We start from the raw sequence: 57,671 nt of genomic DNA on the forward strand, positions 1-57,671 counted from the left end.
GTGGCAACATATTGCCCTTCCGCGACGACGGTGGCCGGCGTCAGCTGCTCCGGCACCCCGGGAAGGCGTTCGACGTCGGCCTGTCGCCTGAGCCTGTTACGCCACCCCAGCCAGATCATCGCCAGTACGACGACAATCAATGGCACCGTGATGATCACGGTCAGTGTCTGGTTGTCCATTAATTGCTGCTGACTGCCGGGTACCGGTACGGCGTGTTGAGCTTGCCGTCAAGGACAGTGGGGTGGCCCTTGAAGAAGGTAGCCACAACGGATCCGGGCAGCTCCTTGCCCTTGAATGGTGAATTGCGGCCCATGGTTGCCATTTTATGGGGGTCAACGGTCCAACGCGCAGCCGGGTCCACAAGAATGACGTTGGCCGGCTCGCCAACCTCGAGCGGACGGCCCTGATCAGCGACGCGGCCAATGATCGCCGGAGTGAAGGACGTAACCCTCGCGAAGTCCGCCCATGTCATGAGGCCGGTCTCGATCATGGTCTCCTGGACCACCGAAAGCGCGGTTTCCAGGCCGGTCATGCCCATCGCCGCCTGCGCCCACTCGCATTCCTTGTGCTCGCTGGGGTGCGGGGCGTGGTCCGTTCCGACGACGTCGATGGTGCCGTCGGCGAGGCCCTCGCGCAGCGCTTGTACGTCAGCATCGGTACGCAGCGGCGGGTTGACCTTGTACACGGGGTCGTAACTGCGGACCAGCTCGTCAGTCAGGAGCAGGTGGTGGGGGGTGACCTCGGCTGTGACGTTGATTCCCCGTGCCTTGGCCCAGCGCACAATTTCCACGGATCCGGCAGTGGAGACGTGGCAGACATGCAGGCGTGAACCCACATGCTGGGCAAGCAGGACGTCGCGGGCAATGATGCTTTCCTCGGCAACAGCAGGCCATCCAGTCAATCCCAGCACTGCCGAGACGGTGCCTTCGTTCATCTGTGCCCCGGCGGTAAGGCGCGGTTCCTGCGCGTGCTGGGCCACCACGCCGTCGAACGCTTTCACGTACTCCAGCGCACGGCGCATGATCACGGGGTCGTGGACGCAGATCCCGTCGTCGGAGAACATGCGGACCCGGGCCCGGGAGTCGGCCATGGCGCCGAGCTCGGCGAGCTGCTCACCGGCCAGGCCCACGGTGACTGCACCCACGGGGCGGACGTCCACCCAGCCGGACGCGCGGCCCAGGCTGTGGACCTGTTCCACAACGCCCGCAGTGTCGGCCACCGGGTTGCTGTTGGCCATCGCATGGACGGCGGTGAAACCACCCAAGGCGGCAGCACGGGTACCGGTTTCCACCGTCTCGGCGTCTTCGCGGCCGGGTTCGCGCAGGTGGGTGTGCACGTCCACCATGCCGGGCAGGGCGACGAGGCCCGCGGCATCGATGACGGTGGCACCCTCAGCCGCAAGGTCCTTGCCGCGGGCTTCGATCATGCCGTCGCGGATCAGCAGGTCCTCGGCTTCGCCGCCGAGGATGGCGGCCCCACGAATCAGGTAGCTGTTCTCGGCCATCAGTTGGTCTCCTTGCTGGACTGGCTTACGTTCGAGGCTGCTCCGCGGGAATCCCCGGAGAGCAGCAGGTACAGGGCGGCCATGCGGACCGATACGCCGTTGCGCACTTGGGCAAGCACAGTGGATCGCGGCGAATCCGCGGCGGCCGAAGAAATTTCCAGGCCCCGGTTCATGGGACCCGGGTGCATGATGATGGTGTCCTTCATTCCCAGGTCATCCAACGCACGGAGCCTCGCGTCATCGAAGCCCCAGCGGCGGGAGTACTCGCGGGTGGAGGGGAAGAACGAAGCGTTCATCCGCTCACCCTGGACGCGCAACATCATCATGGCGTCAATGCCGGCCTCAAGAGTTTGGTCCAGGTCGTAGCTGACCTTGCAGGGCCAGTGCTCGACGCCGATCGGCAGCAGCGTGGGAGGCGCCACCAGCGTGACCTCGGCGCCAAGTGTCTTCAACAACCAAACGTTGGACCGGGCGACGCGGGAGTGCAGGACATCCCCGGCAATCGCTACCCGCATGCCCTTGAGGTCCGCACCGGTGGACTCTGTGCCGTTGACCTGCGACCAGTGCCGGCGCATGGTGAAGGCATCCAGGAGCGCTTGCGTTGGGTGTTCGTGGGTGCCGTCACCGGCATTGATGACTGCTGCGTCAATCCAGTCCGTGGCAGCGAGCCGGTGTGGCGCACCAGAAGCCCAGTGGCGGATGACGACGGCGTCGGCGCCCATCGCGGCGAGCGTCTGGGCGGTGTCTTTGAGGGACTCCCCCTTGGACACAGAGGATCCCTTCGCGGCGAAGTTGATGACGTCTGCGGACAGGCGCTTGGCTGCTGCCTCGAAAGAGATCCTGGTACGGGTGGAGTCCTCGAAGAAAAGGTTAACCACTGTCCGGCCGCGCAGGGCCGGCAGTTTCTTCACTTCACGCTCGCCGACAGCGGACATTTCCTCCGCTGTATCCAGGACACGGATGGCATCATAAGCGCTGAGGTTTTCGGTGGAAAGGAGGTGTTTCACTTGCCTGCCTCAATAACTACCTCGTTGACGGGCACACCGTCCACGGAGTCGATTTCCTCAAGATGGACGCGGACCTTTTCCGCGGAGGACGTAGGCAGGTTCTTTCCCACATGGTCGGCGCGAATGGGGAGCTCTCGGTGGCCCCTGTCCACCAGGACCGCCAATCGGACAATCCTCGGGCGCCCGAGGTCCACCAAGGCGTCCAGGGCCGCGCGGATGGTGCGTCCCGAATACAGGACGTCGTCGATCAGGACAACAACCTTGTCATCGATGCCGGACAACGGAAGCCGGGTGTGCCGCGGGGGCCGGGTTGGCTGGTGGGAAAGATCGTCACGGAACATGGTGACGTCCAGTTGGCCAACAATCGTTTCAGCGTTGACTGTGGGATCGGCCGCTGCGATCTTGTTGGCAAGCCGCACGGCCAATGGATAGCCGCGGCTGGGAATGCCCAAAAGAACCAGGTCCTGGGAGCCTTTGTTGGCTTCAAGGATCTCGTGGGCGATACGAGTGAGCGCACGATCAATGTCCGCCTGATTGAGAACAACCCGCGACGGCACGTGCGCTGAAGTGACTTCAGTCATCGCTCGTCTCCCCTTTCCCCGCCTCACGGGACGGAATTAAAAAAGGAATATTTGCTTTTCAAAGCTACCACAACGGCCCTTTCCGGCCTCACCCTCAGCGGACGCCGGGCATGAGTTTAAGCTCACATTCCATGCCGTGGAATAGGCTCGTGTCCATGACCATGAACCCGAACGGGCAGCCTGGCGGACAACCCTATCCGCGGCCCTATCTGGAACCTGCGGCCAACCCCACATGGATTGGCCGCGTCCAACCAGGGAACTTCCAGCCTGCGCCGGGAAATCCGGCATCGCTCCCCCAGCAAACCTGGGCCATGCCACCAGCGCCACGCGGCCGTTCGTTGGGCACACTGCCCTTGGTCATCACGGGCGCAGTACTGGCCCTTGCCAGTCTCCTGCTGGTGGTGCCGTTCCTTCTTGGCAACACTGGCGTCACCGGCTTTGTGGTTGGTTTTATTGCTTCCTTGATTCCCTTGTCGGTGGTTCTGCTGACAGTCCGCCTCATTGACCGGTGGGAGCCTGAACCGAAAAGGCTCCTGTGGTTCGCTTTCACGTGGGGTGCCGCTGTTTCCATCGCCGGGACGTTGCTCATCCAACCGCTCTTCGCCCTGGCCGCGCCAACCAGCAGCGAAGAAGCGTTCACCTACTTCATGGCAACCGTCCAAGCGCCCATCGTGGAGGAATTCACCAAGTCTCTGGGGTTGCTGGTCTTGATCCTGGCCGCACGGAAGTACTTCGACGGTCCGGTTGACGGTGTGGTGTTCGCGTTCACGATTGCCGCCGGTTTCGCCTTCACAGAGAACATCCTCTACTTCGGACGCGAAATTGCCTCGTCAACGGATCCCGGCACTGACTTGGTACGTATCTTCATCCTCCGCGGCGTCATGTCACCCTTTGCTCATGCGGTCTTCACGGGAACAACCGGATTGATCATGGGCTTCGCAGCCCGGAAATGGCACCCGGGTTATGCCGTTCTGGCGTTCTTCATCGGCTTGCTGCCCGCAATGTTCCTGCACAACCGCTGGAACAGCATGGGCCAGGACTTCCTGGTGGAGTACTTCGTAGTCCAGGTTCCGATTTTCCTGGTTGCCGCTGTGGGCATCATCCTTCTCCGTGTCGCCGAAGGAAAACTCACACGGCAACGGCTCATGGAGTATGCCCGGGCAGGGTGGTTCACCCCGGCCGAAGTGGAAATGCTGGCCACCGCGAAGGGTCGCAAACATGCCGTTCGCTGGGCATCCTCCCGCGGACGTGGGCCTCAGATGAAAGCCTTCATCAAAGGAGCCACCGCGTTGGCGTTCACCCGCCAACGGATACTTAGCGGCCGTGACGTCCATCTTCACCAGCACGATGAGCTTGAACATCTGCGCAGCATCCCTGGCCTCAGGGCCGCAGTTCTCCAGTAACGCAAAAAAGGACCCGCTTCCACAGTTTCCTGTGAAGCGGGTCCTTGTGCGTTCAAACCAGGCGATGTACCTACGCGAGAAGTGACGGCTTGAGCTTCTGCAGTCGGCCAAGGAGGCCATTGATGAAGGCCGGGGACTCGTCCGTGGACATCGTCTTGGCGAGGGCAACGGCTTCGCTGACCGCCACGCCATCCGGAACCTCATCGTTGTAGAGGAGCTCCCAAGCTCCGATCCGAAGAATGATGCGGTCCACTGACGGCATGCGCTCCAACGTCCATCCCTGGGCGTACGTCTGCAGGAACTCATCGATGGTTGCCTGCATGGAAACAACGCCCTCAACGATTTCCACCGTGTAGGGGTTGATGACCAAGTCGGTTTTCTCCCGGCGCGCGGTCATGGCGTCGAAAGCCGAAACGGAGCGCTGCTCCGCCTCGAAGAGTACTTCAAGAGCCCTGCTACGGGCTTTACCGCGTGCGCTCACTAGTCGTTGACCCGACCCAGGTAGCTGCCATCGCGGGTGTCGACCTTGACCTTGGTGCCCTGCTCAACGAACAGCGGAACCTGGATCTCGTAGCCGGTTTCAACAGTGGCCGGCTTGGTGCCTGCCGAGGAGCGGTCGCCCTGAAGGCCCGGCTCCGTGTAGGTAATTTCGAGGACGACGCTCGGGGGCAGTTCGATGTACAGCGGATTGCCCTCGTGGATGGCAATGTTGACCATCTGGTTTTCGAGCATGAAGTTGGTGGCGTCGCCGACAGTTGCACCGGTGACGGTGATCTGGTCGAAGTCCTGGGTGTCCATGAAGACGAAGTCTTCGCCATCCTGGTACAGGTACTGGTAGTCACGGCGGTCAACCGTTGCGGTTTCGATCTTCAGGCCGGCGTTGAAGGTCTTGTCGACCACCTTGCCGGACATGACGTTGCGCATCTTGGTACGGACGAACGCGCCGCCCTTGCCCGGCTTGACGTGCTGGAACTCGATGATGTTCCAGAGCTGGCCCTCGAGCTTCAGTACGGTCCCGTTCTTGATGTCGTTTGTGGTTGCCACTCGTATCCTCAGGTTTCTCTCACTGGTTCAAGCTGCCAGTTCGTCTATGCCAGGCAGGCATGCCAAACGGCCCGCCAGCGCGTATTTATCAAAAATCCAAGAACCATTCTACCGGCAAATGGGCCGTAGGCCTGCGAACGGGGATTTGACCAGCTTTCAGCAGGCAACTTCGAGTACGTTGCGGGCCCGCTGCAGGGCCACGGCTGATGAATAGATCAGCGCCGCATCGGCAGCCATGGATACCCTTAGGTCCAGCGCCCTGGAGAACTCCTCGGACGCTGCAAGGGCGTTGCCACTCACGAAATAAGCACGGCCCAGATACTGATGGACGATCGCTTCCTTGGAACTGCCCTGGACTTCGTGAAGCAACTGACGGAACAACTGCACAGCCCGGTCAAGGCGGTTGGTGGCCCGGTGGACCTCGGCCTCGAAGATCCTTAGGCGGAATGACTCAGGATCCTTGTAGCGGGCCTCAGCCAGCAACTCGGCGGCTTCCTTCGGCTGGTTTTCAAGCAGCAAGGCCATGATGCGGTCAGCGGGGTCTTCTGAAGCCGCAAGCGCAGACTCCATGACTTCCTCGTTGACGATCACGGGCAGCAGCGTATCCGGGTTCATTCGGACGCCCGGGAAGCCGGCGGTCGGCCAATCGCTGACGCCCTCACGGACTGCAGCGCTCATGATGCGATCTCCTGGTAGGCCGCAAACAGGAGTGAGGTGTCGGGAACCTCCAGGATGCCCGGCTTGGCCACGCCGTCGAGGACAACGAAGCGGAGAAGGTCGCCACGGGATTTCTTGTCCCGGCGCATGCCGTCCAGCAGGCCCTGCCAACGGTCCCGACGGTAGGTAGTAGGCAGCCCCAGGCTTTCCAGGATGGTGCGGTGACGATCTGCGTCGGTATCGGACAACCGGCCCACGCTGCGCGACAATTCCGCAGCGAACATCATGCCCACCGATACAGCGGCACCATGGCGCCATGAGTAGCGTTCCACCAACTCAATGGCGTGTCCCAAGGTGTGACCATAGTTCAGGATTTCCCGGAGGCCGGATTCCTTGAGGTCCTGGGAGACCACCTCCGCCTTCACCGAGATGGCACGTTCAATAAGTTCGCGGACGACATCCGAGCCGGCGTCCAGCACGGCGTCGGTGTTCTTTTCGACCAAGTCAAGGATCGCGGGATCGGCGATGAAGCCACACTTGATGACTTCCGCCATGCCCGAAATGAGCTCGTTCTTAGGCAATGTCTGGAGGGTGTCCAGATCCGCCAGGACGGCTGCGGGAGGGTGGAAGGAGCCGACCAGGTTCTTGCCCTCTGCAGTGTTGATGCCGGTCTTTCCGCCAACCGAAGCATCCACCATACCGAGCAGGCTGGTGGGCATGTGGATGACCTTGACGCCGCGAAGCCACGTAGCGGCCACGAAGCCGGCGAGGTCGGTGACAGCGCCACCACCGACAGCCACGATGGCATCGGAGCGCGTGAAATCATTCTGGCCGAGTACTTGCCAGCAGAAGGCAGCAACCTGAATGTGCTTGCCTTCCTCCGCATCCGGGATTTCGGCCGTGAGCGCGGTAAACCCGGCTGCTTCGAGCTCGTCGCGAACAGTATCCCCCGTCAGGCGAAGGGCGCGTGGGTGGATGACAAGAACCCGCCGGACCCGCTCACCAAGTTTCCCCGGCAGGGTCGCCAGGAGGCCGCGTCCCACCACGACATCGTAGTTTTCATTGACGGACTGGCCAGTCACCTTGATGACAGTTGCTTCGTTGCTCACTTTTCAACTTCCTCTTTCAAGGCTGCATGCTGGCGCAGCCGCTCCTCCACATGGAGGCCGATTTCCGCCACGGATCCGGAACGGACGTCCATGACGATGTCCGCGAGACGCTCGTAGACAGGACGCCTCGTGGCAAACAAGGCCTCCCACCGTGTCATCGCATCACCCTGCAGCAAAGGCCTGCCCGTGTTCCGCGCGATCCGGTCAGCAACTGTTTCCGCATCACACTCCAGGTAGACCACTGTGCACTCCCCCAGTAATTGCTGGGTGCCGGAGTCAAGGACTGCACCCCCGCCCAGGGAAATGATGGCTGGTTGAACTTTGGCATTCTCAATGGACTTCGCCACCGCTCGCGCTTCTATCTCGCGGAAGGCGTGTTCACCGCGTCCAGCGAAAATATCGGCGATGCTGCCGTGGGCGGCAACCACCACCGCGTCAGTGTCCACAAACGGGAGGCCGAGCTGCTGGGCCAGCTGCTGGCCGATGGCCGACTTGCCGACAGCCATGGGCCCTATCAGGACAACGGGACGGCCGGGACAGCCATCCAGAACAGGGCGGACCACTACCGGCCGACCGAGTCCAGGGTGGCCGGGATGCTGTCGAGGTAGCTCTGCAGGTTTCGCTGTGTCTCGGCAACGGAGTCGCCACCGAATTTCTCGGCGACAGCCTCAGCCAGGACCAAGGCCACCATAGCCTCTGCGACGACTCCGGCCGCGGGCACCGCACAAACGTCCGAACGCTGGTGGTGGGCCTTGGCCGGCTCTCCCGTGCTGACATCAATGGTGCGCAGAGCGCGCGGAACGGTTGCGATCGGCTTCATGGCAGCGCGAACCCTCAGGACCTCACCGATGCTCATGCCGCCTTCAATACCGCCAGCCCGGTTTGTCTGGCGGACGATCCTGCCGTTCTCGTCCTTAAGGATTTCATCGTGTGCGGCGGAACCACGGCGGGCAGCGGTAAGGAAACCGTCGCCGACCTCCACGCCCTTGATGGCCTGTATGCCCATCAGTGCTGCGGCAAGGCGCGAATCAAGGCGGCGGTCCCAGTGCACGTAGCTGCCCAGTCCCGGCGGCAGGCCGTAGGCGAGAACCTCAACCACTCCACCGAGGGTTTCGCCCTCTTTGTGGGCAGCATCCACCTCGGCTACCATCGCGTCCGAGGTTTCGCGGTCGAAGCAGCGCAGGGGATCTGCGTCAAGCGCCAGAACGTCCTGCGGCAACGGCAACGGACGGCCTTCGGGCACGGCTACGCTGGCAATCGAAACAGTGTGGCTGACCAGCCCGATGCCCAGCTGCTTCAGGAATTGGGCGGCAACGGTACCCAGAGCCACGCGGGTGGCCGTTTCGCGGGCGCTGGCGCGCTCAAGGACCGGACGGGCTTCGTCGAAGCCGTACTTCTGCATCCCCGTGAAGTCGGCGTGGCCCGGGCGCGGCCGGGTCAGTGGTGCATTGCGGGCTTGGTCGGCAAGGATTTCGGGGTCCACGGGATCCGCAGACATGATCTGCTCCCACTTGGGCCATTCGGTGTTGCCAACCTGGATGGCTACAGGACCACCCTGGGTCAGGCCATGACGGACGCCGCCCATGATGGTGACCTCGTCCTGCTCAAACTTCATGCGGGCACCACGTCCATACCCCAGGCGGCGACGCGCCAGGGCGTCACGAATCTGCGCGCTGGTGAGTTCAACACCGGCGGGCACGCCTTCAACAATTCCGATCAGAGCCGGACCATGGGATTCACCGGCAGTCAACCAACGCAACATATAACCAATCCTGCCATGTAAGGCCTCTAGAACACTCGCCGGGGAAGCCCGACTGAGTCGCACATCACATCTATGACGGCGGCATCCACGTCACAGCCGCTGAAGCGACTGATCTGTTCTGCCGCCTGATACATCAGCATCTCCAAACCCGGAACCACGGCTCCCCCATGGCCGTGCCATACCTGCGCAAGCTTGCTGGGCCAGGGATCGTAAGCGACGTCCAGCAGAACACCGGCGCCCGTTCCCGGCAACGCTGCGAGCTCCTGCGCCAAAGAGTCTGCGGCTCGCGGTGGGAAGGTCGAAATCACCAGATCCGCGCCCGCAACGGCAGTGGCCGCTTCAGTCAAAGGCCGGATACTGACGGAGATTCCGACGGCGGCGGCCGCGGCTTCCGCGTCGCCGGCACGTCCTGGGTCGCGGACAAAAACGTCGACGTGGCTGCCACCCAGTTCCTTGACGGCGGCAACTGCGGCAGCCGAAGTGCCACCACCACCAAGGATTGCGGCTTGGGGAGTCGAAGAAACCCCCGCATACCGGACCGCTTCAACGATTCCGGCAACATCGGTGTTGTAGCCCACTCGACGTACCAACCCGCCGTCGTATTCGAAAACCACCGTGTTGATGACGCCCAAGTGGGCGCCGGCACCGCGGACCTCGTCCACCTCTCCGACCATTGCTGACTTCAACGGCATGGTGACCGACAGGCCGCACCATGAGTCGTCACCACGGAGCGAGTCCATGAAGGACGGGAGGGCATCGACGGTGACGTCAATCGCCGAGTAGCCGATGTCCGCGCCGAGCTTGGCGTAGGCAGCCGTATGCAATGCCGGGGATTTCGAATGCGAGATCGGATGCCCCAGGACGGCGGCCCGACGACTCACACACACCGTCCAGCGTTGGCCTGGCACCAGGCGTTGTACTGCTCAACGTAGGTGTTGTGCTCAGCCAAGGTCTTGGAGAACTTGGTCTCCTTGGTGTCCAGGTTGATGGTCACCCAGTAGAGGTAGTCATTCTGCGTGGGCTTGGCCGCAGCATCGATGGCGGTCTTGCCCGGCGAGCCGATCGGTCCAGCCGGAAGGCCGACGTTGGCGTACGTGTTGTACGTATTGGACTTATCGGCCTTCTCTTCCTCAGTGAGGTGGAAGGACTTCTTGCCCAGGCCGTAGGTCACCGTGGCATCGGACTGGATCAGGCCGCTGGTTTCCACGTTGTTTGGCTTCAGCCGGTTATAGATGGCGCCGGCCACATTTCCGTAGTCGGCCTGCCCGCCCTCAGCCTGCACGATGCTGGCGATGGTCACGGCGTCATACTGCTTCGCTGGATCCGTGATTCCTTGGGACTTAAGTTCATCCAACGTAGTGGTGACCAGCTTCTGGATGATGTCCTTGGCCGGTGTGCCTAGCTCAAAGCGATACTCACCAGGGGCGAGGAAGCCTTCCAGGTTCTTGGCCTTGGAGGGGACACCGAACTGTGCCGGCGCCTGGTTGAACCCGCTGAGTTCCTGCATTGAAATACCCGAGCCCTTGGAAATGGCTTCGAGGGACTCATTGATGCGGAGGCCGGCACTCAAGGCAAAATACATCACCTTCGAAGCGTCCTTGTTGACCAGGACGTCCACTGCATCTGAATTCTTCATCTCAGTACGGAAAGTGAACTCGCCCGGGGACAGCTCACCGCCGTCGTTAAGGAATTCCTTGACGAAAGCATCGGCGTCTGCCACCACTTTGTTCTCGACAAGTTCAACGCCCACTGCTTTCGGTCCGGAGCCCTCCGGAACCGTAATGGTGACCGATCCCGTTCCCGGACCCGGGTAGTCAGTGACCTTGTCCATGCCCAGCAAAGGCTTGAGGAACTGGGCGCCAATGGCAATTGCGGCTACGAAGACACCGAGCGTGATCAGGAGTGCGACGACTCGACGACGACGCCGGGCCTTCTTCGCGGCTGCTTTGGATGATGCAGTTTGCTCGACGGGCGCAATGAGGTCATGGTGATGCTCGTCGTGAAGGTGATCATCGGCATGGTGGTCGCCATGGTAATCGTCATGGGCTTCGAAGCCGTGGTGGGCATCGTGCTCAGCGAAGCCATGCAGGTGACCAGCGTCAACGGGGACCGGCTCGAGGTGTTCTGGATCTACGTGTTCTGGATCTACATGTTCAGTTTCTACATGTTCAGGGTCATGATGCCCGGCGATATCCTGTGAAGCTTCGCTTTCCTGGTGGACAACGTCCTGCGCCGGTTCAACATCCTGCACCGGTTCAACGTCATGTTCCGGTTCAGTGGGGTTCGACTCGACAGGCGCTGGAGCAGCAGGCTTGGCCACGGGTACTGGTGGAGCCACGGGCACCGGTGGAGCAACCGGTGCGGGAGGCACTGCGGGAACAGGACGGGGCAGCTCAGGCTCAACGTCCGATGGCGCGGAGGTCTCCCCCGGCGTCGCTTCGGGAACGGGTACGACGTTGTGGTTCTGCGTGGCGAGGAATCGTTCCCGCGCCCGCAGCTCTTTGCGGGTCAGCGGCATACCGCCGCCGGCGGTACCGCTGGAGGGGTCGTTGTTGACCGGGCTCACAGTTGCAGTCCCCTCGTAGAAGAATCGGGTTCATTGCCGGAGGCAGCCCGCAGCGTTGGGGCACTGCTGGGTTTTTCGGATTGCGCCGGTGCCTGCACTCGGCGGCCAACATCCGATCCTCTGGCTTTTTGCATGTCGATTGCGTGCTGAAGTATTCCAGCAGCGGCAACCTGATCAACCACTTTACGGTGGTTCTTGCTGCTCATGCCAGCTTGGTGGAGGTTGCGGTGTGCCGTCACAGTTGAAAGCCGCTCGTCCACGAGGTTCACGGGGATGTCCAAACCGGCCCGCACAAGCTCGTTTGCGAGGAGTTCGGCGTAGCCGCTGGCCATCTCAGCCGACGCTCGTTCCTCACCCTTCATGGTGCGTGGAAGGCCCACAAAGATCTGCACGGCGGGCAATTCCGCGGCAAGCCTGGCCACGACACGGACGTCGGAGTTCTTCTTGGCGTCCCGCGCGAGGGTTTTGAATGGTGTGGCTAATATTCCGTCGGGATCGCACTGGGACAGGCCCACCCGGACGGTACCGACGTCTACCCCCAGCTTGATGCCTTGGGGGTAGACGTCCTCGTGAGTACTTGCAGCCACCGTCAGCGCTTGGCTATCGCATCCACCACCGCTGTGAGGGCCTCAGAGACCTTCCCAGCGTCGGCGCCGCCGCCCTGGGCGACGTCATCCTTGCCGCCACCGCCGCCGCCAAGGATGCCTGCGGCCAGTCGGACCAGCGCTCCGGCCTTCACGCCGGCTTCGCGGGCCGCCTCATTGGTGGCGATGAGGATCACGGGACGGTCATTGCTGATGCCGGCCACGGCCACGGTGGCAGCTTCGGAGCCCAACCGGCTGCGAAGGTCCAAAGCGAGGTTCCGGAGATCGTCCGCTCCGCCAACCTGACCGGCGTCGTGGGCTACGACCCGTACGCCTGCGGCATCCTTGGCGGTGCCCACCAAAGTGGCCGCCGCAGCGGTCAACTGCTCCTTGCGAAGTCGGTCGAGTTCCTTCTCCGTGGCCTTCAACTTGCTCAGGGTGCTGGAGATGCGGTCCGCAAGCTGACCGGAAGGGACTTTCAAGAGCTCCGTGAGCTCTGTGACCAGTGCCCGCTCAGCGGCGAGGTGACGGAAGGCATCCAGGCCAACGAAGGCCTCAACGCGCCGGTTTCCCGAGCCAACAGACTGCTCGCCCAGCAGCGAGAGGCTACCGATCAGGGAGGTGTTGGACACGTGCGTGCCACCACACAACTCACGGGACCAGGCGCCGTCGATCTCCACGACACGAACTTCGCTGCCGTAGTTTTCACCGAACAGCGCCATGGCACCCAGTGCCTTGGCTTCCGCGAGCCCCATCACCTTGGTGTCCACCCGGAAGTTATTCCGAATGGCAATGTTGGAGACCTCTTCGATTTCGGAGCGCGTGGCAGTGCTGAGGCCCTCCCCCCAGGCGAAGTCGAAGCGAAGGTATCCGGCCTTGTTGTAGGAACCGCGCTGGGTGGCTTCCGGGCCGAGGATCTGGTGCAGGGCGGCGTGCACGATGTGCGTTCCTGTGTGAGCCTGCTCGGCCGCATGCCGGCGTTCACGGTCCACGGCGGCGCGCACCAGCGCGTCAGAGGCAATCTCACCTTCGCGGACAATCGCCTTATGGACGCTGAGGCCCTTGATGGGACGCTGGACGTCCAAAACTTCCACCACGAAACCGTCGCCGGTGATGAGGCCGGTGTCAGCGGACTGGCCACCGGCTTCGGCGTAGAACGGGGTTTCGTTGAGGACCAGCTCAATCTCGTCGCCCGTGGAGGCATGCGCTACCGGCCGGCCACCGCTGACGATTCCACGGACCTTGGACTCGCCCTCAAGTTCTTCATAGCCCGTAAAGACGGTCTCGCCCTTGCCGAGGAGCTCCTGGTAGGCGCTGAGGTCGGCATGGCCACCCTTCTTGCCCTTGGCGTCGGCCTGCGCACGCTGGCGCTGCTCGAGCATGAGCGCGCGGAAGCCTGCCTCATCGACCTTGAGCCCGGCTTCTTCCGCCATTTCGAGGGTCAGGTCAATGGGGAAACCATAAGTGTCGTGAAGCGCGAAGGCGTCGGCACCGGACAACGGAACCCCGGCGGCCTTCGATTCGGCAACGGCATCCTCCAGGCGGGCCGTACCGGAAGCAATGGTGCGCAGGAACGCCTTTTCTTCGGCATAGGCGATGCGGCTGATGCGGGCGAAATCGGTCTCCACCACCGGGTACACGCCCTTCATTGCGTCACGTGAGGCGGGGAGAAGGTCCGGCAGGCAGGCTTTTTCGACGCCGAGCAGGCGCATGGCACGTACGGCACGGCGGATCAGGCGGCGCAACACATAGCCGCGGCCTTCGTTGGACGGTGAAACTCCATCAGCGATCAGCATCAGGGCAGATCGGATATGGTCACCCACGACGCGCATGCGGACATCGTCCGTGTGGTGCGGGTCTTCCGGGGACTCAGCCGAGGTGTACTCGCGGCCGGACAGTTCAGCGGCCTTGTCGATGACCGGACGAACCTGGTCGGTCTCATACATGTTCTCGACGCCCTGGAGGATCATCGCGAGGCGTTCCATGCCCAGGCCGGTGTCGATATTCTTCTGGGGCAGTTCCCCGACGATGTCGAAGTCAACCTTGGAGCGGACGTTCTCGATCTGGTACTGCATGAACACGAGGTTCCAGATCTCGATGTACCGGGTTTCGTCGGCCAAAGGGCCGCCTTCGATTCCGTAGGCTGGGCCACGGTCGTAGTAGATCTCGGAGCAGGGGCCCGCCGGGCCAGGCTGGCCGGTGGACCAGTAATTGTCTGCTTTGCCCATGCGCTGGATTCGCTCAGCAGGGATCCCGGTGTTCTTGAGCCACAGTTCTTTGGCTTCGTCGTCTTCTTCGTAGACGGTCACCCAAAGGCGCTCGGCGGGCAGGCCATAGCCGCCGTCGTCAACGCTCGTGGTGAGCAGCTCGAAGGCGAACTTGATGGCGTCTTCCTTGAAGTAGTCGCCAAAGGAGAAGTTTCCGCACATCTGGAAGAATGTGCCGTGGCGGGCCGTCTTTCCCACTTCCTCGATGTCGCCGGTGCGGATGCACTTCTGGACGCTCGTGGCACGGCTGTAGGGGGGCTCTTCGCGCGCAGTCAGGTACGGAATGAACGGCACCATTCCGGCCACAGTGAAGAGAAGGGACGGGTCGCTGGAAACGAGCGACGCGGAGGGAACGGCGGTGTGACCCTTGCTGACAAAAAAGTCCACCCAGCGTTTGGTGATCTCCTGCGACTTCATTAGCTGATTTCTTACCCTTCTCAATTCACTGCACATGATGTGCGCGGTACCGGCTGGTGCCGTTCCGCAGTTTTCCATTCTGCCCTGTTGAGGGCGCGGGAGCGAACCGCTCCCGCTAGCGGCGGCCTGTTCCGGCGTCGTCAATACCCAACGCCGCACGCAGGTCCTCTTCGCGCTGGTGCATGCCCGCCCGCACGGCGTCGGCAAAATCGAACAAACCATCAGCCATCCGGCCCACGGCACGATTCAGGCCCTCGGGACCGATGTTGGCCTGGGCTTCGGTGATCTTCCGGAAGGCTATGACGCCAATGACGACGCCTATGCCCATCCACGCAATTCTTTTCATGGGTTTCTGCTCTCCCGTATAGTTCAGCGGCTACTGAGTTCAGCGGCTGCGGCGGCCGGAGGTAGGTGATCGGCGCCCAGCAAATGCCGAGCGTACGCCGTAGCTGAACGCGGCCACCTTGATTAAGGGAGAACCAACCGTGGCAGCCACGAGCGAGGACAACGCGGAGATATTGGCCGAGGCGTCCGAGACGTTGGAGGCGATGCCGTCAACCTTCTTCAGCTGCTGGTTGGTGGTGGAGACCGTAGCGGTCACTTCATCCATCAGGGGCGTCGCGCCATCGCTGATGGACCGGATCGAAGTGCGGACCTCGTCAAAAACGCCGCCCAGCTTCAAGATTGGCACAGCCAACAACAACACAAGGAGCGCGAAGACTCCTGCTGCGATGAGGCCGGCGATGTCGCCACCAGACATAGAACTCTTCTCCTAGGGTCGTTGCGCTGCCCTGCACCAGCCGTATATCGGCTTTGGACAAGGCCTCCCCAGTACCTTACCTACTTTGGACCGGTACCTTACATACAAAGAAGCCCGCGGCATGTGCCACGGGCTTCTTTGTATGCGCTGCTGGAATTTAGCGAGCGTAGAATTCGACGACGAGCTGCTCTTCGCAGATCACGGGGACCTCGGAGCGCTTCGGGCGACGAACCAGGCGTGCCTGCAGGGCGTCGATCTTGACGTCCAGGTATGCCGGCACGTTGTTCAGAACGTGTGCGCCTGCAGCTGCCACCTGGAACGGGGGCATGACCTCGGAGCGGCTGTGAACGTGGATGAGCTGGCCTTCGCCAACGCGGAAGGACGGGCGGTCCACGCGGATGCCGTCAACCATGATGTGGCGGTGCACAACCAGCTGGCGGGCCTGTGCGATGGTGCGGGCGAAGCCTGCACGGAGCACGAGGGCGTCCAGACGCATTTCGAGCAGTTCAACCAGGTTTTCACCGGTCAGGCCCTTGGTGCGGCGTGCTTCTTCGAAGGCACGGGTCATCTGGGCTTCGCGGATGCCGTACTGGGCGCGCAGACGCTGCTTTTCGCGCAGACGTACGGCGTAGTCGGAGTCCTGCTTCTTGCGGGCACGGCCATGCTCACCGGGGCCGTACGGGCGGCGCTCCATGTACTTGGCGGCCTTGGGGGTCAGAGCAATACCGAGGGCACGCGAAAGGCGTGCGGTACGGCGAGCACGAGTGTTGTTAGCCACTTGTGTCCTTCCAATTACTGCGGTGTGTCAGTGTTACTGGCCTCCATCAGGGAGAGCATCGGCCAACCGCTGCCTCTTGCTACTAGCCCGGGCGCACAGCACTGTTGAAGGAATCTTCAGTGGGATTGTGCGTCAGGCCATGCCAGACAAGGATCAATCCTACCATGGGCAAGTCCGCTGCCCTGCGGCCCAGCCTTGAGGCACGGGTCCGCGGCTACTCCCCACGCACGATCTTGCGGAGCCGCTCCAACCTGGCCGCAATATCCCTTTCGGCTCCGTTATTGGTGGGCTCGTAATAGTCTTTGCCCACCAAATCGTCCGGCGGATACTGCTGCGTGGCCACACCGTGGGGTTCGTCGTGCGCGTACTTGTAGCTCTTGCCATGTCCCAGTTGCTTGGCTCCCGGGTAGTGCGCATCCCGCAAATGCATGGGAATGCCGCCGCCGAAACCTGCACGGACATCGGCCACCGCTTTGTTCAAACCCATGTACGCGGCATTGGACTTGGGCGCGGTAGCCAGATGGACCACGGCTTCAGCGAGAACGATCCGCCCCTCCGGCATGCCGATCAGCTGCACTGCCTGAGCCGCCGCTACCGCCGTCTGCAGTGCTGTCGGGTCAGCCATTCCGATGTCTTCGGCCGCGGAAATCACGATGCGCCTCGCAACGAACCGCGGGTCCTCCCCGGCCTCGAGCATCCGCGCCAGGTAGTGCAGAGCGGCATCCACATCAGAGCCACGGATGGACTTGATGAATGCACTGGCCACGTCATAGTGCTGGTCCCCTGCCCGGTCGTAACGAACTGCTGCCGCATCCAAGGCCCTCTCGGTGTGGCGTAGTTCCACCAGTACCGGGGCGTCAGGTGCGCCGTCGTTGGCGAGCCCCGGTTCGCCGTCGTCAGTCTCCCCATCCGGCCCGGGCCCGCCTCCATCCGCCCCGGCAGCGTCGGAAGTCCCGACGGCGGTGGTGTCACCGAACGCGACACCGGCGGCGGCCTCCAGGGCTGTCAGTGCCCTGCGGGCATCGCCTCCGGAGAGACGAACGAGGTGGTCCAAGGCTTCGGGACTGAGTTCCACGCGTCCGGCAAGGCCGCGGGCATCGGCGACGGCCCGCTGAAGCAGTCCTGAAATGTCGTCATCGGTGAGCGGCTTCAGCGTCAGCAGGAGCGACCTCGACAACAGCGGCGACACCACCGAGAACGACGGATTCTCCGTCGTGGCCGCCACCAGCACCACCCAGCGGTTCTCCACGCCCGGCAGCAGGGCATCCTGTTGTGCCTTATTGAAGCGGTGGATCTCGTCGAGGAAAAGGACGGTGGTCTTCTTATAAAGATCGCGCGCAGTCAGTGCTTCGTCCATGACACGGCGGACATCCTTGACTCCCGCGGTGATGGCGGATAATTCAACGAACTTCCTGCCGGGGCCCCGTGCGATCACATGGGCAAGCGTGGTCTTACCGGTTCCAGGCGGCCCCCACAAGATCACGGAGCTCGGGCCGGCGGGGCCGGCAGCCTCGGCACCGGCCGCCAGCTGCCGAAGCGGGGAACCTTGCCCCAGCAAATGCTGCTGCCCCACAACGTCATCCAACGTACGGGGGCGCATCCGGACTGCCAACGGACTGCGCTGGGAGGCCATCCAATTGGCGTCGGAAGGTCCCCCGGTGGCAGGCAGGTCCTCCGACTCGTCGTCGTTGACTGCACCGGCACCAAAGAGATCTTCCACATGGATAGGCTACTCATAGTTCCAGCAAAGGAGACATCGACGTGGACCGCCCCCCATCCACCCCACCGCCGAAGCAACCAAATACCGTCTCACGCACCGCACTGGTACCGGCTCAGCGGATCCATGGGTGGGTGGACAGGTTCACCGCCGGCCATGGGCCCCTGGTTGAAAACTTCGACGACGCCGGGCTCCTCCTGCATGCCGCTGACGGTGCCACCGCACTGCTGAGGCCGCCTTGGCCCGCAGATGGAAGACCAGGCCGCGGAACCACTGGGCTTGAGCGCCTTGCATCACTCGCCGCCCAGGAACGCGCCCTCGGCCTGCTGCTGGTTCGCCGCGGCGGCTACGCCCTGGCCTCGGCCAGCGGAACCACCGTCTTTGCTTCAAAGAGCGGCAACCGCTTCATCGACGCCAAGACCACAGCGGAGCACGCGGCAAAAGTCTTTGCCGGACAACACATCGAATACATCGTTCCCGGCGGTGACAGGGCCCTGGTGGAACAGGTCCTTGCGCAACCCGCCCTTAAAGCCGTGGGGGCCCGCACACGCCTGGCCTTCCTTGATGTTCAGGCGGCCAAATCCGCGACCCTTCCCAAAGCGGCCGCCGACGCCTGCTCTATCCGGATCACCGTGACGGATCCCCCTGGTTAGCAGCCGCTGACCGAACGTTTCAGGGGAGCCTGCCGGTACAAGTAGCTGCCATGCTCCGTGAAACCTGCTTGGGCGTATAGGCCCTGGGCGCCATGATTGGCGGCTGTGACCAGCAGCCAAAAACCCTCGAGGCCCCGCTGTGCACCGGCCTCCAGCAACCCGTTCAGCACGCGCGTGCCGTAGCCCTTCCTCCGGTGTTCCACAGATGTCGCCATGCTGTAAATGCCACCCCAGCCATCCACCAAAGCGAGGCGTCCGACGGCGGCGGGAACGCCGTCGTCGTCCCTCACCAACGCGTACGCGGCCGGGCAACCGGAGAGAATCTTTTGCGCGACCGAAAGTTCGGGGTCGCCGCCACGACCGTCGACAGACCACCACACACTGAGCCATTCCGCCGAGGGAACATCACTGAGTTCCACGTCCGGCCCTGGAAGGTTGGCCGGCACACCGTCGCGGCCGCGGACCATGATCTTCGTTTCGGACTGCCGGGTGAAGCGCTGCCGGTCCAGGACGCCGTTGAGGGCAGCGCTTCGGGAGTCATCGAACACCTGGAAGATCAGGGGAAGCCGGCGACGCCTGTACCACTCCGAGGCGGTACGGACGGATCGCGTAAGGCGAACGTCCGAGTCAGCGGCAGCAGTGAATGCCGGCGCCATCGGCCACACAGAGTTTGCGCGCTGCGTTACGCCCTCCGAGGCCCGCAGCACCCACTTCACCGTGCTATCGCACTCAAGGTCTTCCCGCTCGATGGCAGGCCACGCCTTGTCCATGAGTGTTTCGATGGTCGCTTGGTCAACCACAGTCCCGTCTCCTTCGCTGGCAGAAACACCAAAGGCTCCCCACCGCAGTGGGGAGCCTATGGGCGTTGTTCTATTCGGACGTCGATTCTGCCTTGGCGGCAGGCTTGGCCTCGGGCTTGAAGTCGACGCCGGCCTCCTTGCGCTGCTGCGGCGTGATCGGCGCAGGTGCCGCCGTCAGTGGGTCGTAGCCGTTACCCGACTTCGGGAACGCAATGACGTCGCGGATGGACTCCACGCCGGCAAGCAAGGCAACAACACGGTCCCAGCCAAGGGCCATGCCGCCGTGCGGAGGAGCGCCGTACTTGAAACCCTCCAGCAGGAAGCCAAACTTGGTCTCGGCGTCTTCCTTGTCCAGCCCCATGAGCTGGAAGACGCGTTCCTGCACTTCGCGCTCGTGGATACGGATGGAGCCGCCACCGATCTCGTTGCCGTTGCAAACGATGTCGTAGGCGTACGAGAGTGCGGACTCCGGATCCTTATCGAAGGTGTCCAGGAACTCAGGCTTGGGCGAAGTGAACGCATGGTGCACTGCCGTCCACTGGCCTCCTCCGACAGCTACGTCACCGGAAGCCACGGCCGCGGCGGCGGGCTCGAACATGGGAGCGTCCACGATCCAGACGAACGCCCAGTCCTTGGGATCGATCAAACCGGTGCGGTGACCGATTTCAACCCGGGCAGCACCGAGGAGGGCGCGCGCGGCGGACTTCTCACCTGCGGCGAAGAAGATGCAGTCACCGGGCTTGGCACCTACGGCATCGGCCAAGCCGGCGCGCTCTTCGTCCGTGAGGTTCTTGGCGACGGGACCGGCGAGCTCGCCGTCTTCCTTGAAGAGGACATAGGCCAGGCCCTTGTGTCCGCGCTGCTTGGCGAATTCCTGCCAACCGTCCAGGGTTCGGCGGGGCTGCGAAGCGCCACCGGGCATGACCACGGCGCCGACGTACGGTGCCTTGAAGACGCCGAAATTGGTGTCCTTGAAGAACTCCGTGAGTTCCGTCAGTTCCACGCCGAAACGCAGGTCCGGCTTGTCCGAGCCGTACTTGGCCATGGCGTCCAGGTACGTCATGCGGCGGATGGGAGTGGGGATCTCAACGTCAATCAGCTGCCACAGGGCCTTGACGATCGCCTCCCCAAGCTCGATGACATCGTCCTGGTCCACGAAGCTGGCTTCGATGTCCAACTGCGTGAATTCGGGCTGGCGGTCAGCGCGGAAGTCCTCATCACGGTAGCAACGGGCAATCTGGTAGTACTTCTCAAAGCCGCCTACTTGGAGGAGCTGCTTGAAAAGCTGGGGCGACTGCGGAAGGGCGTACCAGGAACCCGGGGCCAAGCGGGCCGGAACGACGAAGTCGCGGGCGCCTTCCGGCGTCGAACGCGTCAGCGTGGGGGTCTCGATTTCGATGTAGCCGCGCTGGTGCAGCAGTTCACGTGCTACCCGGTTGGCTTCAGAACGAAGGCGCATGTTGCGGGCAGGGCCGGGACGGCGAAGGTCCAGGTAGCGGTGCTTGAGCCGGGCTTCCTCGCCAACTTCCACGTGCTCGTCGATCTGGAACGGGAGTGGCTCGGACGTGTTGAGAATAACAACCTGATCGGCGATAACCTCGATGTCGCCTGTCGCCAGTGCAGGGTTCTCGTTGCCTTCAGGACGCTTGTTGACGGTGCCCGTCACCTGCAGCACGTACTCGTTCCGCAGGCCGTGGAAGACTTCTTCCTCACGGACGACCACCTGGGCGACACCGGACGCGTCACGCAGGTCGACGAATGCAACGCCACCGTGATCACGGCGGCGGCCCACCCAGCCGGCCAGGGTAACGGTTTGTCCAATGTGCTCGGAGCGAAGTGATCCGAGGTCATGTGTGCGCAGCACAGCATTCCTTTCAGCATGAAATTTAGAGGGACCACTGCGAAGCGGTCCCGTCCGAGTTTACCCGCCCCGGCCACGGCTCCTGCCATAAGGCAGGACAAGCATTGTGTGTCTCAGGCAGTGGTGACGCGGACGTGCAGGTCCTCTTCTGCAGGCGTCCATTCCGCGGGGTCGGCGTCCACCTGCTCACCGGTGCGGATGTCCTTGACCTGGTGCTTGCCGTCGTCGTCGGTGAACCACACGAAGGGGATACCGCGCCGATCAGCGAACTTAATCTGCTTGCCGAACTTCTCAGCCTTCGCCGCGACTTCGGTAGCGATGCCCCGGCCACGCAATTGCGCGGCAATGTCCTGGGCCGCAGACCAGCTGTCGTCAGTATTCAGGGCGACCAGTACCGCAGTGGGCACTGCCCTTGAGGCCGTTGCCAGTTCCTGGCTGAGGATGCGCGAAACGAGCCGCGTGACACCGATGGAAAGGCCGACGCCGGGGAACTTGCGGTTGCCCTTGCTCGCCAGGGCGTCGTAGCGGCCGCCGGAGCAAATGGAACCCAGCTGCTCGTGCCCCACCAGTACGGTTTCAACGACGGTCCCTGTGTAGTAGTCCAGGCCGCGGGCGATGCTCAAGTCAGCAACAACCTTGCCGGGGGCGCGCAGGACGGCCGCCTGGATGACCTGTTCCAGTTCGTTGAGACCTTCTTCGAGAAGCTCGTCAGTGACACCCAGGGCGCGCACCTGCTGGACGAACGAAGTATCTTCCGTGCGGATACCCGCCAGTTGCAAGGCAAGGCCTGCTTGCTCATCCGTCGCGCCGAGCTCACTCTTCAAGAGCTCAGCGACCTTGGCCGCACCGATCTTCTCCAGTTTGTCGATACTGCGCAGGACACCTGCAGTGTCCGTCAGGCCGATGCCGCGGTAGAAGCCTTCGGCCAACTTCCGGTTGTTGATCCGGAGCCGGAAATCCGGAATCGGCAGGGCGCTCAAGGCCTCGGCAATGACCAAGGCGATCTCGACGTCGTAGCGGAATGGGAGCTCTCCGTCGCCCACGACGTCGATGTCTGCCTGCGTAAACTCGCGGGCGCGGCCTTCCTGGGGGCGCTCACCACGCCAGACCTTCTGGATCTGGTAGCGGCGGAACGGAAACGCCAAATAGCCGGCGTTCTCCACCACGTAACGGGCGAAGGGAACTGTCAGATCGAAGTGCAGTGCCAGGGCATTGGGGTCAGCCTTATCCGACTTGGCCGCCTCACCTTCATCGTCCTGAAGCCGGCTCAGGCCGTAAACCTCTTTGTCGATCTCGCCTTTACGGAGCAACTGCCCGACCGTTTCAACCGCCCGGGTCTCGATGGAGGAGAATCCATGCAGCTCGAACGTCTTCCGGAGCGTGTCCAGCACATGCAGCTCCACCAACCGCTCCTGGGGAAGCCACTCGGGGAATCCGGACAGGGAGGCGGTACGAGCCATGGTGGAAAAGTCTCCTCGAAGAAAGTTGACGCCGACGCCGGCCCGGCAGCTTTAAACGCCCGTTCGGCGTTTACAGGGCGGGCGTCCAGCCGGTCATGCATAAACTATGTGCGGCAGCCAGTTTATGCTTTCCGCGCGTGCACATCTAATGCAGCATGCCCGGGTTCCTGTCGGCAGCCTCGGAAAGTGGACACAATCAGGAGGACTCTTGGCAACAAGGTCGCGGGATGACCGCGAAGCGAAACGTCGCATTCGGCAGATGGAAGCCAAGCGTGCCCTGCGGCAGGAACAGGGCAAGCGGCGCAAACGCGACAACACCATCGCCGTCGGCGCGGGTGCAGCGGCCGTGGTCCTCGCCGTCGTGCTTCAACTGACGGCCTTCAGCTCCAACCCCACCGAGGCCGAGTTTGCCGCGGCCGAGGCCGGCCTCAGTTCCCCCTCAGCATCGCCGTCGGCTTCTGCGTCGAACAGCCCCGACGTTCCCAGCCCTGACACGGCAGCGGGAAAGACCTTTACCGGTGAGCTCGCATTGAACGGCGGAGTAGTCGGAATCGAGTTGAACGGCACAGCGGCACCACAGGCAGCCGCGGTCTTCAAGTCCCTGAGCGACGCTGGCTACTACAACGGGAAGTTCTGCCACCGCCTGACAACGTCCGAAACATTCGGGCTCCTGCAGTGCGGCGCCACCGACGAAAACGGGGCAGACGACCCCAACTACCGATGGGGTCCACTGGAAAACGCGCCCGCAGACAACAAGTACCCTGCGGGGACCATTGCCGTGGCGCGCACCGGGAACGACGCATACGGTAACGGCCACCAGTTCTTCGTCGTCTATAAAGACACCACCATCCCGGCAGACGCCGCGGGCGGGTACACCATCGTGGGCAAGGTAACCAGCGGGTTGGACGTGGTCACCAACATCGCCGCCGCAGGCCTGAAAACCGGCGAAAACGCCAGCGACGGCGCCCCTGTGGCACCTGTCACGATAGACTCGTTTTCTCTGAAGTAACCAGCTCCAGGCCCCGGCCCGGGGTGCATTACCTTAGCAGTCCCTCCAAGCGAAAGACTTTTAGCGGTGACAGACAGTCAGAAATCCGACGAAACAGCAGTAGTGGCCAACGAAGAAGCGGTCGAGGCAAACGGCACCAACAGTTCTGAGACCCCCGACGCAACGGCACCAGCTGCGGAGCCAACCCAGGCTGAGTCCGCAGCATCCGAGGCCGGGGAACCAGCTACCGATGCCGAGGCTGCAACCGAACCGGCCGCAGCCGCCCCGGCCGCACCGCGCCCGGTCCCGTCCGCAGCTCCTTCCCCAGCGGCATTTGCAGCACGTCCCAAGGCTCCCGCCGCCGTCGTTCCTGCCGCCCCGGCTGTGTCCGCTGCCTCACTCGCCGAGGCCGCCAAGTGGGGTCGGGCTGAAGGTGACGGCCACGTCTTCCTGACGCTCGACGGCGAAGAAATCGCCGTTGGCCAATACCCCGGCGTCAGCCCTGACGAAGCTTTGGGTTACTTCGCCCGGAAGTTCGACGACATCATCGCCCAAGTGGTCCTTTTGGAACACCGCGTGGAGTCCAAGGCACCCGCAACGGACATGCAGAAGACCGTCACCCATCTTCGTGAGCAGCTGGCTGAGCGCAACATGGTGGGCGACATCCGTTCCGCCGAGGCTCGCTTGGACGCCCTTTCCACCCAGGTCGTGGAACTGGAAAAGTCCGAGAAAGCTGCCCATGACGCCGTGCGCGCCACTGAACTTGCAGCCCGGGAAGCGATCGTGGCCGAAGCAGAGTCCATCGCCGGCCAGGACCCCGCGCAGATCCAGTGGAAGACCTCCAGCGCCCGCATGAACGAGTTGTTCGAGACCTGGAAGGCCGCGCAGAAGAGCGGCGTCCGGCTTGGTCGGAGCAACGAAGATGCCCTCTGGAAGCGGTTCCGTTCTGCTCGAACAGTGTTCGACCGTCACCGCCGTGCCTACTTCTCGCAACTGGACAGCAACAATTCCGCTGCAAAGTCCGCCAAGGAAGCTTTGATCGCCGAGGCCGAGGCCCTCTCGTCGTCCACCGACTGGGGATTCGCTGCCGGCGAGTACCGCAGGCTGATGGACCAGTGGAAGGCAACTCCACGTGCCAGCCGCAAGGACGATGACGCACTGTGGGGCCGCTTCCGCGCCGCCCAGGATGTCTTCTTCAGCAACCGCCAGGCCGCGAATGACCAGATCGACCAGGAATACACGGCCAACCTGGTGGTCAAGGAGCAATTGGTAGCCGAAGCGCAGGCACTGCTGCCCATCAACGACCTCAACGCTGCCAAGAAGGCCCTTCAGTCCATCCGTGACCGTTGGGAAGACGCAGGCAAGGTTCCCCGCGGGGATATGGGCCGCATTGAGGCAGGACTGCGGAAGGTTGAAGACGCAGTCCGGGAGGCCGAGGAAGAGAAATGGCGCCGGAGCAACCCCGAGACAAAGGCCCGCACCAACAGTGCGCTCTCACAGCTCGAAGCCGCCATTGCCGGCCTCACAGACGACCTTGAAAAGGCCGAGAAGGCCGGCGACCAGCGACGCATCAAGGCTGCACGCGAGGCATTGGAAGCCCGTCAGGCATGGCTGGACCAGATCCAGCGTTCGGCGAGCGACCTCGCCTAGCTTCTCCTGACGATTCGGTATTCTGCAGGCTCTGTTCCGGTTATCCACATAACCGGGGCGGAGCCTGTACTCGTAGGTCGCGGGCACGGAATGATCGGTGGATGGTCCCCGCTGCTGCTGCCCCGTCCCTCTTGGAGCCTGTCATCCCCGAGCTCTACTCCCCCAGTCTCATCTTTTCGTGGAACGAGCTCCAGAGCATGGCCTTTGACGGCATTCTCCTGCCCCTCTACGGCAAAAGTTATGCCTCCCCGGGCATCGCTGTCACGCATCGTCTCAGGGCCCGCGCAGCAGCCCTCACGGTTCCAGAACGGATCCGGACAAAGGTAGTTGCCGGCCGACTCACCGCAGCCTGGATCTATGGGTGCGCAAACCCGCCCGAACACCTGTCCCTGTTGGTTGACGCGAAGCACCGCATCTCAAGCCTGCGGGGAAGCACGGCGTGCAGTCTCCATGAGGTGAGGCTGGGCCAGATGGACGTGGTGAGCCTCGGTGGAATGCTGGTGAGCAGCCCTCTTCGTACCGCGGCAGACATCGCCTTGCACGTCGAAAGCGATCGCGCCTTGCCTGCTCTTCGACGCCTCCTGGACAAGGAAGATCTGGGTGTCCGGCTGCGGCTGCTCACCTTGGCCGTCGAAGCAGTCCCACGGGTACCCCACAAGCGGCGTGCCCTGGAAACCTTGTCACAGCTGGCTTCCCAGTCCTGAACTAGCTGCGGCGCCTGTTGCCAGTAGTGCGGTAGACGTCAAAGACACCGTCGATGCGCCGCACGGCGTTCAGTACGTGGTGCAGGTACTTTGGATCGCCCATCTCGAAAGCGAACTTCGAGATCGCCACCCTGTCACTCGAGGTGTGAACCGAGGCGGCGAGGATGTTGACGTGGTTCTCGGACAGGATGCGGGTCACATCGGACAGGAGGGATTTACGGTCCAGTGCCTCCACTTGGATTTCCACGAGGAAGACACTTGACTGTGTCGGAGCCCATTCCACTTCGACGATTCTGTCCGGCTGGTCCCGGAGCCCGGAGACGTTGGTGCAGTCTGTCCTGTGGACGGATACTCCTGAGCCGCGCGTAACGAAGCCGAGGATGGGGTCCGGTGGCACCGGGGTACAGCAACGGGCCAGCTTGACCCAGACATCGCCCACGCCGCGGACTATGACGCCGGAGTCCGAGAACTTGGACTTGGCAACCTGCGTGGGAATGCTGACTTCGTCGAGGTCTTCGTCCGGGGTTTCATGGCCGCCCAAGTGCTCGACGAGCTTTTCCATGACGGACTGGGCGGACGTATGCCCGTCACCGACGCCCGCGTAGAGCCCGGAGATGTCGACGTAGTGGAAGTCTTCGGCGACAGCTGACAGTGCGTCATGCGTCATGAGGCGTTGCAATGGGAGGTTCTGCTTACGCATTGCCCGTGTCAGCATGTCCTTGCCCCGGTCGATCGCTTCTTCGCGACGTTCCTTCGTGAACCACTGCCGGATCTTGTTGCGTGCACGCGCAGACTTGACGAAGTGTTGCCAGTCCTGGCTGGGGCCGGCTCCTTCGGCCTTGGAAGTGAAGATCTCCACCCAATCGCCGTGGTTGAGCTCACTGTTCAGCGGGACCAGCTTGCCGTTGACACGGGCACCGATGGTCCTGTGACCCACCTCGGTATGGACGGCATAGGCGAAGTCCACAGGAGTGGAACCCGCCGGAAGGGCCATGACCTCGCCTTTGGGTGTGAAGACGAAAACTTCCCGTGCGTTGATTTCGTATCGCAGGGAGTCCAGGAACTCGCCGGGATCAGACGTTTCCTGCTGCCAGTCGACCAGCGACCTCAGCCAGCCCATGTCGCCATCACGAGGACTGCCAGGGCCTTGCGCGGTCCGGTTGGGTTGGTCCTTGTACTTCCAATGCGCTGCCACACCGTATTCTGCCCGGCGGTGCATCTCATGGGTACGGATCTGGATCTCAACGGGCTTGCCGCCCGGGCCAATCACTGTGGTGTGCAGAGATTGGTACATGTTGAATTTGGGCATGGCGATGTAATCCTTGAAACGCCCCGGCAGGGGGTTCCATCGCGAATGCAAGGTACCCAGGGCTGCGTAACAGTCCCGGACGGAGTCCACCAGGACGCGCACGCCCATGAGGTCGTTGATGTCGTCGAAGTCCTTATCCCTGACGATCATCTTTTGGTAAATGGAGTAGTAGTGCTTGGGCCGGCCAGTGATGGTCGCCTTGATCCGCGCGGTCCGAAGATCATCCGCTATCTGGTTGCGGATGACGCTGAGGCTCTTTTCGCGCTCCGGCGTACGGTCGCCCACCATGCGCACGATTTCTTCGTACACCTTGGGGTACAGGGCGGCGAAGGACAGGTCTTCGAGCTCCCATTTGATGGTGTTCATGCCCAGGCGGTGGGCCAGGGGCGCGAAGATTTCCAAGGTTTCGCGGGCCTTGCGCGAGGAGGACTCAGCAGAGACGAAGCGCCATGTGCGTGCGTTGTGAAGACGGTCGGCCAACTTGATCATCAGGACGCGGATGTCTTTGGCCATGGCCACGACCATCTTGCGGACGGTTTCCGATTGAGCGGCCTCGCCAAAGCTGACCTTGTCCAGTTTGGTCACACCGTCCACCAGCATGGCAACCTCGGGACCGAAATCCCGTGTCAGGTCAGCGAGGGTGTAGGGGGTGTCCTCCACGGTGTCGTGAAGCAACGCCGCCGCCAACGTGGTACCCGTCATGCCGAGCTCAGCCAGGATGGTGGCCACCGCCACAGGATGGGTGATGTAGGGATCACCGCTCTTGCGCTTCTGGCCCTGGTGGCTTCGCTCCGCAACGGCGAAGGCCCGCTGGATCAGGTCAAAATCTTCTTTGGGGTTGTTGGCCCGCACCGTCCGCAGCAAGGGTTCCAGGATCGGAGAGTACGGAGCGACACCGCGGCCAGTCAGCCGGGCAAGCCGGGAACGTGTGCGCTCCCGCCGCCCGGGGAAGGTGGGACGCACGCCAGGGGTATCGACCGGAACCGCGCCTGCAGTCCGTCCAGCCACGCTTGTTGCCGGAACCGCCACAGCATTGTGGCCGTCTTCCCCGCCCGCCGGTGGTGCCGACGTCGCACGTTCTTCCACAGAAGTACCCCTCACAACCGATTTAATTCTCCCAGTCTATTCCCGCATGTGAATGCTTCTGCAACTGGGCAGCACATGACGAACGGGCGGGCAAGTCAAAGAGCCGGCCCCCGCATAGGCGCGGGGACCGGCTCACAATCAAACTACAGCCTTAAACAGTGGCTTCAGCCCTTCGGTGGCTGACCTTCTTGGCCTGCTTCACAAGGTCAGGCTCACCTTGTCGCAACCATGCATACAGGGGTGCCGCAATGAAGATCGTCGCCGCCGTACCGATCAGGATGCCGACGAACAATGCCAGCGAAAGGTCGCGCAGCGTTCCCGCACCGAGAAGCCCGGCACCGATGAAGAGGATCGCTGCCACCGGGAGTACAGCCACCATCATGGTGTTGATGGAGCGGACCAGCGTTTGGTTGACGGCCAGGTTGACCTCTTCGCCAAAGGTGCGGCGCGTTGAGGTGGAAATGTCGGCAGTGTTTTCGCGAATCTTGTCGAAGACCACCACAGTGTCGTAAAGCGAGTAGCTGAGGACGGTCAGGAAGCCAATGATGGCCGACGGCGTGACTTCAAAGTCACTCAGGGCGTACACGCCCGCTGTGGTGAACATCGTGACGAGCATGCCAACAAGGGCCGACAACGACATCTTCCAGGTCCTGAAGTACAGCGCCATGAGGACAGCCGCCAAACCAACAAACACCACCAGGCCGATGAGGGCCTGCCTGGTGACATCCTGTCCCCAGGTCGGGCCCACGAAGTTGGATGTCACTTCGTTCTCAGTGACGCCGTAAGCGCTGGTGAGGGCATCCTTGATGCGGTTCGTCTCGTCGTCGGTCAACTGGTCCGTCTGAATCCGCATGGTGTTGCCCGCCACGTTTGCGACACGGGGAATGGCGCCCGGTACGACGTCGTGCACGGCCTTTTCGCCGAGGCTCGCATCGGTGGTGCTCACGTTGGAGACGGTGAACTCCGAGCCGCCGCGGAACTCGATGCCAAGGTTGAAGCCGCCCTTGGCCACCGGGATAAGGATGGAGAGGGCCACGGCAACAGCCGCGATAATGAACCAGATCTTCTTCGAATTGACGAAGTTGTAGGAGCGCTTGCCCGTGTACAGCTCATGGCCGAAGGTTGCGAAGCTCGTAGTCATTACTTCTCCTCCTTGGTTGCCTTGGAGGAACCAGTCAGCTGGCCCTTCTCGGCAAGACGCCGTTCGGCGATGGTCATGCGACGTTCGGCTTCGGCAACAGCACCGGTATTGCGCGCACGCACGGGTGTGGGCTTCTCATCGGGCGTACGGAGCCGCCCCGCGCCACGGTACAGCGGAATTGCACCAAGACGGTCCGGGGAAAGGCCCGAGAAACGGTGTCCTTCTCCGAAGAACTTGGTACGGGCCAAGACCTGCAGCATGGGGTGCGTGAACATGAACACGACCAGGAGGTCGGCCAGGGCCGTCAGGCCCAACGTGAAGGCGAAGCCGCGCACGTTGCCAACCGCGACGAAGTAGAGGACAAGTGCAGCCAGGAGGTTGACAGCCTTGGATGCCAACACCGTCCGCTTTGCCCGCTTCCAGCCGTTTTCGACGGCAGATACCAGTCCACGGCCTTCGCGGAGCTCATCGCGGATGCGCTCGAAGTAAACGATGAATGAGTCCGCGGTCTGTCCGATAGCCACGATCAAACCGGCCACACCGGCAAGGGAGAGTCGATAATTCTCGGTCCACCCGAGGATCGCAATGGCCAAATAGGTCAGGACACCGGCCACCACGAGGGAGGCGATGGTTACCAGGCCAAGGGCCCGGTATTGGAAGAGGGAGTAAACCACCACCAGGAACAAGCCGATCATGCCAGCCAGCAACCCGAGGCGAAGCTGGTCGCCACCAAGAGTGGCCGAGATCTGCTCCTGCGACTGGATCTCAAAGCTGATCGGAAGCGCGCCGTAGCGAAGCTGGTCGGAAAGCGCTTTGGCACTCGCCTGGGTGAAGTTGCCAGTGATCTGCGGGCGTCCGTCAGTAATCACTGCCAGGGAACGGGGCGCGGAAATGACCTTGTCGTCCAGGACAATGGCGAACTGCGACTTGGGATCGTCGGTTCCTTGGGCCTGCGCCGCTACGTAGTACTGGTTGAGCCGCTCGGTGACGGCCTTGAACTTCTCTGTGGCATCGGCGTTAAAGACAATGTTCACGCCCCAGGAGTTGGTGACCGAACCCTGCGCGCCCTGCACCTGGGAGAAGGTGGAGTCGCTGATGTCCTGGCCCCGGACTTCTACCGGCCCAAGGATGTACTTGATGGCGGGCGTCGTGGACGTGGCAGCTTCGCAGGTCACCAGGGGCTTGGCCGGATCGGAGCGTTCACGCCTTTCGGTCGAAGGATTGACGCAGTCGAGAGCTTCGAATTCCTTCTGGACTTCGGGGGTAATCCAGTTGACATCACTCGCGTTGGCCGGCTCGGCCGTCGGCTTGTTCAACTGGTCATCCGGTGTGCGCGATTCCACGGGAACGGCGGCGGGATCGCCATAGGTGATCACCGGGCGGAAGTTCATGTCGGCCGAAGCCTGTATCAAGTCGCGGGTTTCCTTGGACGGAGTTCCCGGAAGGCTGACCACAACATTGCGGCCGGACTGGGTGCTGATTTCGGCTTCAGCAACGCCGGAGCCATCCACACGCTGCCGGATGATGGCAACAGCCTGGTTGAGCTGCTCCTCATTAATCTCGCTGGATCCCTCAACCCTGGGCGCCAGGATCATCTGGGTTCCGCCTTCGAGGTCCAAAGCCAGCTTGGGAGCCCAACTGGCGTTGCCAGTTACCACTCCGCCAGCCAGGACAGCGGTGAGTACAACGAATATTGCTCCAAGCCAGGTCAGCACCCTGCGGGCTGAATTTTTGGGGCCGGTCCGTGCCATTATCGATCTTCCTGTTATCGCCGGACAGCCGCCGGCTGACGCTGGTGAGCGTCTGCCGGCGGCTTTCCGATGCCGTAGAAGTTGCCTTGCGCGGTGTTGCCGCGACTGACGATCCTAGTTGTCCTTCTTGTCCTCTTTGTTGAGGCGCGCAATGGTTTCTTCCGGGGTCTCAACTGCGGCAGAAGCTTCAGCCTCTGCGGCGGTCAGGGAGGAAGCATCGTCCGGGACAACCGGGGCTTCCTCGGCAGGCGTTTCCACTACCTTGGTGACGGCCTGGCGGTGAACCGTTGCTTCGTTACCCGGGGAAAGTTCGATGACGACCTTGTTCTCGGCCTCGTCGATGGAGACGATGCGGCCAAAAAGACCGAAGCTGGTCATGACGTTGACGCCCGGAGCGAACTTGGACTGCATCTCAGCCTGTTGCTGCTGGGTCTTCTTGTTGCGGCGGAACATCATGAAGACAAAGAGTCCAAGCATGACGAACAGCAATATGGTCATTGGATCCACAGGGAAGTTCCGTTCTGTACTTACGTTTTGGTCCACGGCAACGTCCCTGGCGGATCCGCGAGGCGGACGCATGGATCAAGGACTCGAACGTGCCGAGCGTCATACCAGTCTAGAGGGAAAAGCTGAACACGGCGTGTTAACCGATGGTATCTACGCTTTCGGCGTGGTTTTCATCGTCGCCGAAGAGAGCCAGGGCGTCCTGTCCGAACACCCCGGCCGGCACAGCATAACCAAGATGCGTCCAGGCCGATGCCATGGCGATGCGGCCCCGCGGCGTGCGCCCCAGCAGTCCCTCGCGCACCAGGAACGGCTCGGCCACCGTTTCCACCGTTTCCGGCTCCTCACCTACAGCAATGGCCAAAGTGGACAGGCCAACAGGACCACCATTGAACTTGGTGATCAACGCTTCAAGCACGGAGCGGTCCAACCGGTCCAGTCCCCGGGCATCCACTTCATACATATCCAAAGCCGCCGACGCCGACCTGGCGTCAATTTGTTCGATGCCGTGGACCAGGGCCCAGTCGCGGACGCGGCGAAGGAGGCGGTTCGCGATACGGGGAGTGCCACGGGACCGGCCGGCGATCTCCGTAAACCCTGCAGAGTTCACCTTCAAATCCAGAAGACCGGCCGAACGGCGAAGGACCAGTTCCAGCTCCGCAACCGAGTAGAACTCGAGGTGCCCGGTAAAGCCGAACCGGTCGCGCAAGGGACCTGGCAGGAGGCCGGCGCGGGTAGTTGCCCCTACCAACGTGAAGGGCGGAAGTTCAAGGGGTATGGCGGTAGCGCCTGCTCCCTTGCCCACCACGATGTCCACACGGAAGTCCTCCATGGCCATGTAGAGCATTTCCTCGGCCGGACGGGACATCCTGTGGATTTCGTCGAGGAACAGGACCTCCCCTTCTGACAAAGACGAGAGGATGGCGGCGAGGTCTCCGGCGTGTTGGATGGCCGGACCGCTGCTGATGCGCAATGGCGCGTTCATTTCCGCGGCGATGATCATGGCCAGCGTGGTCTTGCCGAGTCCGGGCGGACCGGACATCAAGACATGGTCGGCGCTGCGTCCCCGCATTTTTGACGCTTCAAGGACGAGCGCCAGTTGTTTACGGACGCGGTGTTGCCCAACGAAATCGTGCAGGTTCTTAGGGCGGAGGGCGGCTTCAATAACCCGCTCTTCCGGCTCCTCTCCCCCGCTGACGAGAGACTGCTCAGCCACGGCTGCCTACGCGGTTGCCGGCGCGGGCGCCGTCCTGGCCCAGCCAACGCAGCGTAGCGCGGAGGATTTGAGCCACGTTTCCTGCATCCACCAGCTCCGGCGAATCGGCCATGGCTTTGTCGATGCTTCCTGTGGCATCTTTTTCGGACCAGCCCAGGCTGGTCATCGCAGCGACTACCTGCGGCTTCCATTCGGCCTTGATGGCGGCCTCAGGGGCCGAGGTTGTGCCTGTCCCGTGCGGGACCAACTTGCCCGCCAGTTCCAGGACAATCCGGCCGGCGACTTTGGGGCCAATTCCCGGTACCTTGGTGAATGCCTTGCCGTCGCCGGTGTGCGCTGCCACCCGGATTGCTTCGGGCTCGTGCACAGCCAGGACGGCCAGCGCCAGCCTCGGTCCCACTCCGCTGACACTGAGCAGGACATCGAACACTTCGCGTTCGTCGTCGTCCGAGAACCCGAACAACGTCAGTGAATCTTCCCGGACGATCATGGAAGTGAAGAGTTTGGCTTCGGTTCCAACTTTGAGGTGGCTCAGGGTCTGCGGCGTGGCGTAGACGCTCATACCCGCACCGTTGAGGTCAATGACGGCAGTGGACAACCCCACGTGGGCTACGGTTCCACGGAGAAAACTAATCAAGACCCGGCTCCTGAATTAATACGGCCCAAAGCTGTTAGGGCCCGATGCGGACTATCCGAACATATCTACGAATACCCTAGCAAGGACGGCGCACAATCACCGTCCACGGCGCGCTTTTGCTTCGGCTTCGGCCCATGCCTTTTGCGCCGGAGTCAGCGAACCGGCACCCACAGCGCCACCCGCCGCCCCCATTCCGCTGCCAGCACGCCACGCGTGAGTGAGGGCGAGGGCCAGGGCGTCAGCGGCATCTGCAGGCTTGGGTGGAGCATCCAAGCGCAGGATCTTGGTCACCAACTTGGTCACGGCGTCCTTGTTGGCCGTCCCGCTACCGGTCACCGCGGCCTTGACTTCGGACGGTGTGTGCAACGCGACCGGGATGCCCCGGCGGGCGGCCGCCGCAATCACTACGCCGGAGGCCTGGGCGACACCCATCACGGTACTGACGTTCATCTGGGAGAAAACACGTTCGACGGCGACGACATCGGGCTCGTGCCGGTCGAGCCATTCATCGATGGCTTCGGCGATCACCAGTAAGCGCTTGTCCAAGGTCAAGTCCGCCGAGGTTCCAACAACCCCCACGGCCACCATGGTGGCGCGGCGGTTCCGTTCGATGTCCACCACGCCAATGCCGCAACGGGTAAGGCCCGGATCGACTCCCAATACGCGAAGAGTCAAGTCCGGGCCTTCCTGTTTGATATCAAAATTGTGTGCTGCCCCGGCCTACTCGGCGTCGAGGGCAGCCTGCACTTCCTCGCTGAAGTCCGCATTGCTGTAGACGTTCTGGACATCGTCCAGGTCTTCCAGTGCATCGACGAGCTTCATGAACTTCTTGGCACCGTCAACATCGAGTTCAACCTGCATGGACGGTACGAACTCGGCCTCATCGGTTTCGTAGTCGATGCCGGCATCCTTGAGGGCGTCACGGATGGCTTGAAGGTCGGAAGGCTCGGAATGGATCTCCCAGTTCTCGCCACTGTCCTTCACTTCTTCGGCTCCGGCTTCCAGGACGGCCATCAGGATGTCATCCTCGCTGAGGCCGTTCTTCGGCAGAACCACGACGCCCTTGCGGGCAAACAGGTAGCTGACCGAACCGGGATCGGCGATGGTGCCGCCGTTGCGTGAAATGGCGAGGCGCACCTCTGAAGCTGCCCGGTTCTTGTTATCGGTCAGACATTCGATCAGCAGGGCCGAACCCTGCGGACCGCGGGCTTCGTACATGATTTCGGTGTAGTCGACTACCTCGCCGGTGAGGCCCGCTCCACGCTTGATGGCGCGGTCGATGTTGTCATTGGGAACCGAGGTCTTCTTTGCCTTGGTGACAGCGAGTTCCAAGCCCGGGTTACCGGCAAGGTCCGGGCCACCCATGCGGGCAGCAACTTCGATGTTCTTGATCAGTTTTGCGAACGACTTTGCACGCCGGCTATCGATGATGGCTTTCTTGTGCTTGGTGGTCGCCCATTTGGAGTGGCCTGACATGCTTTACGCTTCTCCTCTGATCATTCGAATAAAGAGTTCATGCACGCGCTTCTCCCCAGTCACTTCCGGGTGGAAGGAGGTGGCCAGCAGGTGGCCGGAGCGCACTGCAACAATTCTAGCCACTCCGTGCAAAGTAGCCGTGTGGCTGGCATGGTCCGGATCAACCTGCGCCAGGATTTCAACGTCCGGTCCTACCCGTTCAACCCACGGTCCACGGATAAATACAGCGTGGACGGGATCCACGCCGGACTCCCCGGCGCTGAAGTCCAGGCCCTTGAAATCAAGATCCGTTTCGAAGGATTCGCGCTGGCGTCCAAAAGCGTTCCGGCGAACCGTGATGTCCAGGCCGCCGAAGGTCTGCTGCGGATTACCGTCAAGATCCTTTGCGGGGTCGGCAATTTCTTCGGCGAGCAGGATCATTCCAGCGCAGGAGCCGTAGACCGGAAGGCCGTCCCCTATCCGCTTTCGGATCGGATCGCGAAGTTCGAAAGTCCGGGACAGTTTGTCGATGGTGGTGGATTCGCCGCCGGGGATAATCAGGCCGTCAATGTCTTCCAGCTCGGACGGCCGGCGGATGCCCACGCCGGTGGCTCCAGCGGCCTCCACTGCGTGGATGTGCTCGCGGAAGTCGCCTTGGAGTGCCAGAACGCCGATCCTGAGTCCTGAACCCACGCGCGATGAAGCGTCGGAAAGGGGGTTGGTCATTGATCCATCATAGTGCGGCATAGCTGCCGCCACGTCTTCTGCGACCTCCGTGGACGGCCCGCGGGCCGGGTTCCATGCCCTGACTGGGATATATTACAGAGCATGCTTTCCTTCAGCGTCCCCCTCGGCAAGCTGGTCCGCACACTGTCCCGGCTTCGGGGTGGAGGATCAGCTTTTCCCGGCCTCGTGGTCGAGAAAATCGACCCCGGCTTCATGCAGCGAACGCTGGCCTCCCTTCCCCACGGCGTTGCCGTGGTCAGTGGCACCAACGGCAAAACCACCACCACCAAGATGGTGGTGGAGCTCCTCGAAAGCCAGGGCCTGAGGGTCTTCACCAACCGCACCGGCAGCAACTTCACCCGCGGCGTGGCCGCTTCACTCCTCGGTGAGGTGGATTGGCGCGGAAGGCTTGACGCCGACATCGCCATTCTTGAACTCGATGAAGCCCATGCGGTGCACTTCGTCAACAAGGTCCAGCCCCGCTTCAGCCTCCTGCTGAATGTCCTCCGCGACCAGTTGGACCGCTTTGGCGAAATCGACAAAACCGCCCGGTTGCTGGAGCACATCGCGTCCAAAACAACGGACACCGTGGTCCTGAACCGCGAGGATCCACGTGTTGCGCGCATCGCCAACATCCTCCAGGCCGCTGACGCGCTGCACCACCCCAACGTCAGGTATTTCGGTCTCGATGAATCATTGCGGAGCACCTTTCCCAACGACGACGACATGCGCACTTCCGGCTCGGGCCCGTCGCCATCGGGCACTTCGGTTGCCGCGGCGGTTGGTGAGGTGGTCGATTTGCCGGCGGCCGACGTCGTACTCCGCCGGGTTGGGGCGCAAGACGCTGACTTTGAGTTCGACGGCCGGACAGTCAGCACGGAAATGAAGCTGCGTGGCGTCTACAACATCTTCAATGCAGCTGCCGCCCTGTCACTGGCGCGCGCCGTCCTTGGCACCGGCCCTGTTGACACTCCCAAGCTCGTCAAGGCCCTGGCCGATGTAGCTCCCGCGTTCGGTCGTGGCGAAAGCCTTACCGTGGATGGACAGCCCCTGGAACTTGTCCTCGTGAAGAACCCCAGCGGGTTCAGACTCGGGCTCAAGTCCTTCCCCGCCGGTGGTTACGCAACGATGATCGCCATCAACGACAACTACGCGGACGGCAGGGACATGTCCTGGCTCTGGGACGTCGAATTCGAGTCTCTGCGGGCAGATGGCGTGGAAGTCCTCACCGGTGTCCGCGCCTATGACATGGCGCTGCGGCTGCAGTACGACGACGTCCCCTTCGGCGCCGTGGAACCGGATATCACCGCCGCCTTGCGCCTCTTCATCAACGGCTCCCGCGGCAAGCCCAAGCGGATCTTCTGTACCTACACCTCCATGCTCGCCATTCGCCGCGAACTCGCCAAAATCACCATAGTTGAGGTGGTCTCATGACCTCGGAAGCACAATCCACCCCAGAGGCGGAGCAAAGCAAAGGAAGACTTCGTATCCTCCAGCTCTACCCGCGGGAAATGAACATTTACGGTGACTGGGGCAATGCACTTGTCCTGAAGCAGCGCATCAAATGGCACGGCTACACTCCGGAGCTGCTGGAATACAACGTGGGTGACGAATTTCCCGACGACGTCGACATCGTGGTCGGTGGAGGCGGACAGGACAGCGGACAGGTGGTCATTCAGGATGACCTCCAGTCGCGGGCCGATCACCTCCGGGAACTTGCCGATGCCGGGGCACCCATGTTGGTGATCTGCGGTCTCTATCAGCTTTTTGGCAAGTTCTTCAAGACCAGCGCCGGACCCGTCATTCCCGGCATCGGCATCCTGGACGTCGAAACCCACGGGACCGATGAGCGGCTCATCGGAAACGTGATCATGAAGTCAACCGAGTTCGGAGACATCATGGGCTACGAAAACCACAGCGGGCAGACCACCCTGGGTCCCGGCGTCGAGCCTCTCGGAACCGTCACCAAGGGTGCAGGGAACAACAGCAAGGATGGACACGAGGGCGCACGCTACAACAATGTCGTAGCCAGCTACCTGCACGGCTCCTTGCTGCCGAAGAACCCGGCGATTGCCGATTTCCTCATCCGGACAGCGGCCGAGCGTAAGTACGGCACCTTCGTCCCGGGAGCGCCCGACGACGACTACGCCCGCCTCGCGCGCGAACACGCTGCCCGGCGGCCGCGCTAGGGCCTACTTTTCCTTGGTGATCAACAGTTCGTGGGCGCCGGCAGTTGCTGCGCCCATGGACTCGACCACCGCTTTGGTTCGCTGGTGGGTCGCAGCGTCCGCGGCGGGCGTTGCGCAGACTCCCTGTGGAGCATCGCTGGCCACCGAGCACCACCGGTAGGGATCCCGGACGATCACGGAAGGCGCCCATGCAAGGTCCGATGCGGTCCAGGCACCTGCGGCGTTCTGGCTGAACTGTGCCCTGACCAGCAGTCCTTCGTTATTGACCACATACCAAGGCGACAATTCCGTGATGCCGTTTCCCAATCCGTACACAATCCACGTTCCCTTGTAATTCTCGATCGGCAGCACAGAGTGGGTGTGGTGACCGTAGATCATGGTGAACTGGCCGCTGTCCACCAACGCGTGCGCAACATCCTGCTGCTGGGTATTTGCTTCGCTTGCGTACTCGTCACCGGCATGCATGACTCCCAGCACGATGTCCGCCCCCAGCGCCTTGGCCTGCGTTGCTTTTGCGATCATTGCTGCGGGATCAAGCTCATCGACCAACCACGGGTACTCGGGAATTTGTCCGTTGTGGCCGTAGGTCCCGATGATGACTGCGACCTTTGCGGCGTCCGTTTCAAGCATGAGTATTTCCTTGGACGCGGCCTCCGTCCGGTAGGAACCCGTGTGCTTGAGTCCGGCCGCGTCGAGTGCATCGAGTGTCCGCAGAAGCCCATCGGTCCCACGGTCAATGGTGTGGTTGCTCGCCGTGGTGCACGCCTGGTAGCCAACATCCTTGGAGGCTGTGATGATCTGCGGTGGAACGTTGAACGACGGGTAGGCCGAGAAAGGCCCTTCCGGCGTGGCCACCGGTGTCTCCTGATGGCAGATTGCGAGGTCGCTGTTGCGGATATAGCGCCGTTGACCTTCGAGGAGGGGGACAAAGGTGTAGCCGGGCAACCCCGCCGCAGCGGCGTCGGCCTTCGCTTGTTGCCAGAGCTGGGTATGGACCAGCATGTCGCCCGTCACCGTAATGGAGGTGCAACGCAGTTCCGGGCACGCAGGGCCTTTGCCGGGGGTCGGGTTCGGAGCGGGAGTGCGCGTCGGCGCCGGCGTCTGCGTGGCTGGAGCCGATGCGGCATTACTGCGGTTCTGGTCCTCGTTTTCGGCAATGACACCGCAGGCACCCAGAGACAGGGCAAGAGCCGCAGTCATCAGCACGATTGCCGGCTTTGGAGGACGGATCCACGCCACTGTAGATGTGATTTTGCCCATGGTTTTCATCCTAGGGCGGAAGGCCGGTCGAACCGGGCGCGCCGCTCTTGAGGACACGATTCTTACGTGAAAGAGTCACTTCATGACCAATCCCCTCTTGAGTCCCAGCACCCTGCCGTACGGCCTGCCGCCCTTCGCCGGCATCACCCCCGGGCATTATGCCGAGGCTGTCGACGCCGGGCTGGCCGGGCACCTGCAGGAAATCCAGCTGATCACCGGCAACCCCGAACCCGCGACCTTCGAGAACACGGCCGTGGCCATGGAACGGTCGGGACTTCTCCTGAACAGGGCGGCAGCAGCGTTCTTCACGCTGGTCGCAGCAGACGCCTCCGATGCCATCAGAGCGCTTGAGACGGAGCTATCACCCAGGTTCTCGGCGCATCAGGATGCCGTGTACATGAACCGGGAACTCTACGAACGGTTCGCCGCCATCGACACCGGAGATCTCGACGCCGAGTCTGCGCGCTTGGTCGAGGAGTACCTTAAGGAGTTCCGGCAGTCCGGCATCCAGCTTGACGATGCGGGCCAGTCACGGCTGCGTGAAGTCAACGCGGAACTCTCACGGTTGGGCACCGAATTCGGCCAGCGTGTCAAGGAGGCCATGAAGTCCGCGGCGCTGGTGCTCGATGACGCTGGAGACCTCGCTGGCCTGCCGGCCGAGGACATCGCCGGCGCAGCCGAAGCCGCGAAGGCCGCCGGACATGACGGGAAGTACTTGCTGACGCTGATTCAACCCAGCAACCAGCCAGCCCTGGCATCGTTGGAGAACCGGTCCATCCGCCGTCGTCTGCATGAAGCGTCCCTGGCGCGCGGCATCGATGGCGGGGACTTGGATGTGCGGGACCTCGTTACAGCAACGGTCCAGCTGCGCGCGGAGAAGGCTTCGCTCCTGGGATTTACGAACTTTGCCGAACTGGTGGTGGACCAGCAGACAGCACCTGGCTTCGGCGACGTCCAGGCGATGCTGCACCGGATGTCAGCTGCGGCCATCCGCAACGCCCAGGCAGAGGCCGACGCCCTGGCGGAATCAGCGGGGCATGATCTGGAACCGTGGGATTGGGCCTACTATTCGGCCCGGGTCCGCAAAGACAAGTTCGAGGTGGACGAGCAGGCGCTGCGCCCCTACTTCAGCCTCGAGACCGTTCTCACCGACGGCATATTCCATGCGGCCACGGAGCTTTACGGCATCACGTTCCACGAACGAGCCGACCTTGTGGGCTACCACCCTGACGTACGCGTGTGGGAGATCCGCGACCGGGACGGCAGCGGACTTGGCCTGTTCCTCGGCGACTACTACACGCGGGAGTCCAAGCGCGGAGGAGCCTGGATGGACTCCCTCGTGGAGCAATCCCGGCTGCTGGGCACAAAGTCCGTGGTGATCAATAACCTCAACATCACCAAACCTGCCCCCGGTGAGCCGGCGCTGCTGTCCCTGGATGAGGTCCGGACCGTCTTCCACGAATTTGGGCACGCACTGCATGGCCTGTTCTCGGATGTCACGTACCCGCGCTTCTCTGGAACATCCGTTCCCCGGGACTTTGTGGAGTATCCGTCGCAGGTCAACGAGATGTGGATCATGTGGCCCGAGGTCCTGGCCAAGTATGCCCGCCACTACTCCACGGGCGAAGTGCTCCCCCAGTCCACCGTGGACAAGCTCAATGACTCACTGCTGTGGGGCGAAGGATTCGCGACCACCGAGTACCTTGGGGCTGCGCTCCTGGACCTCGCGTGGCATGTCCTCCCGGAAACAGGCGTCCCGGACGATGTCCTCGCCTTCGAAGCCAAAGCCCTTGCCGACGCCGGCATCGCACACCCCCTGATTCCACCCCGGTACAGAACCGGCTACTTCCAGCACATCTTTGCCGGCGCAGGCTACGCAGCGGGCTATTACTCGTACATCTGGAGCGAGGTACTGGATGCAGACACCGTGGAATGGTTTAAGGAAAACGGCGGCCTGACAAGGGCGAACGGCGATCACTTTCGCTCAGAGTTGCTATCACGGGGTAACAGCCGGGACCCGCTGGTTTCATTCCGGGCATTCCGTGGCCGCGACGCAGAGCTGGAACCCCTCCTGAAACGCCGCGGACTGGAATAAAAACGACGGCGGCCGGTCACCTCGGAAGGTGACCGGCCGCCGTCGTACTGCTTTGCTTGCTACCAGCCGCGCTCTGCGAGGCGGTGGGGCTGCGGGATGTCGTCGACGTTGATGCCGACCATCGCTTCGCCCAGGCCGCGGGAGACCTTGGCAATGACATCGGGGTCGTCGTGGAAGGTGGTGGCCTTGACGACGGCGGCGGCGCGCTCTGCCGGGTTGCCGGACTTGAAGATACCGGAGCCAACGAACACACCATCGGCGCCGAGCTGCATCATCATCGCAGCATCAGCCGGGGTCGCGATGCCACCGGCGGTGAACAACACCACGGGAAGCTTGCCGGTCGCGGCAACTTCCTTGACCAGCTCGTACGGGGCCTGCAACTCCTTGGCCGCAACGTAGAGCTCGTCCTCGGGAAGTGCTGCGAGCTTGGCGATCTCCGAACGGATCTTGCGCATGTGCCCGGTCGCGTTGGAAACATCACCGGTACCGGCTTCGCCCTTGGACCGGATCATCGCCGCACCCTCGTTGATGCGGCGCAAAGCCTCACCAAGGTTGGTGGCACCACACACGAACGGAACGGTGAAGTTCCACTTGTCGATGTGGTTGATGTAGTCGGCCGGGGTCAGGACCTCGGACTCGTCGATGTAGTCAACACCGAGGGACTGCAGGACCTGGGCCTCGACGAAGTGGCCGATGCGGGCCTTGGCCATGACCGGGATGGACACGGCGGCGATGATCGCATCGATCATGTCCGGATCCGACATGCGGGACACGCCACCCTGGGCGCGGATATCGGCCGGGACACGCTCGAGCGCCATGACAGCGACGGCACCGGCGTCTTCGGCGATGCGGGCCTGCTCGACGTTAACGACGTCCATGATGACGCCGCCCTTGAGCATCTCCGCCATGCCCCGCTTAACGCGGCTGCTGCCCGTGACGCTGTTCGCGGACGAACCGGCTTCGTTGCTTACATCTGGTGTAGACACAAAAACCCCTATGGGTAGATAAACGACCTTCTTGCCGGAGGCACGCGCAGCCACACGACCGCAATCAGCGCACACCGGGTTTCAGGTCAAGGTGACCAAGTACTAGTAATAGTAGTCGCACGTTGCATGGTGGCAGTACATTCATTACTGCCTTCACGGGCAACAAAGGGGGCTGTGATAGGACAGCTGCACAACCGCCGGGGACAGAATCTGGTCGGATGCCAGTTCCCATGGGAAGGGTGGCGGCGTAGGCCTTCAGCCAGCTGGCGGTCCATCAGCCTCGGCCATGGCCTGCCGGCGCACAGTAGCCATCCGCTGAATGATGGTCACGACGCTGGCCAGTGCCAGCAGGATCAAGGTCCCGAACAACACAACGGGCGGAAGCCCCAACCCCGTCAGCCCTGCTATGAGCAGCACCGATGCCAAACGCTCGGCACGCTCGGCGATCCCTACGCTCGCTTGGTACCCCAGGGACTCTGCTTTGGCCCTGGCATAGGAGACAACCATTCCAAGGACAAGGCAGACGACGGCGGCAGTACCGATCGCTGAATCCCCGCCGTGGGTGAAGAACCAGATGGCGAGGCCGGCAAAGATTGCCCCATCTGCCAAACGGTCCAGGGTGGAATCCAGGAAATTGCCCCAGCCACCGCTTCTGCCCTGGAGACGCGCCATGATGCCGTCCACCACATCCGAGAACGCGAAGAAAGCCACGACGACCGAACCCCACCACAGCTGGCCCAGCGGATAGAGCACAAGGCCGCCGAGGATAACGCCGGCCGTACCTGCCATGGTCACAGCGTCAGGAGACACGCCGATCTTGAGGAGCCAGCGCGCAAGGGGGGTGAATAGTGAAGTGAAGAAGCCGCGCGCATGCCTATTGAGCATTCGACTCCCCCGGCCAGGCTTCGGCCACTAGCTTGCGCACCTCGTCAAGTGTTTGGGTGATGGCCTTGGTCTGGGCGATGATCGGGAAGAAGTTTCCATCCCCGCCCCAGCGCGGCACCACATGTTGATGAAGATGCGCAGCAATGCCCGCGCCGCCGGTGACACCCTGGTTCATGCCCAGGTTGAAGCCACTGGGATTCGAAACCTTCCGGAGCACCCGCATGGCGGTCTGCGTTAATTCGGCGAACTCGGCCGTCTCCTCCACCGTGATGTCCGTGTAGTCAGGCACATGGCGATAGGGACAGATCAACAAGTGCCCCGGGTTGTATGGGAAAAGGTTGAGGACCACGTAGCAGGTCCTCCCCCGGTAGACGATCAAGGATTCCTCGTCGGAGCGCGTGGGCCCTACACAGAACGGGCAGTCATCCTTGTTCTTGAATTGATCCTGCCCGCCCTTGATGTAGGCCATGCGGTGCGGAGTCCACAGGCGCTGAAACGCGTCCGGTACGCCCGCCAATCCGAAGTCATCGGTTACGTCGGCGTCACCTGGTAGGTCAGCTGCCGCGCCTGTGTTCTCCTGCACCGTCTTTGTGTCCGTTCCGTCAGCTCTCGCGGTTCTTGACGGCGTCCACGATCCTGCGGACGGCCTCGGCCACCGGCACGCCGTTGTCCTGGCTGCCATCGCGGAAGCGGAACGAGACCGCGCCGGCCTCAGCATCCTCACCGCCGGCAATCAGAACGAAGGGGATTTTGTCCTTGCTTGCAGTGCGGATCTTCTTGGGGAAGCGGTCCGACGAGATGTCCACTTCGGCACGGATGCCCGCCGCCTTGAGCTGGCCCACGACGTCGAACATGTAGTCGTTGAATGTCTCGGCCACAGGGATGCCAACTACCTGCACTGGTGAGAGCCATGCGGGGAACGCCCCGGCGTAGTGCTCGGTCAGGACACCCATGAAGCGTTCAACGGATCCGAAGAGGGCCCGGTGGATCATTACCGGGCGCTGGCGCGTGCCATCCGCTGCCTGATACTCCAGTTCGAATCGTTCCGGAAGGTTGAAGTCCAACTGGATGGTGGACATCTGCCAGGTCCTGCCCAGGGCGTCTTTCGCCTGGACCGAGATCTTGGGACCGTAGAAGGCAGCTCCACCCGGATCCGGCACCAGCTCCAGGCCCGAAGCAGCGGCAACCTCGGACAAAGTGCGGGTAGCTTCCTCCCAGGCGGCGTCGTCGCCAACGAATTTTTCTTCGTTCTTGGTGGAGAGCTCCAGGTAGAAGTCATCCAGGCCGTAGTCCTTGAGGAGGCCCAGGACGAAGTTCAGCGTGGTGGTGAGCTCTTCCTTCATCTGCTCGCGGGTGCAGTAGATGTGGGCATCGTCCTGTGTCATGCCACGGACGCGTGTCAGGCCGTGCACAACGCCGGACTTCTCATAGCGGTACACCGAACCGAATTCGAAGAGGCGCAGCGGAAGTTCGCGGTATGACCGGCCGCGGGAGCGGAAGATCAGGTTATGCATGGGGCAGTTCATCGGCTTCAGGTAGTAGTCCTGGGCCGGCTTGCGTACGGTGCCGTCGTCGTTGTACTCGGCATCCACCTGCATCGCCGGGAACATGCCGTCCTTGTACCAGTCCAGGTGCCCCGAAACCTCGTAGAGGTGTCCCTTGGTGATGTGGGGGGTGTACACGAACTCGTAGCCGGCATCCACGTGGCGTTGGCGGGAGTAGTCCTCCATGGCCTTGCGGATGATGCCGCCCTTGGGGTGGAACACCGGGAGGCCGGAGCCCAGCTCGTCCGGGAAGGAGAAGAGGTCAAGTTCGACGCCGAGCTTGCGGTGGTCGCGGCGCTCGGCTTCAGCGATGCGTTCCTGGTAGGCCTTGAGGGCTTCCTTGGTAGGCCAGGCTGTGCCGTAGATACGCTGCAGCTGCTGGTTGTTCTGGTTACCCAGCCAGTAGGCGGCGGACGAGCGAGTCAACGCGAACGCATTGGAAATGATCTTGGTGTTGGGCAGGTGCGGGCCGCGGCAAAGATCGCACCAGACACTCTCGCCGCTCTTCCTGTCCACGTTGTCGTAGATCGTGATGTCGCCGGCGCCGACCTCGACGTTGACGCCCTCAGCGGCGTCGCTTGCGTCATTCTTCTTGCCCAGCAGTTCCAGCTTGTAAGGTTCGTGGGCCATAGCCTCGCGGGCTTCATCCTCGTTGACCACACGGCGCACGAACTTCTGGTTCTGGTTGATGATCTTTTGCATCATCTTTTCCAGCGTGCGCAGGTCTTCCGGGGTGAAGGGTTCAGCGACATCGAAATCGAAGTAGAAGCCGTCAGTGATGTAAGGGCCAATGCCGAGCTTTGCATCGGGGCGCAACTGCTGAACTGCCTGGGCCATGACGTGGGCAGTGGAGTGGCGGAGCACATTGAGTCCGTCGGGTGATTCGATGGTGACGCCCTCGACGTTAGTGCCTTCGGCGAGAACCTGGTCAAGGTCCGTCAGCACACCATTGACTCGGGCTACAACGACGTCGCGGCGCTCGAAGAAGAGTTCCGCGCCGGTAGTCCCTTCCGTCACCTTGGTCTCTTCGCCATCGACGATGAGGGTGATCTGTTGGGCATCTGACACGGGTGTCTCCTATTCATAGTTAAGGCTTCATAGCTTGTGGCGTACGGGGACCACAGCCAGCCACCGTCAATCGTATCTGCTTCGGCTGGGGCGGCCAAAGCAGCGCGCCGACGCCGGATTCAGAGGCCGGATCAGCTTCCAAGGCCAGTGATGGCAAGGTTCCTGGAGATGCCGTGCAGGGGCCCTCTGTGCGTGTATTCATCAGGCAGGCCACCTCCGGCAGGGCGAAGCTCTGGGTATGGCAACGTTTCAGGCTGGCCGAGGTCCCAGGCTTTGGTGGCGCTCAGGCTGATTCCCTTGGGACCGGTGCGCCTTGTGGTTCCACGGATCAACAGAAGGCGCGTACCAAACAGCAAGGGTCCGGATTCTTCCTGGGCTTCATGGAAAAAGACCGAATCCACGCAACCAGTGCCGTCATCGATGCTGATGAAGACCACGCGCCTTCCACCACGCATAGGCGGAGTTTGCGTTGCTACCCGCACCCCTGCCACCAGCACTTCTGTCCCATTCCGAAGCCCGAGGAGTTTATCGGCAGTGGTGACTCCCAGCTTGTCCAGGAGGGGCCGGTGACTGTCCATAAGGTGCTCACTGACATCGACGGCCATCAGGTCCAGCTCCGCCCTGACGTTGTCCACCATGGACGGCTCGGGAAGCTTTGCAGCCAGGTTCCTCAACTCAACATCGCCAAGAGCAAAGGACAGCTGTCCATCGATAACGTCAGTGGTCTTTTTGCTGGGGCTGCTTTGGAGGGCCTGCAGGTGCTGCACAAGATCCGCCCGGTTCGCCTTGCCACCTGAGTCCTTGTGAAGGGCATCAAAAGCCCCAAGTTGGGCAAGCCTCTTAATGTTCGGCTTGCTGACTCTTGCGCGTGCCCTCAGGTCTGCGAGGGAATCGTAGGGCTGTCCTGCCACGATCCTCTTCAATTCAGCGCCCGATAACCCATAGATTCCAGTGAAGCTCAAACGAATACCAAGCTTGCCCTGATCATTGCCCTGCTGGATTTTCTCCACCCGGTATTCGGCATGGCTCCGGTTGATGTCCAGGGGAAGGATGGGTATGCCCAGCCGACGCGCTTCGGCGACCAGAAGGCGTTTGGGGTACATTCCAGGATCGTGCTCCCACAATCCTGCCAGGAACGCCTCCGGATGATGGGTTTTCAGCCAAGCAGATTGGTAGGTGGGCACGGCAAAAGCGGCTCCGTGGGCTTTGCAGAATCCGAAGCTGCCAAAGGCCTTCAAGGTTCCCCAGACTTTGTCCACTACCTCCGGGGAGTACCTCTTGATCGCTTCCCGCCGGAAGAATGCCTCAACCCCCGGTTCATGGATTTCATCGCCCAAAGCCCGCCGGAATTCATCTGCCCTTGCCAGTCCACAGCCGGTCATGACCTGAAAGGTCTTCAGGATCTGCTCATGGAAGACAGTAACCCCATGGGTCTCTTGCAAAACCGGTTTCAAATCCGGATGAGGATAGACCTCCGGGGCAAATCCGTGCCTGTGCTCAAGGAAGGGCCGCACCATGTCCGATTTCATGGGGCCGGGCCGGAACAGCGAGATATCGATAATGAGGTCGTTGAATTCCCTGGGAGCCATCTTTCCTATGAGTTCACGCTGGCCTGGGGACTCGATCTGAAAACAGCCGAGCGTGTGGGTGCTGCGGATCAGTTCATAGGTGGGCTCGTCGTCGAACGGTACGGCGTTAAGGTTGATCCTGCCGTCTGCGGCGATGAAGTCCGGCCCTGTCCCGCCCGGCTCAACAGGATGCTTACCTGCGGCCACAACTTCTGCTTTGGACGGGTGAAGGCGAATGACTTCACGCACGGCAAAGGCCATGGCACTTTGCATCCTCACGCCAAGGACGTCCAGCTTGAGCATTCCCATGGGGTCCATGTCGTGTTTATCGAACTGACTCATGGGCAGTCCCAGTCCGCTGGGTTGAACCGGAGTCCGGTCCAACAGCGTGGCATCGCCCAAAATCACCCCGCATGGATGCATTGAGATGTGCCGGGGAAGGCGGTCCAGCCTTTCGGTAAGGTCCACCAGGAGATCGAGTTGCTGGTTCTCCTCCAACCCACCTTGTTCCACCCGCCCGGCAAAATCACGGAGCTCCGGCTTCTCCACCAATGCTTCGCGGAATTTGCGGGCGGAGAACCTCCAGAGTTGCTTTGCGATCTCGCCTATCTCGCCGTCGTCCATCCCGAGTGCCAGTCCTGCGTCCCGGACAGCTCCTCGAGCCCTGTAGCCGTTCTGCATGCTCATGAGGGTGACGCGCTCGGATCCGAAACGCTCAAATATCTTTCGATAAACATTGTGCCGTTCAGCACTTTCGACATCGATGTCGATGTCGGGAAGCGTTGACCGGCGGCCTGACAGGAAACGTTCAAAAATGAGGTCGTGGCGGATCGGATCCACCTGGCTGATATCGATCAGGTAGTTCACAAGGCTTGATGCGCCCGATCCCCTGGCGGCAACCCTGACGCCCATATCAAGGATCATCCGGGATACCTCCGCCACGGTGAGGAAGTATGAGGCAAAACCCAACCGGGCGATGATTCCGAGCTCATGGTCCAACCGCGAGCGCAACTGCTTTTCGGCTTCTCCCTTGATGCCTGGGAATCTTCTGGTGATTCCTGCCTTGCAACGTTGCGTCAGTTCGACCATGGGGTCGCAGTCAATGCCGATAATGGTGGACTCTGGAACCACTGGTTTCTTCCACCCCATGTCCAGGACGGGGTCTATGCGGCATTTGTCTGCGAGCGCCTCCGTGTTGGCGAGCAGTTTGTGGAGGTCGGCTCTTCCCTGGCCTGCCGCGGTCATGATTTCTTTTCCGAGTTGGAGCATTTGCTGGGGTGTTTTCAGCCAGCCCTGCCCTGTTGGTTGCAGCAGGGGTTCCGTTGAGAGTTCAGGGAGGGATTTGAGGGTGCGTGCAGAGTCAAGGACGTCTGCGGTGGCGGCGCCGTCCTGGGCGCAAAAGCGCACGGCGTTGGTGAGGATGGCGGGGACGTTGTGCTCGAGGGCGAGTTTGAGCATCCGCACGGCATGTGCCGTACTGAGCGGTTCGCCAGGTGCGCTGAGGTGGGAGACGGTTTCGGTGACGATGGTCCCGGGCGGCATGGCGTCGATCCATTGCTTGAAGAGGGTCCTTGGACGCAAGTACTTGCGTCCACCCATGGCCCTGCCTACATCTGAGTTGGGGCCGATCAGGACTGTTAGAACCTGTTTGAGGGTTTTGGGGTCCAGTGTTCGTGAAGCGAGTTCACCTCTGGTGACTGCGACGGGGATTGCTCCGCCGGCTTTACCTGAGGTGCGTGCGTGGGCGTCGGATATGAGGCGGCAAAGAGCCCTGTATCCGGCGCCGTTGTTGTTGCCGTGGGCGAGGACGACGACGCGGCCCGCCACTTGGGTGCGTTGGTCGCCGTCGTCGTCGAATACAGCCAGGTCCACCCCCACGATGGGGTCGATGCCTGCATCCATGCATGCTTTGAGGTGCTTGACGGTGCCGTAGAGTCCGTCCCGGTCTGTGCAGGCGAGCGCGGTTGCGCCGTCTGCTGCGGCTGCTTGGGCCAGTTCATCCGGCCAGGAGACGCCGTAGTGTGCACTGAAGGCTGTGGAGACGTGCAGGTGGGTGAAGCTCAAGGGTCACGCTGCTTCGTCTGGCTCTACGGCCTGTGCCGGTGCTGCGTCATGGATGCGAAGGACCCTCCAGCGTCCGCTGCCAACGTGACGGACCAGGTCAAGTGTGATGGTGTCGGCGGCTGGTGTTCCTTCCTGCAGTTGCTGAAGCTGAACACGCCAGATCTCGTGGTCTACCAGTCCGGCACCGCTGCCCAGGGGTGCGCGGCTTTCTTCCAGCCACCATTGGCGTCTTTCAAACCATCGGACCGGTTCGTTGGAGACCGTGTACCGTGCCCCTTTCCATTGGACTTCCTGGGGCTGGCCCGTTTCCGCGCAGATGACGCCGACGGACTCACTGAACAGCCCCATTTCCACACCTCGTTTGCGTCGGAGATCCTTATTCGAATGTATGTTCGAATATATTCAGTTTACGCCGACGCCGCGACAAAACCTACTTCGAAGTTCCAGCCCCATCCCGGGCTCTTGATACCCTCCTGCCCACCTGTTTCAGCAAGGCGTCGCGCCAAGGTTGCATGCCTTGGGCAAGGGCGATGCTCCCCATCAAGGAGGAGGCCATCCGTAGTTGCTGGGTGCGCAGGACGCGCTTCCTGCCATAGGCGGCGAGCGCGTCCTTCAATGGCAGGTCGTTGAGGAGCCCGCCCAAGGTCACGGCATCGATCAGTGCTTCGCAGGCGCCCCTGCCCAGGTTGGGCGTCATGGCGTGGGCGGCATCCCCGACCAAGACCACATTGCCCCGCGCATAGCGGCCCAGTGGCGGGGTTGTCCAGATGCGTTGGGCCAGGGAATTCTCCGGAGTTGCCCGGTGAAGTACCTCCAGCACGGCCGGCGAGTAGTTGGCATAGCGGTTTCGCGTCATTTCCAGTGCTTCTGCGACATCCACCCTGTCCGGGCCCAGTTCTGAGCGGAAGGAGGCGTACCAGTTGGCTTCACCCCCTGCAGGTGCCAAGCCGAAGATCTCTCCGCAGCCCCAGTACTCGCCGACGTCCTCAGGGGAAGGGGTTCCGGGAACCACTCCGCGGACAGCCAGGAACGGCGTGGGTTTAGCTGCACTCCGATCACCCCAGGCGTCCCGCCGAACAACGCTGCGGACGCCATCTGCACCCACGGTCAACCACGCATGGCCGGGCAGGTGTTCCACCCTCCCCGTCACCCGACGCACGGTTTCAGGCACGGCAGAATCCAGCAACGCCAGCAGTTCAGGTCGGGAAAGCCCCATCAGCCCCTCCCCCTCCATTGACAGCATGGGTTCCCCTGAAGGGCTGCGGAGCGCACCGGCCTTGATGGTGGCTCCCCGGCTACGCGCTGCACCTAGAAGGCCCAGCACCGACAGTGCCTGCTGGGCTTCGGTCCACATGGCCAGGGTTGTTCCCACAGGGGGCAGTTCCGGCCGCTGTTCGTAAACCGTGACGTCGAACATCCCGGGATCGAGCCGGCTTGCGAGCGCCAGGCCGGCTATTCCGCCGCCGATGATCTCCACTTTTTTCATGCCCACACTGTACTACTACATTTGTAGTGCCGGTAGTGGTTTGCCGCTAGACTTTCGCCATGCCTGACCGACGAACACAGTTAGCCGATGCTGCGCTCGCAGTCGTCTCGGCGCAGGGCCTCAAGGGCCTGACGCACCGGGCGGTGGACGCCCAAGCCGGCGTCGCCGTCGGAACTACCTCGAACTATTTCCGCAACCGGGCCGCACTGGTGGGTGCCGCCGTCGACCGCGTTGAAGAACTGGACAGCCTCCTGCTGCAGGAAGGGAGGCTGGAATTGCCGACGTCGGCAGCGTCCCTGGCGGAGCAAATCGCCGGAGCGGTCATGGGACTCGCCGGGGAAAACGCCGAACTGACCCGGGCCCGTTTCGTTTTCGCGCTGGACCAGCCCGAAGTCGTCGCCGACGGGCACGAACGTTTGGTAGCGGCCTTGGCGCAACTGCTCGAAGCCATGGAGATCCCTGAAGCCCGGGCACGGGCCGAAGCAGTCTCCGATTACAGCGACGGCCTCGCGTTGCACCTGCTGACCGCCCGCAAGGGGCAAGTCAAGGACAGATCCGAGGTCGCCCGCACCATCGAGCGCCTGCTGGAAGGATGAGTCAAAGGGGTGGACGCCGGCGGGTCCACAGAGCAGGATTGTGGCATGAGCACCAATGACGCACTCCTGAAGCAGGTCAACATCTCCGCCGAAGACGACAACCTTGTGGCAAGGTTCGAAATCGATGGCAACATACCAGGCTCCGGCGCTTACGTCGTGGGCCTTGTTGCTGCCAGCGAGGACTATTCCTCACAGCGCAGGCTCGGTATCGAATTCATGAATGGCGAGGCGATCTCGTTCTATTCCTTCAACCATTCCCTCAGTGCCGAGGAAAACTATGACATCAAAGGCGTGGAGCACTCGGGCAACGTCATCACGGGGAACTTTCCGATGTCGGCCATCCATGGGCTGAGCAAGGGCCACGTCATGACGGGCTTCAGCGAGGCGGACGGCCGGGAGTTCCAGTCCGGAGTGCCGGTGACAGAGGCTCTCTGACCGCTAGAAGAGGCCTTCCACCGGCTCGATGAGTTCCGGGGAGTTGTTCCGGACGTTCCCCACGGCACTGCCCACAGGATCCAGCGTCCAGCCAGCAGCGGCATCGTGGGCCCTGGAACGGACCAGTTCCACCAGCCCTCCGGCGTCCTTCTCCCGCGGATCCAGCCAGGCTTCCATCGTCTCTGTGCTCATGGGCAATGGAACACGGTCATGGAGCGCTGTCAGTTCGTCAAAGACCGAGGCGCTGCGCCGCGTCCGGGCCACATCTGCCGTGGGAGTGTCCGCGGTCAGGATGGACATGGACAACAACCAGCGGCCCGGGTCGTCATCAGATGCCGACTGATCCCGCCACCACTCATACAAGCCCGCAAAGACCAGGCCTTGGCCATCTCCCGGGTGCACATAATAGGGCTGCTTGTTCTTCCCCTCGCCCTTTTTCCATTCGTAGTAGCCGTCAGCGGGAACCGCGCAACGACGTGCAACAGCGGCCTTCTTGAAGGAAGGCTTCTCCAGAAGGGTCTCGCTGCGTGCGTTGATAAGGCGCGCACCCCCCTTGGGATCCTTCGCCCATGAGGGCACCAGGCCCCACTTGGCAACATGGAGCTGCCGCTTCGGGTTGTCATCGACGAGTCTTTCCAACACGATGGGAACAGCGTCGGTTGGTGCTACGTTCCACGACTTCCCAAGGGCAATTTCGTTCTCAAGTTCGGCGTCGAAATCGGCAAGCAGGTCCCCCACCGCACGGGCCATGACATAACGTCCACACATGCGACCAGTCTGCCCTTTCCTGAATGAACGCACCAGCGCAAGGGTGTGACGTCACCCCGCTACCCGGCCGCACGGGAATTATTCGGTCCCGGGTTACCGTTGTTACGAACGAACCACCACCGTGAAAACGACCACTACTGAGGAGAGCTCTGTGGACTTCACTCCCGACTCCGGCACCATCACCATGTTCTCGACCACCTGGTGCGGCTACTGCAACCGCCTGAAGAAGCAGCTGGACGCCAAGGGCATCGGCTACACCGAGATCAACATCGAAGAAGTAGATGGCACGGCCGAACTCGTCGAGAAGCTCAACGGTGGCAACCGCACCGTCCCCACTGTGCTGTTCCCCGACGGAACCGCGGCCACCAACCCCTCCGCCTCCGAAGTTGAGAGCCGCCTCGCAGCATAGGCGCCATCAGCCGGCCGAGGTTGGGCCCGCACGGAACAATCCACATACTGTCTGCCACGTGTGATAGACAGATTGGGAATCCGTAGCGGGCCCTGCTGCATTTAATGGCCCTCTCTCCGCGAGCCCGAAGGGAACATCTCCATGGTCCACGCTGTCAAAGGTGTCGTCGTCCGCTCCAAAGGCGCACCCGCAACCCTCGAAACCATCCTGGTTCCCGAACCTGGCCCCGGCGAAGCCCTGGTGGACATCCTCACCAGCGGCGTCTGCCATACAGACCTCCACTACAAACTCGGTGGCATCAGCGACGACTTCCCGTTCCTGCTCGGCCACGAAGCCACCGGCGTGGTCAGCGCAGTAGGACCCGACGTCACCGATGTCGCCCCCGGCGACCGCGTGGTCCTCAACTGGCGCGCCGTCTGCGGCAACTGCCGCGCCTGCAACCGCGGCCAGGCCCAGTACTGCTTCAACACACACAACGCGACCCAGAAAATGACCCTCGAAGACGGCACTGAGCTCTCTCCCGCGCTGGGCATTGGCGCCTTCATCGAAAAGACCTTGGTCGCTGCCGGCCAATGCACCAAGGTAGACCCCGACGCCGATGCCGCCGCCGTCGGCCTGCTCGGCTGCGGTGTCATGGCAGGTTTGGGCGCAGCGCTCAACACCGGCGGAGTCAAGCGCGGCGACTCGGTTGCCGTCATTGGTTGCGGAGGCGTAGGCGTTGCAGCCATTGCAGGAGCCGCGCTCGCAGGCGCCACCACCATCATCGCCGTGGACATCGATGCCAAGAAGCTCGAACGCGCCAAGGAACTGGGCGCCACGCATACCGTCGACTCCTCCGCAGGCGACCCCGTGGAGGAAATCCGTGCCCTCACCGGTGGCTTCGGAGCAGACGTGGTGATTGACGCCGTCGGACGTCCCGAAACCTACAAGCAGGCCTTCTACGCCCGCGACCTCGCCGGAACAGTGGTCCTGGTGGGCGTCCCCACCCCGGAGATGACCCTGGAATTGCCGCTGCTGGACGTCTTTGGCCGAGGCGGGTCACTCAAGTCTTCATGGTACGGAGATTGCCTGCCTTCCCGGGACTTCCCCATGCTCGTGGACCTGTACAAGCAAGGCAAGCTTGACCTGGATGCGTTCGTCACCGAGCGCATCACCATCAACCAGGTCGAAGAAGCGTTCGACAAAATGCACCAAGGCGCCGTCCTCCGATCGGTGGTCGAACTGTGAACACCCTCAAGATTGATCACGTTGTCACATCCGGCACTTTCTCGCTCGACGGCGGTACCTGGGACGTTGACAACAACGTCTGGATCGTCGGCGACGACTCAGAATGCATAGTGATCGACCCCGCGCACAATCCTGACGCTGTCCTGCAGGCTGTCAACGGCCGCACGGTCAAAGCCATCCTGCTGACCCATGGCCACGACGACCATATTCGCTCAGCCGGTGAATTCAGGGAACTTGCCAAGGCCCCCATCCTCCTGCACCAGGACGACTGGATGCTGTGGCGTGCGGTGTTCCCCGAGGTTGACCCCGACGCAGCGATCGCTGACGGAGAGGAGTTCACCGTTGCCGGCGCCACTTTGAAGGCCGTTCACACCCCGGGGCACTCACCGGGGTCCGTGTCCTTCCACCTTGCGGGCGAAGGAACGCTTTTCAGCGGGGACACCCTCTTCCAGGGCGGGCCGGGCGCCACGGGACGCTCCTACAGCGACTTCCCCACCATCATCGAATCCATCCGGACCAAGCTTCTTAGCCTTCCGGATGAAACGGTGGTCCGTACAGGGCACGGGGACGCCACCACCATCGGAGCGGAAAAGCCGCACCTGGACGAATGGATCGCCCGCGGGCACTGACCCCAGGGCCGCTGGTCGGCTGCCGTCCCATAAACCGGTGCGGCAGCCGGCTCAAGCCGGGGTATTGCTTTCCGCCGCCGTCGAATCCGGCGGCACCAGCACGTTAGCCTGCGGATAGTAGCCAGCGGCGCAGCCCCGCGCAGTGAAACGACGCACGTGCCCCTAGCCCACAAGGCTGCGGAAGTCGCCGTCGACGACGTCCGCATAACCGCGGTAGGCCTCAATGACTGCGTCCTCGACAGTCTTCACGTCCAAGTGCGGCAGCAGGTCGTTGGCCGCACCGGCGGTTGCGGGATCCCACTCGAGGCCCAGGGCAGCGTAGCTCGCCGTCAGGACATCGCGAATGGGTTGGGAGTTCTCCACCACTATCACTGAACTGAACAACCAACCACCGGAAACTACGCGTTGGGCGGTGCCTATCAGTTTGATGCTGTGGGCTGGAAAGTCCGGATCCTCGCCGTGGACGCTGAACTCGCCGGGGCAGTATTCTCCCGGGATTTCGCCGACGGCGGCATGGACACCGACGCTTCGGAGCGCACCAGCCAGCAACTCACCGAACTCGGAAAAGCGGGCCTTGGCCCGAACGATTGCGTCTGGATGCGGCTCAATGTGGTCAATCACCAAGGTGCCCTGGTGATATGCGGCCGCCCGTCCTCCGGCTTTCCGTATCAGGGGTTCGAAACCAAGCTCCCGACAGGCTTCCTCCGCAGCAGGGAAACCAGGAAGGTTCGCGTCCCGCTGCCCGAACGCTACCGTGGGCAGCGGACGGTACAGGCGAAGAGAAGGACCCAACTGCCCGCTGCGGGCACGCTTCAACAGTTCCAGGGCGAAATCGAGGTCCTCCGCCGCACCCATCGATTCCAATTGGCGGTACGCCGTGAGCTGGCTCCGCGCCTCGGCCGACATCAGCTCTTCCTCAACGTCAGGATTTGCTCGGCCCTGCCAAACGGTCCGTTGACGTCGTGGAGCACGGTGGACGTCAGGCCGATGCCGTCGCTTCCGAAGGAGACTTTGTTGTCCAGTCCCAGCCATTCACCGGACGGCGCCCGGTACATGTGGATCTGCAAGTCAACGTTGGGGAAGATGTAGCTGTTCTCCCCCGGAGGAACCCGGGCGGCGATCCCGTTGGCGGTGTCCACCAGGCCCATCAGCCGAGCAAGATCCGTGCTGTCCTGCTGGTCCGTCAAGGGGTGGGAGGTGCGGATCCACACCTTGCCGGATCCCGGACGGTGACCTTCAGCCAAGCGCATCTCCAGCGACCGGATGTAGCCACCGGGCCACACGCTGGCTCCGTCCCATGGCTTGCATTCGTCCGGGGCGGGCATGGACTCGTCTTCCACCGCTGCAACCGCACTGGTGTCGCTGGTGACCATACGCCAAGCCGCGGCGCGGATGGCCACCCTGCCTCCCGCCGAGAGTTCGGCTTGGATGAGCTCAATCGTCCGTCCCGGCCTCACCGTTGAGGTGGTGATGTGGAACTCGCCGCCTGGTATCAGCCCGAGGATTTCGTAACTGATCCGCGCCAGGCGGACATCGTCCCTGGGCTCATGCCTGACAAGGGCATCGGCGAGGATGCCGGAGGCTGGAGCCATGTGTTGTTCATGGGGATTCCAGGCGCCCTGGGCATGGATCGTGGAACGGTAGCGTCCCCCGCCCAACGATTCGTAATAGGAATCGCCATCCGCCAGTTCCGGTAATGCAGTAGTCAACCCCGAGCCTTTCGCCGATCCAGCAGTAGAACTCAGACCACTGTATCCGCTGATTTGGCGGTGGAACGACGCCTGCGAGCCACCACCACCCAGGCAATGACGGCAGCCAGCGCCACAACTCCCACCCCAGCCCCAACGGGCGACGCCGCTGCGACCGCCAGCCATGCCTCCAGGGCGGCAAGTCCGATGGTCGCGTAAAGAAACGCCCACATGACAGACCCGGCGATGGCGGCCGGCAGGTAGCGTCGCAGCGGCATTCGAGCCGCACCGGCCGCAAGATTAATGGCCGTCTGGAGGCCGATGGTCAGGAAGGAAAGTACGACGGCGTACGGACCCCAACGCTTGATCAGGGCTTGGGCACGGGCTACTTTGGGACGCTCCAAGGACTTCCCAAAACGCGTGTGGGCGAACCCGGCCACGGCGCCCCGGCCAATCCAGTACGTAACATTGACGCGGATCATGACAATCGCGAAGAGCGCCGCGAGGGCGACACCGAAGGGCAAGCTCATGATCTGATCCACCCGACTTAGGCTACCCTAAGCATCGCCGGAACGCGGATTTGGTCCCAGGGGCCGCCACGATGAACCCTAGGATGAGTTCATGGACCTCCGCGACGCCGCCCAGGAGTTGTACGCCGTAGTGCCCCGTGACTTCAC

The 57,671-nt window shown here is 62.3% G+C and carries 56 protein-coding genes (2 of these 56 only partly in view); 14 read left to right on the forward strand and 42 right to left on the reverse strand.

Going from position 1 to position 57,671, the window contains the following annotated elements; all coding sequences use genetic code 11:
- The 4 genes in view from J3D46_RS17370 to pyrR are tightly spaced (each overlapping or abutting the next) and all read right to left on the reverse strand, a layout consistent with a single transcriptional unit that may run on beyond the window.
- A protein-coding gene (locus J3D46_RS17370) for a hypothetical protein (protein ID WP_231340021.1) crosses the window boundary here: on the reverse strand, positions 1–179 show its beginning. Its footprint begins 343 nt before the window's first position; only the first 179 of its 522 coding nucleotides appear in the window; its start codon is at positions 177–179; its stop codon lies off the left edge, out of view.
- Positions 179–1,504 (reverse strand): dihydroorotase, encoded by a 1,326-nt coding sequence (locus J3D46_RS17375; protein WP_231340022.1) that lies wholly within the window; start codon positions 1,502–1,504, stop codon positions 179–181. Before J3D46_RS17375 ends, J3D46_RS17370 begins: the two co-directional genes overlap by 1 nt.
- Complete coding sequence (locus tag J3D46_RS17380) at positions 1,504–2,511, reverse strand: aspartate carbamoyltransferase catalytic subunit (RefSeq protein WP_231340023.1); 1,008 nt, start codon at positions 2,509–2,511, stop codon at positions 1,504–1,506. The genes J3D46_RS17375 and J3D46_RS17380 overlap by 1 nt, the downstream gene beginning before the upstream one ends.
- Positions 2,508–3,092: a bifunctional pyr operon transcriptional regulator/uracil phosphoribosyltransferase PyrR gene (gene pyrR / locus J3D46_RS17385; protein WP_231340024.1), complete on the reverse strand. Its 585-nt coding sequence runs from the start codon at positions 3,090–3,092 to the stop codon at positions 2,508–2,510. The genes J3D46_RS17380 and pyrR overlap by 4 nt, the downstream gene beginning before the upstream one ends.
- Before the next feature lie 110 nt (positions 3,093–3,202).
- Between pyrR and J3D46_RS17390 the strand changes: the two genes are divergently transcribed.
- Complete coding sequence (locus tag J3D46_RS17390; protein WP_231340025.1) at positions 3,203–4,495, forward strand: PrsW family intramembrane metalloprotease; 1,293 nt, start codon at positions 3,203–3,205, stop codon at positions 4,493–4,495.
- Positions 4,496–4,565: 70 nt separating this feature from the next.
- Here J3D46_RS17390 and nusB read toward each other — a convergent pair whose 3' ends face one another.
- The 14 genes from nusB to J3D46_RS17460 form a co-directional block, all read right to left on the reverse strand.
- Entirely contained in the window at positions 4,566–4,976 is a 411-nt protein-coding gene (gene nusB, locus J3D46_RS17395) for a transcription antitermination factor NusB (RefSeq protein ID WP_011774956.1), read from the reverse strand.
- The gene (gene efp / locus J3D46_RS17400) at positions 4,976–5,539 is read right to left on the reverse strand and encodes an elongation factor P (protein WP_159699223.1); all 564 of its coding nucleotides are present in this window, start codon (positions 5,537–5,539) and stop codon (positions 4,976–4,978) included. Before efp ends, nusB begins: the two co-directional genes overlap by 1 nt.
- Before the next feature lie 156 nt (positions 5,540–5,695).
- On the reverse strand, positions 5,696–6,217 hold the full coding sequence (locus J3D46_RS17405) for a lipopolysaccharide assembly protein LapB (RefSeq protein ID WP_253468297.1): 522 nt from the start codon (positions 6,215–6,217) through the stop codon (positions 5,696–5,698).
- Positions 6,214–7,305, reverse strand: a complete 1,092-nt coding sequence (gene aroB, locus J3D46_RS17410) for a 3-dehydroquinate synthase (RefSeq protein WP_231340027.1) — start codon at positions 7,303–7,305, stop codon at positions 6,214–6,216. Before aroB ends, J3D46_RS17405 begins: the two co-directional genes overlap by 4 nt.
- Entirely contained in the window at positions 7,302–7,868 is a 567-nt protein-coding gene (locus J3D46_RS17415) for a shikimate kinase (protein ID WP_308102709.1), read from the reverse strand. Before J3D46_RS17415 ends, aroB begins: the two co-directional genes overlap by 4 nt.
- Positions 7,868–9,067, reverse strand: coding sequence for a chorismate synthase (gene aroC / locus J3D46_RS17420; RefSeq protein ID WP_231340029.1), 1,200 nt, complete (start codon positions 9,065–9,067; stop codon positions 7,868–7,870). The genes J3D46_RS17415 and aroC overlap by 1 nt, the downstream gene beginning before the upstream one ends.
- Before the next feature lie 26 nt (positions 9,068–9,093).
- A complete protein-coding gene (locus J3D46_RS17425; protein WP_231340030.1) occupies positions 9,094–9,948 on the reverse strand; it encodes a shikimate dehydrogenase in 855 nt (284 codons plus the stop codon).
- Entirely contained in the window at positions 9,945–11,633 is a 1,689-nt protein-coding gene (mltG, locus tag J3D46_RS17430; protein WP_231340031.1) for an endolytic transglycosylase MltG, read from the reverse strand. Before mltG ends, J3D46_RS17425 begins: the two co-directional genes overlap by 4 nt.
- Positions 11,630–12,220: a Holliday junction resolvase RuvX gene (ruvX, locus tag J3D46_RS17435; protein ID WP_231340032.1), complete on the reverse strand. Its 591-nt coding sequence runs from the start codon at positions 12,218–12,220 to the stop codon at positions 11,630–11,632. The genes mltG and ruvX overlap by 4 nt, the downstream gene beginning before the upstream one ends.
- Positions 12,221–12,222: 2 nt before the next feature.
- Positions 12,223–14,901, reverse strand: a complete 2,679-nt coding sequence (gene alaS, locus J3D46_RS17440) for an alanine--tRNA ligase (RefSeq protein ID WP_231340033.1) — start codon at positions 14,899–14,901, stop codon at positions 12,223–12,225.
- Positions 14,902–15,016: 115 nt separating this feature from the next.
- Positions 15,017–15,247 (reverse strand): hypothetical protein, encoded by a 231-nt coding sequence (locus J3D46_RS17445; protein ID WP_231340034.1) that lies wholly within the window; start codon positions 15,245–15,247, stop codon positions 15,017–15,019.
- Between the two features lie 39 nt (positions 15,248–15,286).
- Positions 15,287–15,661 carry a DUF948 domain-containing protein gene (locus tag J3D46_RS17450; protein WP_231340035.1) on the reverse strand — a complete coding sequence of 125 codons (375 nt, stop codon included), beginning with the start codon at positions 15,659–15,661 and terminating at the stop codon, positions 15,287–15,289.
- Positions 15,662–15,818: 157 nt separating this feature from the next.
- Positions 15,819–16,439, reverse strand: coding sequence for a 30S ribosomal protein S4 (rpsD, locus tag J3D46_RS17455; protein WP_011774968.1), 621 nt, complete (start codon positions 16,437–16,439; stop codon positions 15,819–15,821).
- A gap of 214 nt (positions 16,440–16,653) precedes the next feature.
- Positions 16,654–18,159, reverse strand: coding sequence for a replication-associated recombination protein A (locus J3D46_RS17460; RefSeq protein ID WP_231340036.1), 1,506 nt, complete (start codon positions 18,157–18,159; stop codon positions 16,654–16,656).
- 41 nt (positions 18,160–18,200) lie between these two features.
- Between J3D46_RS17460 and J3D46_RS17465 the strand changes: the two genes are divergently transcribed.
- On the forward strand, positions 18,201–18,809 hold the full coding sequence (locus J3D46_RS17465) for a Vms1/Ankzf1 family peptidyl-tRNA hydrolase (RefSeq protein ID WP_231340037.1): 609 nt from the start codon (positions 18,201–18,203) through the stop codon (positions 18,807–18,809).
- Here the strand turns inward: J3D46_RS17465 and J3D46_RS17470 are convergent.
- The 3 genes from J3D46_RS17470 to hisS all read right to left on the reverse strand — a co-directional run bounded on the left by J3D46_RS17470 (position 18,806) and on the right by hisS (position 22,930).
- On the reverse strand, positions 18,806–19,609 hold the full coding sequence (locus J3D46_RS17470) for a GNAT family N-acetyltransferase (protein WP_253468298.1): 804 nt from the start codon (positions 19,607–19,609) through the stop codon (positions 18,806–18,808). The genes J3D46_RS17465 and J3D46_RS17470 overlap by 4 nt on opposite strands.
- 70 nt (positions 19,610–19,679) lie before the next feature.
- A complete protein-coding gene (gene aspS / locus J3D46_RS17475; RefSeq protein WP_231340039.1) occupies positions 19,680–21,473 on the reverse strand; it encodes an aspartate--tRNA ligase in 1,794 nt (597 codons plus the stop codon).
- Between the two features lie 110 nt (positions 21,474–21,583).
- Positions 21,584–22,930: a histidine--tRNA ligase gene (gene hisS, locus J3D46_RS17480; RefSeq protein WP_231340040.1), complete on the reverse strand. Its 1,347-nt coding sequence runs from the start codon at positions 22,928–22,930 to the stop codon at positions 21,584–21,586.
- 208 nt (positions 22,931–23,138) lie between these two features.
- On the opposite strand from hisS, the gene J3D46_RS17485 reads away from it, so the two are divergent.
- From J3D46_RS17485 to J3D46_RS17495, 3 genes are all read left to right on the forward strand, one after another.
- On the forward strand, positions 23,139–23,939 hold the full coding sequence (locus J3D46_RS17485; RefSeq protein ID WP_231340041.1) for a peptidylprolyl isomerase: 801 nt from the start codon (positions 23,139–23,141) through the stop codon (positions 23,937–23,939).
- A gap of 66 nt (positions 23,940–24,005) precedes the next feature.
- Positions 24,006–25,568: a DUF349 domain-containing protein gene (locus tag J3D46_RS17490; RefSeq protein ID WP_231340042.1), complete on the forward strand. Its 1,563-nt coding sequence runs from the start codon at positions 24,006–24,008 to the stop codon at positions 25,566–25,568.
- 101 nt (positions 25,569–25,669) lie between these two features.
- Positions 25,670–26,272 (forward strand): hypothetical protein, encoded by a 603-nt coding sequence (locus tag J3D46_RS17495; protein WP_253468299.1) that lies wholly within the window; start codon positions 25,670–25,672, stop codon positions 26,270–26,272.
- 1 nt (position 26,273) lies between these two features.
- On the opposite strand, the gene J3D46_RS17500 is transcribed toward J3D46_RS17495, so the two are convergent.
- The 9 genes from J3D46_RS17500 to pdxT all read right to left on the reverse strand — a co-directional run bounded on the left by J3D46_RS17500 (position 26,274) and on the right by pdxT (position 36,097).
- A complete protein-coding gene (locus tag J3D46_RS17500; RefSeq protein WP_159699172.1) occupies positions 26,274–28,667 on the reverse strand; it encodes a bifunctional (p)ppGpp synthetase/guanosine-3',5'-bis(diphosphate) 3'-pyrophosphohydrolase in 2,394 nt (797 codons plus the stop codon).
- Between the two features lie 151 nt (positions 28,668–28,818).
- A complete protein-coding gene (secF, locus tag J3D46_RS17505) occupies positions 28,819–29,808 on the reverse strand; it encodes a protein translocase subunit SecF (RefSeq protein ID WP_253468300.1) in 990 nt (329 codons plus the stop codon).
- On the reverse strand, positions 29,808–31,559 hold the full coding sequence (gene secD, locus J3D46_RS17510) for a protein translocase subunit SecD (protein ID WP_231340045.1): 1,752 nt from the start codon (positions 31,557–31,559) through the stop codon (positions 29,808–29,810). Before secD ends, secF begins: the two co-directional genes overlap by 1 nt.
- A gap of 114 nt (positions 31,560–31,673) precedes the next feature.
- Entirely contained in the window at positions 31,674–32,057 is a 384-nt protein-coding gene (gene yajC / locus J3D46_RS17515; RefSeq protein ID WP_231338576.1) for a preprotein translocase subunit YajC, read from the reverse strand.
- A 145-nt stretch (positions 32,058–32,202) separates the two neighbouring features.
- Positions 32,203–33,279 carry a Holliday junction branch migration DNA helicase RuvB gene (gene ruvB, locus J3D46_RS17520; protein WP_253468301.1) on the reverse strand — a complete coding sequence of 359 codons (1,077 nt, stop codon included), beginning with the start codon at positions 33,277–33,279 and terminating at the stop codon, positions 32,203–32,205.
- Entirely contained in the window at positions 33,272–33,916 is a 645-nt protein-coding gene (gene ruvA, locus J3D46_RS17525; protein WP_231338578.1) for a Holliday junction branch migration protein RuvA, read from the reverse strand. The genes ruvB and ruvA overlap by 8 nt, the downstream gene beginning before the upstream one ends.
- A gap of 96 nt (positions 33,917–34,012) precedes the next feature.
- Positions 34,013–34,591, reverse strand: a complete 579-nt coding sequence (gene ruvC / locus J3D46_RS17530; RefSeq protein WP_231338579.1) for a crossover junction endodeoxyribonuclease RuvC — start codon at positions 34,589–34,591, stop codon at positions 34,013–34,015.
- Between the two features lie 45 nt (positions 34,592–34,636).
- Positions 34,637–35,392: a YebC/PmpR family DNA-binding transcriptional regulator gene (locus J3D46_RS17535; RefSeq protein ID WP_159699151.1), complete on the reverse strand. Its 756-nt coding sequence runs from the start codon at positions 35,390–35,392 to the stop codon at positions 34,637–34,639.
- A 3-nt stretch (positions 35,393–35,395) separates the two neighbouring features.
- Positions 35,396–36,097 (reverse strand): pyridoxal 5'-phosphate synthase glutaminase subunit PdxT, encoded by a 702-nt coding sequence (pdxT, locus tag J3D46_RS17540; protein ID WP_253468302.1) that lies wholly within the window; start codon positions 36,095–36,097, stop codon positions 35,396–35,398.
- Positions 36,098–36,199: 102 nt separating this feature from the next.
- Between pdxT and J3D46_RS17545 the strand changes: the two genes are divergently transcribed.
- Together J3D46_RS17545 and J3D46_RS17550 are read left to right on the forward strand one after the other, a co-directional pair.
- Positions 36,200–37,531: a Mur ligase family protein gene (locus J3D46_RS17545; RefSeq protein ID WP_231338581.1), complete on the forward strand. Its 1,332-nt coding sequence runs from the start codon at positions 36,200–36,202 to the stop codon at positions 37,529–37,531.
- The gene (locus tag J3D46_RS17550) at positions 37,528–38,286 is read left to right on the forward strand and encodes a type 1 glutamine amidotransferase (protein WP_231338582.1); all 759 of its coding nucleotides are present in this window, start codon (positions 37,528–37,530) and stop codon (positions 38,284–38,286) included. The genes J3D46_RS17545 and J3D46_RS17550 overlap by 4 nt, the downstream gene beginning before the upstream one ends.
- 3 nt (positions 38,287–38,289) lie before the next feature.
- Here the strand turns inward: J3D46_RS17550 and J3D46_RS17555 are convergent, their stop codons facing one another.
- On the reverse strand, positions 38,290–39,555 hold the full coding sequence (locus tag J3D46_RS17555) for a CapA family protein (protein ID WP_253468303.1): 1,266 nt from the start codon (positions 39,553–39,555) through the stop codon (positions 38,290–38,292).
- 73 nt (positions 39,556–39,628) lie between these two features.
- Here J3D46_RS17555 and J3D46_RS17560 point away from each other — a divergent pair, with 73 nt between their 5' ends.
- Positions 39,629–41,641 carry a M3 family metallopeptidase gene (locus J3D46_RS17560; RefSeq protein WP_253468304.1) on the forward strand — a complete coding sequence of 671 codons (2,013 nt, stop codon included), beginning with the start codon at positions 39,629–39,631 and terminating at the stop codon, positions 41,639–41,641.
- Positions 41,642–41,700: 59 nt separating this feature from the next.
- Here the strand turns inward: J3D46_RS17560 and pdxS are convergent, their stop codons facing one another.
- The 7 genes from pdxS to J3D46_RS17595 all read right to left on the reverse strand — a co-directional run bounded on the left by pdxS (position 41,701) and on the right by J3D46_RS17595 (position 51,248).
- On the reverse strand, positions 41,701–42,627 hold the full coding sequence (pdxS, locus tag J3D46_RS17565; protein WP_017197521.1) for a pyridoxal 5'-phosphate synthase lyase subunit PdxS: 927 nt from the start codon (positions 42,625–42,627) through the stop codon (positions 41,701–41,703).
- Between the two features lie 255 nt (positions 42,628–42,882).
- Positions 42,883–43,512, reverse strand: a complete 630-nt coding sequence (pgsA, locus tag J3D46_RS17570) for a phosphatidylinositol phosphate synthase (protein ID WP_231338585.1) — start codon at positions 43,510–43,512, stop codon at positions 42,883–42,885.
- Positions 43,502–44,095: an HIT domain-containing protein gene (locus J3D46_RS17575; RefSeq protein ID WP_159703044.1), complete on the reverse strand. Its 594-nt coding sequence runs from the start codon at positions 44,093–44,095 to the stop codon at positions 43,502–43,504. Before J3D46_RS17575 ends, pgsA begins: the two co-directional genes overlap by 11 nt.
- A 19-nt stretch (positions 44,096–44,114) precedes the next feature.
- On the reverse strand, positions 44,115–46,124 hold the full coding sequence (gene thrS / locus J3D46_RS17580) for a threonine--tRNA ligase (RefSeq protein WP_253468305.1): 2,010 nt from the start codon (positions 46,122–46,124) through the stop codon (positions 44,115–44,117).
- A 131-nt stretch (positions 46,125–46,255) separates the two neighbouring features.
- Positions 46,256–49,756 (reverse strand): DNA polymerase III subunit alpha, encoded by a 3,501-nt coding sequence (locus tag J3D46_RS17585; protein WP_253468306.1) that lies wholly within the window; start codon positions 49,754–49,756, stop codon positions 46,256–46,258.
- A gap of 3 nt (positions 49,757–49,759) precedes the next feature.
- Complete coding sequence (locus J3D46_RS17590) at positions 49,760–50,104, reverse strand: DUF6504 family protein (RefSeq protein WP_231338588.1); 345 nt, start codon at positions 50,102–50,104, stop codon at positions 49,760–49,762.
- Between the two features lie 82 nt (positions 50,105–50,186).
- Entirely contained in the window at positions 50,187–51,248 is a 1,062-nt protein-coding gene (locus tag J3D46_RS17595; protein ID WP_253468307.1) for an FAD-dependent monooxygenase, read from the reverse strand.
- A gap of 53 nt (positions 51,249–51,301) precedes the next feature.
- Between J3D46_RS17595 and J3D46_RS17600 the strand changes: the two genes are divergently transcribed.
- Positions 51,302–51,838: a TetR/AcrR family transcriptional regulator gene (locus tag J3D46_RS17600; protein ID WP_253468308.1), complete on the forward strand. Its 537-nt coding sequence runs from the start codon at positions 51,302–51,304 to the stop codon at positions 51,836–51,838.
- A gap of 45 nt (positions 51,839–51,883) precedes the next feature.
- Complete coding sequence (locus J3D46_RS17605) at positions 51,884–52,273, forward strand: hypothetical protein (RefSeq protein WP_014921999.1); 390 nt, start codon at positions 51,884–51,886, stop codon at positions 52,271–52,273.
- A 3-nt stretch (positions 52,274–52,276) separates the two neighbouring features.
- On the opposite strand, the gene J3D46_RS17610 is transcribed toward J3D46_RS17605, so the two are convergent.
- Positions 52,277–53,023, reverse strand: coding sequence for an SOS response-associated peptidase (locus J3D46_RS17610; protein ID WP_253469246.1), 747 nt, complete (start codon positions 53,021–53,023; stop codon positions 52,277–52,279).
- A 169-nt stretch (positions 53,024–53,192) separates the two neighbouring features.
- Between J3D46_RS17610 and J3D46_RS17615 the strand changes: the two genes are divergently transcribed.
- From J3D46_RS17615 to J3D46_RS17625, 3 genes are all read left to right on the forward strand, one after another.
- Positions 53,193–53,450 (forward strand): mycoredoxin, encoded by a 258-nt coding sequence (locus J3D46_RS17615; RefSeq protein ID WP_090825295.1) that lies wholly within the window; start codon positions 53,193–53,195, stop codon positions 53,448–53,450.
- Between the two features lie 141 nt (positions 53,451–53,591).
- Positions 53,592–54,677, forward strand: a complete 1,086-nt coding sequence (locus tag J3D46_RS17620; protein WP_159703023.1) for an S-(hydroxymethyl)mycothiol dehydrogenase — start codon at positions 53,592–53,594, stop codon at positions 54,675–54,677.
- Positions 54,674–55,306, forward strand: a complete 633-nt coding sequence (locus tag J3D46_RS17625; protein ID WP_253468309.1) for an MBL fold metallo-hydrolase — start codon at positions 54,674–54,676, stop codon at positions 55,304–55,306. The genes J3D46_RS17620 and J3D46_RS17625 overlap by 4 nt, the downstream gene beginning before the upstream one ends.
- 162 nt (positions 55,307–55,468) lie before the next feature.
- Here J3D46_RS17625 and J3D46_RS17630 read toward each other — a convergent pair whose 3' ends face one another.
- The 3 genes from J3D46_RS17630 to J3D46_RS17640 are packed head-to-tail and all read right to left on the reverse strand — an operon-like array spanning position 55,469 to position 57,536.
- Complete coding sequence (locus J3D46_RS17630) at positions 55,469–56,212, reverse strand: lipoate--protein ligase family protein (RefSeq protein WP_231338592.1); 744 nt, start codon at positions 56,210–56,212, stop codon at positions 55,469–55,471.
- Positions 56,212–57,015: a thioesterase family protein gene (locus J3D46_RS17635; RefSeq protein WP_253468310.1), complete on the reverse strand. Its 804-nt coding sequence runs from the start codon at positions 57,013–57,015 to the stop codon at positions 56,212–56,214. Before J3D46_RS17635 ends, J3D46_RS17630 begins: the two co-directional genes overlap by 1 nt.
- Positions 57,016–57,047: 32 nt before the next feature.
- A complete protein-coding gene (locus J3D46_RS17640; RefSeq protein ID WP_253468311.1) occupies positions 57,048–57,536 on the reverse strand; it encodes a DedA family protein in 489 nt (162 codons plus the stop codon).
- A gap of 79 nt (positions 57,537–57,615) precedes the next feature.
- Here J3D46_RS17640 and J3D46_RS17645 point away from each other — a divergent pair, with 79 nt between their 5' ends.
- Positions 57,616–57,671: the 5' portion of a hypothetical protein gene (locus J3D46_RS17645; protein WP_253468312.1), read on the forward strand. 922 nt of this gene lie beyond the right edge of the window; 56 of the gene's 978 nt are visible here — the first part of the coding sequence; the start codon lies at positions 57,616–57,618; its stop codon lies beyond the right edge, outside the window.

The organism is Paenarthrobacter sp. A20 (genome assembly GCF_024168825.1).
Taxonomy (GTDB): domain Bacteria; phylum Actinomycetota; class Actinomycetes; order Actinomycetales; family Micrococcaceae; genus Arthrobacter.

Bases quoted from the DNA above. Each gene is read 5' to 3' on its own strand.
- J3D46_RS17375 (WP_231340022.1), bottom strand. From the start codon at position 1,504: ATGGCCGAGAACAGCTACCTGATTCGTGGGGCCGCCATCCTCGGCGGC.
- pyrR (WP_231340024.1), bottom strand. From the start codon at position 3,092: ATGACTGAAGTCACTTCAGCGCACGTGCCGTCGCGGGTTGTTCTCAAT.
- J3D46_RS17390 (WP_231340025.1), top strand. From the start codon at position 3,203: ATGAGTTTAAGCTCACATTCCATGCCGTGGAATAGGCTCGTGTCCATG.
- J3D46_RS17405 (WP_253468297.1), bottom strand. From the start codon at position 6,217: ATGAGCGCTGCAGTCCGTGAGGGCGTCAGCGATTGGCCGACCGCCGGC.
- aroC (WP_231340029.1), bottom strand. From the start codon at position 9,067: ATGTTGCGTTGGTTGACTGCCGGTGAATCCCATGGTCCGGCTCTGATC.
- alaS (WP_231340033.1), bottom strand. From the start codon at position 14,901: ATGAAGTCGCAGGAGATCACCAAACGCTGGGTGGACTTTTTTGTCAGC.
- J3D46_RS17445 (WP_231340034.1), bottom strand. From the start codon at position 15,247: ATGAAAAGAATTGCGTGGATGGGCATAGGCGTCGTCATTGGCGTCATA.
- J3D46_RS17450 (WP_231340035.1), bottom strand. From the start codon at position 15,661: ATGTCTGGTGGCGACATCGCCGGCCTCATCGCAGCAGGAGTCTTCGCG.
- hisS (WP_231340040.1), bottom strand. From the start codon at position 22,930: ATGGCTCGTACCGCCTCCCTGTCCGGATTCCCCGAGTGGCTTCCCCAG.
- J3D46_RS17495 (WP_253468299.1), top strand. From the start codon at position 25,670: ATGGTCCCCGCTGCTGCTGCCCCGTCCCTCTTGGAGCCTGTCATCCCC.
- secF (WP_253468300.1), bottom strand. From the start codon at position 29,808: ATGACTACGAGCTTCGCAACCTTCGGCCATGAGCTGTACACGGGCAAG.
- secD (WP_231340045.1), bottom strand. From the start codon at position 31,559: ATGGCACGGACCGGCCCCAAAAATTCAGCCCGCAGGGTGCTGACCTGG.
- yajC (WP_231338576.1), bottom strand. From the start codon at position 32,057: ATGACCATATTGCTGTTCGTCATGCTTGGACTCTTTGTCTTCATGATG.
- J3D46_RS17535 (WP_159699151.1), bottom strand. From the start codon at position 35,392: ATGTCAGGCCACTCCAAATGGGCGACCACCAAGCACAAGAAAGCCATC.
- pdxT (WP_253468302.1), bottom strand. From the start codon at position 36,097: ATGACCAACCCCCTTTCCGACGCTTCATCGCGCGTGGGTTCAGGACTC.
- J3D46_RS17545 (WP_231338581.1), top strand. From the start codon at position 36,200: ATGCTTTCCTTCAGCGTCCCCCTCGGCAAGCTGGTCCGCACACTGTCC.
- J3D46_RS17550 (WP_231338582.1), top strand. From the start codon at position 37,528: ATGACCTCGGAAGCACAATCCACCCCAGAGGCGGAGCAAAGCAAAGGA.
- J3D46_RS17555 (WP_253468303.1), bottom strand. From the start codon at position 39,555: ATGAAAACCATGGGCAAAATCACATCTACAGTGGCGTGGATCCGTCCT.
- J3D46_RS17560 (WP_253468304.1), top strand. From the start codon at position 39,629: ATGACCAATCCCCTCTTGAGTCCCAGCACCCTGCCGTACGGCCTGCCG.
- pgsA (WP_231338585.1), bottom strand. From the start codon at position 43,512: ATGCTCAATAGGCATGCGCGCGGCTTCTTCACTTCACTATTCACCCCC.
- J3D46_RS17590 (WP_231338588.1), bottom strand. From the start codon at position 50,104: ATGGGGCTGTTCAGTGAGTCCGTCGGCGTCATCTGCGCGGAAACGGGC.
- J3D46_RS17600 (WP_253468308.1), top strand. From the start codon at position 51,302: ATGCCTGACCGACGAACACAGTTAGCCGATGCTGCGCTCGCAGTCGTC.
- J3D46_RS17605 (WP_014921999.1), top strand. From the start codon at position 51,884: ATGAGCACCAATGACGCACTCCTGAAGCAGGTCAACATCTCCGCCGAA.
- J3D46_RS17610 (WP_253469246.1), bottom strand. From the start codon at position 53,023: ATGGCCCGTGCGGTGGGGGACCTGCTTGCCGATTTCGACGCCGAACTT.
- J3D46_RS17620 (WP_159703023.1), top strand. From the start codon at position 53,592: ATGGTCCACGCTGTCAAAGGTGTCGTCGTCCGCTCCAAAGGCGCACCC.
- J3D46_RS17630 (WP_231338592.1), bottom strand. From the start codon at position 56,212: ATGTCGGCCGAGGCGCGGAGCCAGCTCACGGCGTACCGCCAATTGGAA.